The sequence below is a fragment of the Achromobacter sp. genome (genome assembly GCF_050285585.1).
Taxonomy (GTDB): domain Bacteria; phylum Pseudomonadota; class Gammaproteobacteria; order Burkholderiales; family Burkholderiaceae_B; genus Achromobacter.
Map to the genome: position 1 here is coordinate 168,912 of NZ_JBLZXF010000008.1, position 55,112 is coordinate 224,023.

53 protein-coding genes (2 of these 53 cut by a window edge) are annotated in these 55,112 nt (G+C 67.4%); 29 read left to right on the forward strand and 24 right to left on the reverse strand.

The window, feature by feature from the left end; genetic code table 11:
* Positions 1-172: the 3' portion of a lytic transglycosylase domain-containing protein gene (locus ACN6PJ_RS13850; RefSeq protein ID WP_427996443.1), read on the forward strand. The gene continues 581 nt to the left of window position 1, outside the view; the window shows 172 of its 753 coding nt (coding positions 582-753); the start codon falls outside the window, past its left edge; it ends in the stop codon at positions 170-172.
* A 39-nt stretch (positions 173-211) separates the two neighbouring features.
* Here ACN6PJ_RS13850 and hemL read toward each other — a convergent pair whose 3' ends face one another.
* From hemL to ACN6PJ_RS13865, 3 genes are read right to left on the reverse strand one after another with little or no spacing between them, the layout of a single operon-like run.
* Positions 212-1,489, reverse strand: a complete 1,278-nt coding sequence (gene hemL / locus ACN6PJ_RS13855; protein WP_427996444.1) for a glutamate-1-semialdehyde 2,1-aminomutase — start codon at positions 1,487-1,489, stop codon at positions 212-214.
* A 5-nt stretch (positions 1,490-1,494) separates the two neighbouring features.
* The gene (thiE, locus tag ACN6PJ_RS13860) at positions 1,495-2,160 is read right to left on the reverse strand and encodes a thiamine phosphate synthase (protein WP_427996445.1); all 666 of its coding nucleotides are present in this window, start codon (positions 2,158-2,160) and stop codon (positions 1,495-1,497) included.
* A complete protein-coding gene (locus ACN6PJ_RS13865) occupies positions 2,157-2,966 on the reverse strand; it encodes a bifunctional hydroxymethylpyrimidine kinase/phosphomethylpyrimidine kinase (RefSeq protein WP_427996446.1) in 810 nt (269 codons plus the stop codon). Before ACN6PJ_RS13865 ends, thiE begins: the two co-directional genes overlap by 4 nt.
* A 155-nt stretch (positions 2,967-3,121) precedes the next feature.
* Here ACN6PJ_RS13865 and ACN6PJ_RS13870 point away from each other — a divergent pair, with 155 nt between their 5' ends.
* The 6 genes from ACN6PJ_RS13870 (at position 3,122) to ACN6PJ_RS13895 (ending at position 7,380) form a co-directional block, all read left to right on the forward strand.
* Entirely contained in the window at positions 3,122-3,286 is a 165-nt protein-coding gene (locus ACN6PJ_RS13870) for a rubredoxin (protein ID WP_003814980.1), read from the forward strand.
* 150 nt (positions 3,287-3,436) lie between these two features.
* A complete protein-coding gene (locus tag ACN6PJ_RS13875; protein WP_427996447.1) occupies positions 3,437-4,024 on the forward strand; it encodes a YqgE/AlgH family protein in 588 nt (195 codons plus the stop codon).
* The gene (gene ruvX / locus ACN6PJ_RS13880) at positions 4,017-4,418 is read left to right on the forward strand and encodes a Holliday junction resolvase RuvX (protein WP_427996448.1); all 402 of its coding nucleotides are present in this window, start codon (positions 4,017-4,019) and stop codon (positions 4,416-4,418) included. Before ACN6PJ_RS13875 ends, ruvX begins: the two co-directional genes overlap by 8 nt.
* Positions 4,419-4,439: 21 nt before the next feature.
* Positions 4,440-5,357: an aspartate carbamoyltransferase gene (locus ACN6PJ_RS13885; protein WP_427996449.1), complete on the forward strand. Its 918-nt coding sequence runs from the start codon at positions 4,440-4,442 to the stop codon at positions 5,355-5,357.
* On the forward strand, positions 5,354-6,643 hold the full coding sequence (locus ACN6PJ_RS13890) for a dihydroorotase (RefSeq protein WP_427996450.1): 1,290 nt from the start codon (positions 5,354-5,356) through the stop codon (positions 6,641-6,643). The genes ACN6PJ_RS13885 and ACN6PJ_RS13890 overlap by 4 nt, the downstream gene beginning before the upstream one ends.
* On the forward strand, positions 6,640-7,380 hold the full coding sequence (locus tag ACN6PJ_RS13895; protein ID WP_427996451.1) for a lysophospholipid acyltransferase family protein: 741 nt from the start codon (positions 6,640-6,642) through the stop codon (positions 7,378-7,380). The genes ACN6PJ_RS13890 and ACN6PJ_RS13895 overlap by 4 nt, the downstream gene beginning before the upstream one ends.
* Positions 7,381-7,405: 25 nt before the next feature.
* Here ACN6PJ_RS13895 and ACN6PJ_RS13900 read toward each other — a convergent pair whose 3' ends face one another.
* Complete coding sequence (locus ACN6PJ_RS13900; RefSeq protein ID WP_427996452.1) at positions 7,406-8,299, reverse strand: LysR family transcriptional regulator; 894 nt, start codon at positions 8,297-8,299, stop codon at positions 7,406-7,408.
* A gap of 173 nt (positions 8,300-8,472) precedes the next feature.
* Here ACN6PJ_RS13900 and ACN6PJ_RS13905 point away from each other — a divergent pair, with 173 nt between their 5' ends.
* The 6 genes from ACN6PJ_RS13905 to ACN6PJ_RS13930 all read left to right on the forward strand — a co-directional run bounded on the left by ACN6PJ_RS13905 (position 8,473) and on the right by ACN6PJ_RS13930 (position 13,449).
* On the forward strand, positions 8,473-9,147 hold the full coding sequence (locus ACN6PJ_RS13905; RefSeq protein WP_427996453.1) for an RraA family protein: 675 nt from the start codon (positions 8,473-8,475) through the stop codon (positions 9,145-9,147).
* On the forward strand, positions 9,144-10,388 hold the full coding sequence (locus tag ACN6PJ_RS13910) for an aminotransferase class I/II-fold pyridoxal phosphate-dependent enzyme (RefSeq protein ID WP_427996454.1): 1,245 nt from the start codon (positions 9,144-9,146) through the stop codon (positions 10,386-10,388). The genes ACN6PJ_RS13905 and ACN6PJ_RS13910 overlap by 4 nt, the downstream gene beginning before the upstream one ends.
* Before the next feature lie 63 nt (positions 10,389-10,451).
* A complete protein-coding gene (locus ACN6PJ_RS13915; RefSeq protein ID WP_427996455.1) occupies positions 10,452-11,279 on the forward strand; it encodes an ABC transporter substrate-binding protein in 828 nt (275 codons plus the stop codon).
* 28 nt (positions 11,280-11,307) lie between these two features.
* The gene (locus ACN6PJ_RS13920) at positions 11,308-12,009 is read left to right on the forward strand and encodes an amino acid ABC transporter permease (RefSeq protein ID WP_427996456.1); all 702 of its coding nucleotides are present in this window, start codon (positions 11,308-11,310) and stop codon (positions 12,007-12,009) included.
* A gap of 1 nt (position 12,010) precedes the next feature.
* Positions 12,011-12,727 (forward strand): amino acid ABC transporter permease, encoded by a 717-nt coding sequence (locus tag ACN6PJ_RS13925; RefSeq protein WP_427996457.1) that lies wholly within the window; start codon positions 12,011-12,013, stop codon positions 12,725-12,727.
* Positions 12,724-13,449 (forward strand): amino acid ABC transporter ATP-binding protein, encoded by a 726-nt coding sequence (locus tag ACN6PJ_RS13930; RefSeq protein WP_427996458.1) that lies wholly within the window; start codon positions 12,724-12,726, stop codon positions 13,447-13,449. Before ACN6PJ_RS13925 ends, ACN6PJ_RS13930 begins: the two co-directional genes overlap by 4 nt.
* A gap of 120 nt (positions 13,450-13,569) precedes the next feature.
* Here ACN6PJ_RS13930 and ACN6PJ_RS13935 read toward each other — a convergent pair whose 3' ends face one another.
* The 13 genes from ACN6PJ_RS13935 to mpl form a co-directional block, all read right to left on the reverse strand.
* Entirely contained in the window at positions 13,570-14,403 is an 834-nt protein-coding gene (locus tag ACN6PJ_RS13935; protein WP_427996459.1) for a symmetrical bis(5'-nucleosyl)-tetraphosphatase, read from the reverse strand.
* On the reverse strand, positions 14,400-15,578 hold the full coding sequence (gene lptG, locus ACN6PJ_RS13940; RefSeq protein ID WP_427996460.1) for an LPS export ABC transporter permease LptG: 1,179 nt from the start codon (positions 15,576-15,578) through the stop codon (positions 14,400-14,402). Before lptG ends, ACN6PJ_RS13935 begins: the two co-directional genes overlap by 4 nt.
* Positions 15,579-15,646: 68 nt before the next feature.
* Positions 15,647-16,369, reverse strand: coding sequence for a monofunctional biosynthetic peptidoglycan transglycosylase (gene mtgA / locus ACN6PJ_RS13945; protein ID WP_427996461.1), 723 nt, complete (start codon positions 16,367-16,369; stop codon positions 15,647-15,649).
* A gap of 5 nt (positions 16,370-16,374) precedes the next feature.
* Positions 16,375-17,238 (reverse strand): shikimate dehydrogenase, encoded by an 864-nt coding sequence (aroE, locus tag ACN6PJ_RS13950; RefSeq protein WP_427996462.1) that lies wholly within the window; start codon positions 17,236-17,238, stop codon positions 16,375-16,377.
* Positions 17,235-18,134: a TonB family protein gene (locus ACN6PJ_RS13955; RefSeq protein ID WP_427996511.1), complete on the reverse strand. Its 900-nt coding sequence runs from the start codon at positions 18,132-18,134 to the stop codon at positions 17,235-17,237. Before ACN6PJ_RS13955 ends, aroE begins: the two co-directional genes overlap by 4 nt.
* Positions 18,135-18,216: 82 nt before the next feature.
* On the reverse strand, positions 18,217-19,305 hold the full coding sequence (locus tag ACN6PJ_RS13960; protein WP_427996463.1) for an ABC transporter ATP-binding protein: 1,089 nt from the start codon (positions 19,303-19,305) through the stop codon (positions 18,217-18,219).
* Positions 19,298-21,076 carry an ABC transporter permease gene (locus ACN6PJ_RS13965; protein WP_427996464.1) on the reverse strand — a complete coding sequence of 593 codons (1,779 nt, stop codon included), beginning with the start codon at positions 21,074-21,076 and terminating at the stop codon, positions 19,298-19,300. Before ACN6PJ_RS13965 ends, ACN6PJ_RS13960 begins: the two co-directional genes overlap by 8 nt.
* 117 nt (positions 21,077-21,193) lie before the next feature.
* Complete coding sequence (locus ACN6PJ_RS13970) at positions 21,194-22,291, reverse strand: ABC transporter substrate-binding protein (protein ID WP_427996465.1); 1,098 nt, start codon at positions 22,289-22,291, stop codon at positions 21,194-21,196.
* A gap of 105 nt (positions 22,292-22,396) precedes the next feature.
* Positions 22,397-24,889 (reverse strand): sensor histidine kinase, encoded by a 2,493-nt coding sequence (locus ACN6PJ_RS13975; protein ID WP_427996466.1) that lies wholly within the window; start codon positions 24,887-24,889, stop codon positions 22,397-22,399.
* Complete coding sequence (locus ACN6PJ_RS13980) at positions 24,876-25,547, reverse strand: response regulator transcription factor (RefSeq protein ID WP_427996467.1); 672 nt, start codon at positions 25,545-25,547, stop codon at positions 24,876-24,878. The genes ACN6PJ_RS13975 and ACN6PJ_RS13980 overlap by 14 nt, the downstream gene beginning before the upstream one ends.
* A gap of 203 nt (positions 25,548-25,750) precedes the next feature.
* Positions 25,751-27,655 carry a ribonuclease catalytic domain-containing protein gene (locus tag ACN6PJ_RS13985; RefSeq protein WP_427996468.1) on the reverse strand — a complete coding sequence of 635 codons (1,905 nt, stop codon included), beginning with the start codon at positions 27,653-27,655 and terminating at the stop codon, positions 25,751-25,753.
* A 77-nt stretch (positions 27,656-27,732) separates the two neighbouring features.
* Positions 27,733-28,335 carry a YqiA/YcfP family alpha/beta fold hydrolase gene (locus ACN6PJ_RS13990; protein ID WP_427996469.1) on the reverse strand — a complete coding sequence of 201 codons (603 nt, stop codon included), beginning with the start codon at positions 28,333-28,335 and terminating at the stop codon, positions 27,733-27,735.
* A 27-nt stretch (positions 28,336-28,362) separates the two neighbouring features.
* Positions 28,363-29,733, reverse strand: a complete 1,371-nt coding sequence (mpl, locus tag ACN6PJ_RS13995; RefSeq protein ID WP_427996470.1) for a UDP-N-acetylmuramate:L-alanyl-gamma-D-glutamyl-meso-diaminopimelate ligase — start codon at positions 29,731-29,733, stop codon at positions 28,363-28,365.
* Between the two features lie 124 nt (positions 29,734-29,857).
* Here mpl and ACN6PJ_RS14000 point away from each other — a divergent pair, with 124 nt between their 5' ends.
* The 13 genes from ACN6PJ_RS14000 (at position 29,858) to ACN6PJ_RS14060 (ending at position 41,389) form a co-directional block, all read left to right on the forward strand.
* Positions 29,858-30,391 (forward strand): TlpA family protein disulfide reductase, encoded by a 534-nt coding sequence (locus ACN6PJ_RS14000; RefSeq protein ID WP_427996471.1) that lies wholly within the window; start codon positions 29,858-29,860, stop codon positions 30,389-30,391.
* Between the two features lie 89 nt (positions 30,392-30,480).
* Positions 30,481-30,915: a type II 3-dehydroquinate dehydratase gene (gene aroQ / locus ACN6PJ_RS14005; protein ID WP_013391376.1), complete on the forward strand. Its 435-nt coding sequence runs from the start codon at positions 30,481-30,483 to the stop codon at positions 30,913-30,915.
* Between the two features lie 86 nt (positions 30,916-31,001).
* Positions 31,002-31,454: an acetyl-CoA carboxylase biotin carboxyl carrier protein gene (accB, locus tag ACN6PJ_RS14010; protein WP_056564464.1), complete on the forward strand. Its 453-nt coding sequence runs from the start codon at positions 31,002-31,004 to the stop codon at positions 31,452-31,454.
* A gap of 9 nt (positions 31,455-31,463) precedes the next feature.
* Positions 31,464-32,810, forward strand: a complete 1,347-nt coding sequence (accC, locus tag ACN6PJ_RS14015) for an acetyl-CoA carboxylase biotin carboxylase subunit (protein WP_427996472.1) — start codon at positions 31,464-31,466, stop codon at positions 32,808-32,810.
* 131 nt (positions 32,811-32,941) lie between these two features.
* Positions 32,942-33,871 (forward strand): 50S ribosomal protein L11 methyltransferase, encoded by a 930-nt coding sequence (gene prmA, locus ACN6PJ_RS14020; RefSeq protein ID WP_427996473.1) that lies wholly within the window; start codon positions 32,942-32,944, stop codon positions 33,869-33,871.
* Between the two features lie 24 nt (positions 33,872-33,895).
* Positions 33,896-35,044 carry a DUF3426 domain-containing protein gene (locus tag ACN6PJ_RS14025; protein WP_427996474.1) on the forward strand — a complete coding sequence of 383 codons (1,149 nt, stop codon included), beginning with the start codon at positions 33,896-33,898 and terminating at the stop codon, positions 35,042-35,044.
* Positions 35,045-35,056: 12 nt separating this feature from the next.
* On the forward strand, positions 35,057-35,998 hold the full coding sequence (locus tag ACN6PJ_RS14030) for a carbohydrate kinase family protein (RefSeq protein ID WP_427996475.1): 942 nt from the start codon (positions 35,057-35,059) through the stop codon (positions 35,996-35,998).
* A 209-nt stretch (positions 35,999-36,207) separates the two neighbouring features.
* Positions 36,208-36,711 (forward strand): glycine zipper 2TM domain-containing protein, encoded by a 504-nt coding sequence (locus tag ACN6PJ_RS14035; protein WP_427996476.1) that lies wholly within the window; start codon positions 36,208-36,210, stop codon positions 36,709-36,711.
* 464 nt (positions 36,712-37,175) lie between these two features.
* Positions 37,176-37,415, forward strand: a complete 240-nt coding sequence (locus ACN6PJ_RS14040) for an acyl carrier protein (RefSeq protein ID WP_427996477.1) — start codon at positions 37,176-37,178, stop codon at positions 37,413-37,415.
* Positions 37,393-38,583, forward strand: coding sequence for a D-alanyl-lipoteichoic acid biosynthesis protein DltD (locus ACN6PJ_RS14045; protein WP_427996478.1), 1,191 nt, complete (start codon positions 37,393-37,395; stop codon positions 38,581-38,583). The genes ACN6PJ_RS14040 and ACN6PJ_RS14045 overlap by 23 nt, the downstream gene beginning before the upstream one ends.
* Positions 38,580-38,786 carry a hypothetical protein gene (locus ACN6PJ_RS14050; RefSeq protein WP_427996513.1) on the forward strand — a complete coding sequence of 69 codons (207 nt, stop codon included), beginning with the start codon at positions 38,580-38,582 and terminating at the stop codon, positions 38,784-38,786. The genes ACN6PJ_RS14045 and ACN6PJ_RS14050 overlap by 4 nt, the downstream gene beginning before the upstream one ends.
* 7 nt (positions 38,787-38,793) lie before the next feature.
* Complete coding sequence (locus tag ACN6PJ_RS14055) at positions 38,794-39,921, forward strand: MBOAT family O-acyltransferase (protein WP_427996479.1); 1,128 nt, start codon at positions 38,794-38,796, stop codon at positions 39,919-39,921.
* Between the two features lie 16 nt (positions 39,922-39,937).
* Positions 39,938-41,389: a D-alanine--poly(phosphoribitol) ligase gene (locus ACN6PJ_RS14060; protein ID WP_427996480.1), complete on the forward strand. Its 1,452-nt coding sequence runs from the start codon at positions 39,938-39,940 to the stop codon at positions 41,387-41,389.
* A gap of 18 nt (positions 41,390-41,407) precedes the next feature.
* On the opposite strand, the gene ACN6PJ_RS14065 is transcribed toward ACN6PJ_RS14060, so the two are convergent.
* The 5 genes from ACN6PJ_RS14065 to ACN6PJ_RS14085 all read right to left on the reverse strand — a co-directional run bounded on the left by ACN6PJ_RS14065 (position 41,408) and on the right by ACN6PJ_RS14085 (position 51,297).
* On the reverse strand, positions 41,408-41,968 hold the full coding sequence (locus ACN6PJ_RS14065) for a YggT family protein (RefSeq protein ID WP_427996481.1): 561 nt from the start codon (positions 41,966-41,968) through the stop codon (positions 41,408-41,410).
* A 264-nt stretch (positions 41,969-42,232) separates the two neighbouring features.
* Positions 42,233-42,925 (reverse strand): histone H1-like DNA-binding protein, encoded by a 693-nt coding sequence (locus ACN6PJ_RS14070; RefSeq protein ID WP_427996482.1) that lies wholly within the window; start codon positions 42,923-42,925, stop codon positions 42,233-42,235.
* A gap of 415 nt (positions 42,926-43,340) precedes the next feature.
* Complete coding sequence (locus ACN6PJ_RS14075) at positions 43,341-44,540, reverse strand: ribonucleotide-diphosphate reductase subunit beta (RefSeq protein ID WP_427984781.1); 1,200 nt, start codon at positions 44,538-44,540, stop codon at positions 43,341-43,343.
* 20 nt (positions 44,541-44,560) lie between these two features.
* Positions 44,561-47,488 carry a ribonucleoside-diphosphate reductase subunit alpha gene (locus ACN6PJ_RS14080; protein WP_427996483.1) on the reverse strand — a complete coding sequence of 976 codons (2,928 nt, stop codon included), beginning with the start codon at positions 47,486-47,488 and terminating at the stop codon, positions 44,561-44,563.
* 302 nt (positions 47,489-47,790) lie between these two features.
* Positions 47,791-51,297: an indolepyruvate ferredoxin oxidoreductase family protein gene (locus tag ACN6PJ_RS14085; RefSeq protein WP_427996484.1), complete on the reverse strand. Its 3,507-nt coding sequence runs from the start codon at positions 51,295-51,297 to the stop codon at positions 47,791-47,793.
* A gap of 128 nt (positions 51,298-51,425) precedes the next feature.
* Here ACN6PJ_RS14085 and ACN6PJ_RS14090 point away from each other — a divergent pair, with 128 nt between their 5' ends.
* Complete coding sequence (locus ACN6PJ_RS14090; RefSeq protein WP_008159001.1) at positions 51,426-51,875, forward strand: Lrp/AsnC family transcriptional regulator; 450 nt, start codon at positions 51,426-51,428, stop codon at positions 51,873-51,875.
* 67 nt (positions 51,876-51,942) lie between these two features.
* On the opposite strand, the gene ACN6PJ_RS14095 is transcribed toward ACN6PJ_RS14090, so the two are convergent.
* Both ACN6PJ_RS14095 and ACN6PJ_RS14100 read right to left on the reverse strand, forming a co-directional pair.
* Positions 51,943-52,908 (reverse strand): Bug family tripartite tricarboxylate transporter substrate binding protein, encoded by a 966-nt coding sequence (locus ACN6PJ_RS14095; protein ID WP_427996485.1) that lies wholly within the window; start codon positions 52,906-52,908, stop codon positions 51,943-51,945.
* Between the two features lie 45 nt (positions 52,909-52,953).
* The gene (locus ACN6PJ_RS14100; RefSeq protein WP_427996486.1) at positions 52,954-53,802 is read right to left on the reverse strand and encodes an alpha/beta hydrolase; all 849 of its coding nucleotides are present in this window, start codon (positions 53,800-53,802) and stop codon (positions 52,954-52,956) included.
* A gap of 86 nt (positions 53,803-53,888) precedes the next feature.
* Here ACN6PJ_RS14100 and ACN6PJ_RS14105 point away from each other — a divergent pair, with 86 nt between their 5' ends.
* Positions 53,889-54,788, forward strand: a complete 900-nt coding sequence (locus ACN6PJ_RS14105) for a LysR substrate-binding domain-containing protein (RefSeq protein ID WP_427996487.1) — start codon at positions 53,889-53,891, stop codon at positions 54,786-54,788.
* A 189-nt stretch (positions 54,789-54,977) separates the two neighbouring features.
* Positions 54,978-55,112, forward strand: the beginning of a protein-coding gene (locus tag ACN6PJ_RS14110) for a hypothetical protein (protein ID WP_427996488.1). It continues 372 nt past the right edge of the window; 135 of the gene's 507 nt are visible here — the first part of the coding sequence; its start codon is at positions 54,978-54,980; its stop codon lies off the right edge, out of view.

Genomic DNA, 55,112 nt, shown 5'->3' on the forward strand with positions numbered 1-55,112 from the left:
CCATCTGCGCAGGCTGATCGACCAGTATCCCGGCCGGCTGGACCTGGCGCTGGCCGCCTATAACGCGGGCGAGGGGGCGGTGCGCAAGTACGACGCCGTGCCGCCCTACGCCGAGACCCAGGCCTACGTCAGGGACGTCACGGCCCTGTACGAGCGCTACAAGGCCCCCTGAGAGGAGCGGCCGGGGGCCGGCTCCCCGCGCGGGGCTTGCTTACATCGACGCGAAGGCCTTTTCGGCGATGTCCAGGGTGGACTTGATCACGGCGTCGTCGTGCGTGGCCGAAACGAAGCCGGCCTCGAACGCCGAAGGCGCGAAGTGCACGCCGTGGTCCAGCATGGCGTGGAAGAATCGGTTGAACGCGGCGGTGTCGCAGGCAGAGACCTCGGCGAACGAGGCGGGCACCTTGTCGCTGAAATAGATGCCGAACATGCCGCCCACCGAGTCGGCGGAAAAGGCCAGGCCCGCGGCGCGGGCGCGTTCCTGCAGGCCCTGGGCCAGCTTGGCGGTCTGGGCCGACAGCTTCTCATAGAAGCCGGGCGCGGCGATCAGGCGCAGCGTGGCCAGGCCCGCGGCCACGGCCACGGGGTTGCCCGACAGCGTGCCGGCCTGGTAGACGCCGCCCAGCGGAGCGATGTGCTTCATGATCTCGGCGCTGCCGCCGAAGGCGCCCACCGGCATGCCGCCGCCGATCACCTTGGCCAGCGTGGTGAGGTCGGGCTTGACGCCCGTCAGGCCCTGCACGCCTTGCGGGCCTACCCGGAAGCCGGTCATCACTTCGTCGAAGATCAGCAGCGCGCCGTGTTGCGTGCAGACCTCGCGCAGGCCTTCCAGGAAGCCCGGCGCGGGCTTGATCAGGTTCATGTTGCCGGCGACCGGCTCCACGATGATGCAGGCGATGTCGGCGCCATGGCGGGCGAAAGCCTCGCGCACCGCGTCCAGGTTGTTGTATTCCAGGGTCAGCGTGTGCGACACGAACTCGGGCGGCACGCCGGCCGAGCTGGGATTGCCGAAGGTCAGCAGGCCGGAGCCGGCCTTGACCAGCAGGCTGTCCGAGTGGCCGTGGTAGCAGCCTTCGAACTTCACGATCTTGGCGCGGCCGGTGGCGCCGCGCGCGAGGCGGATGGCCGTCATGGTGGCTTCCGTGCCGGAACTGACCAGGCGCACCTGTTCCAGCGAGGGCAGGCGAGCGATCAGGACTTCGGCCAGTTCGATCTCCGCTTCGGTGGGGGCGCCGAACGATAGGCCGTTGACGGCGGCTTCCTGCACCGCGCGCACGACGTCGGGGTGCGAGTGGCCCAGGATGGCCGGGCCCCACGAACCCACGTAGTCGATGTACTGCTTGTCTTCCGCATCCCAGACGTACGGGCCTTGCGCGCGCTTGATGAAGCGCGGGGTGCCGCCCACGGAGCGGAAGGCGCGCACGGGCGAATTGACGCCGCCGGGGATGCTGCGGCAGGCGCGTTCGAAAAGCTGGGCGTTACTGGACATGGCGTTCAAGGCTTGCGGTTGGGGTTGGCGGAATAGGGTGCGGCGCAGGCCGCCGCTGCGGCGCGGATGCTGGGCGCTTCGAAGAGTCCGGTGATGACGGCGATGGCGTCGGCGCCGGCCTGCGCCACCAGCGGCGCGTTGTCGGGCGTGATGCCGCCGATGGCGACGACCGCCGGGCGCGGGGCGTCGCGCTCATCGGTCAGGCGGCGGGCTTCGGCCAGCACCGAGAGCGGCGCGCGCACGGTGTCGGGCTTGACGGTGGAGGCGAACATGGCGCCGAAGGCGATGTAGTCGGCGCCGGCGTCGAGCAGCTCCCGCGCGCGGGCCAGATCGTCGTAGCTGGAGCCGCCCAGGATCAGGTCGGGGCCGGCCTCGGCGCGGATGCGCGCCAGGCTGTCGTCGTCGCGGCCCACGTGCGCGCCGTCGGCGCCCACGTCCAGCGCCAGGCGCCAGTCGTCATTGATCAGGAAGACCACGCCCAGTTCGCGGCATAGCGGCGCCAGCGCGCGCGCCTGTTCGGCGCGCACCGAGTCGGGCACGTTCTTGCGGCGCAGCTGCAGCGAGCGCATGCCGCCCTCGGCGGCTTTGCGGACGGCCTGCAGCAGGCGGTCCGTGTCGTCCCATTCGGGGGTGACGCCGTACAGGCCGGCGGGGAAACGCAGCGCTTTCATTGCGGGTGGATCCGGTTGGGGATGCGCCGGCCCATGCCCGGCAGGAAGCTGGCGGCGATGGCGGCGTCGGCATGGGCCAGGCCCTGGCGCACGGCTTCCGGCATGTCCAGCCCGCGGGCCAGCATGGCGGCGATGGCGGCGGCGGCCACGCCGCCGGCGTCGCCGTTGCGGTCGGGCGGGGCCTGCCACGGCAGGGTGCTGGTCTGGCCATTGGGCCCCAGCAGCATGTTGGCGTAGTGGCCGGGACGCTGGGGGCTGCCCAGGACCAGCACCCATTCCGCGCCCGCCGCCACCAGGGCATGCATGGGCGACGGTGCGTCCCCGATATCGATGTCGCCGTCGGCGTGCCACTGCGCCAGGCGCAGGTGCTCGATGACCAGCAGGTCGGTCTGGGGCAGCACCAATTCCAGGGTTGCGGCCAGCAGGTCGTCGGCCTCGTCCTCGTCGGCGGCGTCGGCCGGGGGCTGGGCGCGCTGGCCCAGGTGCAGGACCAGCGGCACCTGGCTGTAGTCGGCGGCGATCTGCGCGGCCACGCTGGCCGTTTCCGCAGTGTATAGTCCGCCCACCTTGATGGCCTGCACCGACATGTCTTCGAGCAGGCAGCGCGCCTGGTCGTCCAGGAGGTCGGGCGAGACGGGGTGGATTTCTTCGATGCCGGCGGTATCCCGCACGGTCAGCGCGGTTACGGCCGCGAGGCCGTGGCAACCCAGGCGGGCGCAGGTAACGGCGTCTGCCGGCAAACCGTCGGAGCCCGAGGGATCGAGCGGACCGAAGACCAAAACGAGAGGGGGAGTAACGGGGGCCACGTGGACAGCGCTTGAGTAAGGGTACCCGGACTCATTTGCTGCGAATCAGGGGAACCCCTATTGGGTTTCGGTAAGATTGTCCCCATTCTAATGGAAGCCCCTTACCTTTGCCCTGCCGCCGGGGCGAGGGCCAGGATTTGATGTAAGAGAGAACTATGCGTACATGGATGTGTTTGATTTGCGGCTGGGTCTACGATGAAGAGGCCGGCCTGCCCGACGAGGGCATTGCGCCGGGCACGCGCTGGGAAGACGTGCCGCCGAATTGGGTCTGTCCCGAATGCGGCGCGCGCAAAGAGGACTTCGAATTGATGGAAATCTGAAGCGGCGCAGCCGACATATTCCGCCAAGGCTCGTAAGATGGGATCAAGCCCCATCCCTCGCAATCGTAGGACAGCCTGCCGCAAGGCCTGAGGGCCGCGTTCGCGCGGCCCGTCCCACGATTCTCTCAGACTACCCACGAAGGGGTTGCCATGACGGAAACTCACCACGACGAATCCACGACGCAGGCGGCCAATTTCGCCAACCAGTTCCTGATCGCCATGCCGGGCATGGTGGAAGGCAGCCTGGCGGGCTCGGTCATCTATGTCTGCGAACACACCGAGCGTGGCGCGCTGGGCCTGGTCATCAACCGGCCCACCGACCTGACGCTGGGCACCTTGTTCGAGCGCATCGATCTGACGCTGGAGATCGGTCCCGTGAAGGACACGCTGGTTTTCTTCGGCGGTCCGGTGCAGACCGATCGCGGCTTCGTGCTGCACGCGCCCGCGGGCGACTACAGCTCCAGCATCAAGCTGGGGGGCATGGCGCTTACCACGTCGCGCGACGTGCTGCAGGCCGTTGCCGAGGGCAACGGGCCGGCCCGCATGCTGGTCACGCTGGGCTATGCCGGCTGGGGCGCGGGCCAGCTCGAAAGCGAGATGGCCCAGAACGCCTGGCTGAGCGTTGGCGCCGACGACAGCATCATCTTCGATGTGCCTCCCGAAGAGCGCTATCCCGCCGCGCTGAAGCTGCTGGGCATCGATCCGGTCATGCTGGCGGGCGACGCGGGCCATGCCTGAAGAGACCCTGCTTGCCTTCGATTTCGGCGAAAAGAAGATCGGCATCGCCATCGGCAACACGCTGACGCGCCAGGCGCGTCCGCTGGAAATCATCTTCAGCGAAGTGCGCGAGGCGCGCTTCGGCCGCATCGCCGCGCTGCTGCAGGAATGGCAGCCCCGCCGCGTCGTCGTGGGGCTGGCGCTGGACGCCGACGGCGGCGAACAGCCCGCCACCGCGCGCTGCCGCCGCTTCGCCAATCAGTTGCACGGCCGGTTCGGCGTCGCCGTCGAACTGGTGGACGAGCGCGGCTCCAGCCTGGAGGCGCAGCGCCTGCTCGGAACGCACGCCGCCGATGACGCGATGGCCGCGGCTGTTATCCTGCAACGATACCTGGACACCCTGCCGGCGGCCTGACGCTTGCCGCCCGGCTTGCCTATGCTCAATCCGCAACTCGATCGCCGCGGCGAACTGATACACCTGCTGACCACGGAAGGCCTGCCCCGGCGCCATGTCGAGCGGCTGCTGGACGCCGCGCGCGCCCTGGCGGGCGCGGGGGCGGCGCGGGGGCCCGCGGCCGGGTTGCCGGTATTCCTTTGCCTGCCGGGAGATGCCGAGCGGGATCGCAGCGAATTCGCCGCCGCCTCCGCGCGCCTCGGGCTGCGGGCCGTTGCGCTGGACGCCGGGGCCGGCGATGCGCTGGCCGGAACCGTCGCGGGCCTGGAGCCGGGCCTGCTGGTGTTGCGCCACGCGGCCAGCGGCGCGGCGCATTGCGCGGCGGTCCACGCGGCGCCGGGCCTGCGCATCGTCAACGCGGGCGACGGCAGCCATGCCGATCCCTTGCCGGCGCTGGCGCTGGTGCAGGCGATACAGGACGCCAAGCAGGACCTGACGAACCTGGCGGTAACGCTGGTGGGCGATGTCCGGCATTCGCGAGTGGCGCGTTCGGCGATCCATGCCATGACCACGCTGGGCGTTCCGGAAGTGCGCGCGGCGGCGCCGCGCGGCTTGCTGCCCGACAGCCTGGCGCAATTGGGCGCGCGCGCCTGCGCCTCGCTGCGGGAAGGGTTGCAGGGCGCCGACGTCATCATTGTCCTGCCGCTCGATGTGGAACGGATCAGCGGCGCGCTGCTGCCCTCCGCCCGCGAGTACGCGCAATCCTGGGGGCTGACGCCAGCCAGTCTGGCGGATGCGCGGCCCGATGCGCTGCTGCTGCCCGCGGGCCCGTTGACGCCGGGCATCGAGGTCGACGGCGATGTCGCGGCCAGTCTGGCGCCCGCGCAGGCGCAATTGGCCGGACTTGAGCAGCGCCTGCGCGAGGCGGCCCTGGACCTGCTCGCAGGAGGCGCGCCATGAGGCTGCACATCGCGAACGGCAGGCTGATCGACCCGGCGAACGGCGTGGACGGGCAGCACGATCTCTTTATCGCCGAAGGCCGCGTCGCGGCGGTGGGCCGGAGGCCCGACGGTTTCGAGGCCGACCGCCGGCTGGACGCGGCAGGGCTGGCCGTGCTGCCGGGCCTGGTCGACCTGTGCGCGCGGGTGGCACAGCCCGGCGCGGCGGCTTTCGCGCCTTCCGAGTTGCGCGCGGCGCTGGCGGGCGGCGTGACCTGCCTGGTGCTGCCGCCCGACCCAGGGGCGCCGCTGGATGAGCCGGGCAAGGCGGACGCGCTGATGCGCCCGGCCCACCCGGGGCAATGCCGCGTGCGTCCGCTGGGCGCGATGACGGTGGGCCTCGCGGGCGAAACGCTGGCCGAAATGGATCTGCTTGCCCGGGCCGGCTGCCTGGCCTATGCGCAAGGAGACAAGGGCATCGCCGACACGCGCGTGCTGTGGGGCGCGATGCGCCACGCCAGCGGCCTGGGCCATACGCTGTGGCTGCGGCCGCAGGACCCCTGGCTTGCGCGCGGCACGGTGGCCGCCGGCGGCGCCTACGCCGAACGCCTGGGCCTGGAAGGGTTGCCGCCGCAAGCGGAGACGGTGGCCTTGCAGACGCTCTTCGAATTGCAGCGCGCCACCGGCGCCCGGGTGCACCTGACGCGGCTGTCCACGGCGGCCGGTCTGGATATGCTGCGGGCGGCAAGGCGCGAAGGCCTGCCGCTGACGGCGGACGTTTCCGCCAACAGCCTGCACCTGACCGATGTCGATATCGGTTTCTTCGACACGAATTTCCACCTGGATCCGCCGCTGCGCGGCCAGCGCGACCGCGATGCGATCCAGGCGGCGCTGGCCGACGGCACGGTCGACGCCCTGTGTTCGGATCACACTCCGGTCGAGGGGCGCGCGAAGGCCGCGCCGTTCCCGCTGTCCGAACCCGGCGCCACGGGCCTGGAACTGCTGCTGTCCCTGGCATTGAAGTGGGCGCGCGACAGCCGCCGGCCCCTGGCCGAGGCGCTGGCGCGGGTGACCAGCGGCCCCGCCTCGGTGCTGGGCAGGATCGCGCCGCTGGCCGCGCCGGCGGGCCAGCTGGGCGTGGGCGCGCCGGCGGACCTCTGCCTGGCCGACCTAGACGCCGAATGGCTGGTGACGCCGGGCGCGCTGCAAAGCCGCAGCGGCCACACCCCGTTCGCGGGTATGATGCTGCCCGGCCGTGTACGCGCCACCGTCGTGGGTGGCAGCCTGGCCTGGGAGACTCCGGTTTGAAGCTGCTGCGCTTTGTCCTTAGGCTGTTCCTGGTATTGCCCTGGATCATTTTCGGCCTGCTCTGCGTGGGCCTGGTGTATCCGCTGCTCGGGAACGGGAAGCGCGCCTGGCTGAACCGCCGCTGGTCCCGCTGCCTGATGGCCTTCTGTGGCCTGCGGGTGATCCTGAAGGGCGAGCCGCGCCTGACGGGACCGGTGCTGATGGTGGCCAACCACGTATCGTGGATCGACATCTTCGTGCTCAATTCGGCGCGCGCCACGTCCTTTGTCGCGAAGAGCGAAATCCGCAGCTGGCCCGTCATAGGCTGGCTGGTGGCCGGCGCCGGCACGCTGTTCATCGAACGCGGCCAACGCCACGCCGTGCATGCGATGGGCGAGGCCATGCAGGCCCGCTTCAAGCAGGGCGATGCCGTGGGCCTGTTTCCCGAAGGCACGACCAGCGAAGGCTTCGAGCTGCTTCCCTTCCACGCCAGCCTGTTCGAGCCGGCCCGCGCCGCCGCCGTCGAAATCCAGCCGGTCGCCCTGCGTTTTCTTCAGCACGGCAAGCGCAGCGGCTACGCCGCCTTCGTGGGCGAGGAGTCCCTGGTCGCCAATCTCTGGCGCGTGCTGGGCGTGACCGGCCTGGCCGTGGAAGTGGTCTTCCTGCCCCCGCTGCCCGCCCGCCATCCCGACGGCAGCCTGCCTACCCGCCTGGAACTTTCCCACCAGGCCCGCGACGCGATTCTGAGCGCGCTGTAGCCCGAGAGGGGCCGCAAAGCGCCCCTCACCGGCCCGCGGCGGAAAATTCGCAGCAACTCTCCGCCAACTCCGCAACGCTCTCGCAAAACGCCACATCCGCATCCCTGCGGAACATCGCGCAATACACCGATTGCGGCGGCGCCAGGCTGGTGCGGGCGATGACCAGCTGCTTCGCGCTGACCATGTCCGCGAAATAGTCGCGCGGCAGGCAGCTGACGCCGAAGCCGGCGGCGGTCAGCCCGGCCATCGCGATCAGGCTGTTGATGGTGAAGATATTGCTGGCCGGCGTGTGCGGCCGCAGCCAGCCGTCGTAGATCATGTTCAGGCCCGATTCCCGGCTCTGCCGCAGCAGGGGCAGGGCCGCGATGTCCGCAGGCGTGTAGACGCGGCTGGAGTCGATCATGTCGGGGCTGCCCATCCAGGCGAACTCCAGGCGCTGCAGCGGCACCACCTGCAGGTTCGGCTCCGCGAATTCCCCGTGCAGGAACGCCATGTCCAGTTGGCCTGCCTGCAGGCGTTTGAGCAGGTCCGCGCCCAGGTCGATGTGCGGCTCCAGCGTGATGCGAGGGTAATGCGCCCGCAACAGCCGGATCAGCGCGGGCAGCCAGGTCATCGCGGTGATCTCCGTGATGCCGAAGCGGAACGTGCCCGTCAGCGTGTGCTGGCCTTTCAGGCGCACCAGCAACCGGTCGCGATGGCCCAGCATTTCTTCCGCCAGCGCATAGACCTCGTGGCCGCGCGCGGTCAGCTCGGCGCGGTGGCCGGAGCGGTCGAACAGGGCGATATCGAAGTCCGCCTCCAGTTCCTGGATGCGCTTGGTGATGGCGGATTGCGTGGTGTGCAGCTTCTGCGCCGAGGCGGAAAACGTGCCCAGCCTGACGGTCCAGTACAGGGCCTCGATCTGCTTGAAGGTCAGCATCCGAGGCGCTCCGGAGCAGCGATATTCATTCCGAAATTTCCATTAAGGGCTAACCCTTATATTCCATAAAGCGATGAAGTTCGTGGAAATTTAATCCCTTTTACGGAATCGCAAAAGCTCGCACCATGGCGCCTGCCTCATTCAATCACCGACTCAGGATTTTGCAGATCGCCATGGCCTCCATTCATACCGGCGCCCGGATATTGCCCGCTACACCCGTTGCTTCCGCCGAGGTTCTCCAGGCGCTGGCCGGCATCGTCACGCCGCACCTCAGCGACAACCTCGCGCGCCGCGAAGGCATTTCGGGCCTGCGCCGCTATAACGGCGCGGGCAAACTGGTCGGCACGGCCCTCACCGTCAAGACCCGCCCGGGCGACAACCTCCTCATCTACAAGGCCATGATGCAGGTGCAGCCTGGCCACGTGCTGGTCGTGGACGCCGGCGGCGACCTGTCCAACGCCGTGCTGGGTGAAATCATGAAGCGCTACCTCCAGATCCACGGCTGCGCCGGCGTGGTGGTGGACGGCGCGATCCGCGACGTGGCCGCCTTCGAGGCCGACAGCTTTCCCTGCTACGCGCGCGGCCACATTCACCGCGGCCCCTACAAGGATGGCCCCGGCGAGGTCAACGTGCCCGTGTCCATCGGCGGCCAGGTCATCAACCCGGGCGACATCGTGGTGGGCGACGAGGACGGCCTGGTCAGCTTCCCGCCTTCCGAGGCCGAGGCCCTGATCGCCGCCGCGCAGGCGCATGCCGCCAAGGAGCAGCGCATCATGGCCGAGATCGCCGGCGGCGAGAAGGCGCAGAGCTGGATGCAGGCCGCCTTCGCGGCCAAGGGGCTGGCATGAGCGCGCGGCATGAAGGCGGTCCCGCGGACGCGGCCGCAAGCGCATTCCTGGCGGCCCGGGCGCGCGCCATCAAGCCCTCGCCCAGCATGGCGGCCAAGAGCCGTGTCGATCAGTTGCGCGCGCAGGGCAGGGACATCGTCGATTTCACGGTGGGCGAACCGGACCTGCCCACGCCCGCGCACATTGTGCAGGCCGGCATCGACGCGCTCAACAGCGGCGACATCCGCTACACCGCGTCCGCCGGCTCCAGGCCGCTGCTGGAAGCGGTGCGCGCCAAGTTCCAGCGCGAGAACGGGCTGGACTACGCGCTGGACGAACTGATCGTCGGCGTGGGCGCCAAGCAGCTGATCTTCACCGCGCTGGCCGCCACCGTGCAGGCGGGCGACGAGGTCATCATTCCCGCGCCGTACTGGGTGTCGTATCCGGACATGGTGCTGGTCAACGACGGCACCCCCGTCGTGGTGCCTTGCCCCGAGTCCGACGGCTTCAAGCTCACGCCCGAAGCGCTGGAGCGCGCGATCACCCCGCGCAGCAAATGGCTGCTCCTGAATACGCCCAGCAACCCCACCGGCGCGATGTACGACGCCGCCGAGCTGCGGGCGCTGGGCGAGGTGCTGGCGCGGCATCCGCAGGTCTGGCTGATGACCGATGAGATCTACGAACATCTCGCCTATGGCGATGCGACGCATCTGTCGCCCGCGGCCGCGGTGCCGGCGCTTGCCAGCCGCTGCCTCACGATCAATGGCGTGTCCAAGGCCTATGCGATGACCGGCTGGCGCCTGGGCTATGCGGGCGGGCCGAAGGCCCTGATCAAGGCCATGGCCACGCTGATCTCGCAGAGCACCAGCTGCGTCAGCGCGATCAGCCAGTCGGCGGCGCGCACCGCGCTCACCGCCGACCAGGCCTGCGTGCGCGAGGCCGCGGAAGTATTCCATGCGCGCCGCGATCGGATCGTCGCGCGGTTGAACGCCGTGCCCGGCATCCGCTGTCCGCAGCCCCAGGGCGCGTTCTATGTCTACCCCTCGGTGGCGGGGCTGCTGGGCAAGCGCGCGGCCGACGGACGCGTGCTGCGGACCGACCTGGACGTCGTGATGTTCCTGCTGGACGTCGCGGGCGTGGCGGTGCTGGACGGCGCTGCCTATGGCCTGTCGCCCTATCTGCGGCTGAGCTTCGCCACCTCGATGGAGCATATCGAGGAAGGTTGCCGCCGCATCCGCGAGGCATGCGTCGGATTGATTTGACTGAGGGCGGCCCGCGGGTCGCCCGGACCGGCTGTACCCATACCTACACACAGGGGAAATACCATGAAGACAACGATCGCTTCCTTCATCGCCGCCGCCGGCCTGGCCGCCGCGCTCGCTCCCGCCGCCCATGCCGACACGCTGGCCGACATCAAGGCGCGCGGCAAGTTCATCTGCGGCACCATGGGCACGGCCGAGCCATTCAGCTTCCAGGATCCGAAAACCCGCGGCATCGTCGGCTACGAGGTCGACATGTGCCAGGCCGTGGCCGACAGCCTGGGCGTGCCGCTGGAGCTCAAGCTCATTGCCGTGGAGGCGCGCATCCCCGAACTGATCGCCGGCCGCGTGGACGTGGTGGCGGCCAACCTGGGCTGGAGCCCCGAGCGGGCGAAGCAGATCGACTATTCGCACCAGCATTTCGTGAGCCTGCAGAAAGTGCTCGCGCGCGATTCGGACAAGGACCTGAAGGCGCCCGCCGACCTGGCAGGCAAGCGCGTCAGCGCGGTGCGGGGCTCGTCGTCCGAGCAGGGCGCGCGCAAGAACATCCCGAATGTCGAGCCCGTGACCTTCAAGGATCCGAGCGGCGCGTTCCTGGCGCTGCAGCAGGGCAAGGTCAGCGGCTTCGTGGCCTCCGAACTCATGCTGGTCAAGCTCAAGCAGCAGGCCGCCGGCAGCGCCGTCCCGGTCAAGATCCTGGAGCCGGCACTGTTCGTCGAACCCTGGGGCATGGGCGTGCGCAAGGGCGACACGGCGATGCTGGAACAGGTGAACAAGGTGCTCGACGGCATGGAAGCCTCGGGCCAGGCGGCCAAGACCTTCGACAAGTGGTTCGGCGCGGGCACCCCGTTCAACATGAAGCGCGACTTCAGCATCGAAGCCATCAAGGGTTGACGCGCCGAGCGCGCTGGAGCCTGGTTCGATGCACTACGTTTTCGACTTCGGCGCCATCTTCCAGGGGGAATACCCGGCCTGGCTGCTCAGGGGGCTCGTCACCACCCTGGCGCTGGCCGGATTCGCTTGGATCCTGGCGTTCTTCGTGGGCAGCCTGCTGGCGGTAATCCGCCTGACGGGCTCGCCCGTGGCCAACGGGGTGATCGCGACGTACGTCGCGTTCCATCGCAACGTGCCCATGCTGGTGCACATTCTTTTCTGGTATTTCGGCGTGCCGGCGCTGCTGCCCCAGGCCGCCACCGACTGGCTCAACAGCCACGGCAGCGAGTTCATCCTGTCCTGCATCGCGATCGGGCTGGTGATGTCCGCCTATGTCTGCGAGGACCTGCGCAGCGCCGTGCGCGGCATTGCGCCCGGCCAGGTCGAGGCGGCGCGCGCGCTGGGCCTGAGCTTCCTGGCCACGATGCGCAAGGTCGTGCTGCCGCAGGCGTTCCGCATCGCCATCCCGCCCTTGCTCAACCAGACCCTGCTGCTGTTGAAGAACACCAGCCTGGCCATGGCCATCGGCGTGACCGAACTCACCGCCGCCGGCCGCGAAATCGAGAACTACACATTCCGCACCTTCGAGGCCTACGCGGTCGTGACCGTCATCTACCTGGCGCTGTCGTTCCTGATCATGGGGGGCGGCGCCCTCCTGCAACGGCGCTACCGTCCGCTGGGAGCGCGCTGACATGTGGGACATACTCAAGGACAACTGGCTGTTGCTGCTGATCGGGCAATATCCCCAAGGCCCGATCGGCGGCCTCGCGGCCACCCTGGGGCTGGCCGCGGTCAGCCTGGCCCTGGCGCTGCCCTGCGGCGTGCTGCTGGCGCTGGGCCGGATCAGCCCCTACCGGATCTTCTACTGGCCGGCGTCGGCCGTGGTGTATCTGGTGCGCGGGCTGCCGCTGCTGATGTTCATCTTCTGGGCCTACTTCTTCGTGCCGCTCATCATCGGCCGGCCGGTCGCCGGGACCACGACAATGGTGGTGGCGCTGGTCTGCTACGAAAGCGCCTACCTGGCCGAGATCATCCGCGCCGGCATCCAGGCGCTGCCGCCGGGCCAGCAGGAAGCCAGCCGCGCGCTGGGCCTGTCGTACATGCAGACCATGCGCCGCGTGATCCTGCCCCAGGCGCTCTACAACATGCTGCCCAGCATGCTGAGCCAGTTCGTCTCCACCGTGAAGGAGACGTCGCTGGCCTACGTCATCAGCGTCCAGGAACTCACCTACGCGGCAAACCAGATCAACAGCGTGCTGCTGACCAAGCCGTTCGAGGTCTTCGGGCTGCTGGCGCTGACCTATTTCATCCTGAATTTCGGGCTGAGCTCATTGGTGCACCTGACCGAACGCCGTATCGGCAGGCGCCGCGCCGGGCTCATGCCTGCTCCTCGCGCGGTGGCGACATGATCCGATTTTCCGAAGTGCAGAAGTGGTACGGGCAATACCAGGCGTTGGCCGACGTGACGGCGCAGGTGAAGCAGGGCGAGGTGGTGGTGGTATGCGGGCCATCGGGGTCGGGAAAATCGACGCTGATCCGCACCGTCAACCGGCTGGAACCCATCCAGAAGGGCGTGATCGAGGTGGACGGCCAGGACATCTACGGCCCCAAGGTGCATCTGGATACGTTGCGCAGCCATATCGGTTTCGTGTTCCAGCAGTTCAACCTGTTCCCGCATCTGTCGGTGCTGGAGAATCTGATGCTGGCCCCGCTTCAACTCAAGCGCGCCCGCCGGCCCGAGGCGCGCGAACGCGCCCTGCAACTGCTGGACCGCGTCGGTCTGGCCCACAAGGCCGAGTCCTATCCCGCTCAGTTGTCCGGCGGCCAGCAGCAACGCGTCGCCATCGCCCGGGCGCTGGCCATGAATCCGCCGGTGATGCTGTTCGACGAGCCCACCAGCGCGCTGGACCCGGAAATGGTGGGCGAGGTGCTGCAAGTAATGAAGGGCCTGGCCAAGGACGGCATGACCATGGTCTGCGTGACCCACGAAATGGGCTTCGCGCGCGAGGTCGCGGATCGGGTGTGGTTCATGGATGCCGGGCGGATTGTCGAGACCGGTACGCCGGAGGAATTCTTCACCCGGCCGGGGACGGCGCGGGCGCAGAAGTTTTTGGCGGAGATCCGGCATTGAAGGGCTTGTGCGGGGCTCGGTCCCGGGGCGGTCGGTGGGTTTGAGTTCTTGAGACGCCCGCGCCGACGGGCGACCTACGAAAAGCAGCGACGGCACCCGTCCGCCACCTGCCCCAAAAAACTATTCCGACAACGGATCCTGAAACTGCGAACACTTAACCTGCACCAGCTTCCGATCCTGCAACCGCAACGCCGTCAACGACCCCCCCCATACGCATCCGGTATCCAGGCAGATCACGTCCGGCCGTTGCAGCAGCCCCAGCGTCGACCAGTGGCCGAACACCGTGGTGACGTTCCGCGTTGCGCGGTTCGGCACGTCGAACCAGGGCACCAGCCCCGGAGGCCACGCGCCCGGCGTTACCTTGGTGGCGAACTCCATGTGCCCGTTCGGCGTGCACAGGCGGATGCGCGTCAGCGCATTGATGATGACCCGCATCCGCTTGCCGCCCTTGTGGTCTTCCTTCCAGGTGGCCGGTTCGTTGCCGTACATCTTTTGCAGCGCCTTCTGCCAGTTCGGCCCGCGCAGCGCGTCCTGGACCTCGCCGGCCAGGGCCAGCGTCTTGGCGACGTCCCATTTGGCCAGCGTGCCGGCGTGGACCAGCAGGTGGTTCTGCTCGAAGTGCGCCAGGGGCCGGAACCGCAGCCAGTTGATCAGGTCCGCGGCGTCCGGCGCCCGCAGGATCTCTTCGAGCGTGTCCGACTTGGACGGCTTGCGCACGCCCGCGGCCGTGGCCAGCAGGTGCAGGTCGTGGTTGCCCAGCACCGAGGTGGCGCGGTCGCCCAGGTCGATGATGCGGCGCAGGGTTTCCAGCGACTGGGGGCCGCGGTTGACCAGGTCGCCGGCGAACCAGAGACGCGATTGGGGGTCGCCGACCAGGTCGGGGTGGGACAGCAAACGATCCAGCGGCGAGCAGCAACCCTGCACGTCGCCGATCATCCAGATACTGCCGTTCATGCGGGACTTTTGCTCCAAGGCCAACGTTGTTGGACGATCCGGGTGATGGTGTGGCGGTACTCCATGTAGCTCATGGCGCCCAGCGCCAGGATCACGGCGCCGAGGTTCGGGCCCAGCGCCGTCAGCCAGGGCGGCCACTTGCCCAGCATGCCTACGTTCAGGGCCAGCTGGTTGAGCATGAAGAAAGCCACGCCGAGCAGGATGCCCAGGAAGACCTTGGCTCCCACGCCGCCGCGGCGGGTCTGCATCAGGCCGATCGGGGCGGCGATGGTGATCATGACCAGCAGGGTGAACGGATATGCCAGTTTGCGCCACAAGGCGACGACCTGTCGACCATATTGCAGCTGGTTGTTGCGCAAATAATCCACGTAATCCAGCAGCGTGACGATGGACATCCGCTCCGGGGTCAGCACGCGGGCCAGCAGGCGTTCGGCGCTGAGGGTGGTGTCCACCGTGCGCTCCGGCACCTTGACGACCGTGGCGGGAGGATTCTTGGGGGGGCGGGCGTCGGCCAGGGCCTCGGCCGCGTTGTCGTCCAGCCGCGTTTCGGAAACGTCCTTCAGCACCAGGTCCCCGTGCGTGAACAGACCGGTGGGGGCGGTCGACAGGACCGACAGCGTCAGGTCTTTCTTGAATTCGTAGAGGGTCACGGAGTTGACCTGGCCGTCTCCCTTGAGTTCGCCGATATTGATGATGCGGGTGCCGCCGTTGGCGGTGGGTTCCTTGAACCAGTATCCGCTCTTGAGGCGGTCGCCGCCGGCCTTGCCGCGGAACATCAGGTTGGCTTCGCCGGACTTCATCTCGGCCCAGGGGGTGACGTACTCGGACAGCAGCCCCGCGCCGATCATCAGCGGGATCGTCACGATCCAGAGCATGCGCAGAAGCTTCATGCCGCTGACCCCGGAAACCCGCAGGATGACCAGCTCGTTGCGCTGGGCGAGCCCGGCCAGCGCCAGGATGGCGCCGATCAGCAGGCCGATGGGCAGGAGGTCGTACAGACGGGTGGGGATCGCCAGCGCCTGCATGTAGAGCAGGGCCATCATGGAGAACTTGTCACCCACGTTGTCCAGGTCGTCCACCAGCGCGAAGAACGTGAAAAGGCCCAGCAGGGCCAGGAGGACCACTGCGCAAGAGCGATAGATCTCGCGGGCCAGGTAGCGACGTGCGGTACGCATGTAGGAAAGAGGGTGCGCGTAAACCTGAAAGCTTAACAAATCCTGCCGTTCGGGTCCGGCCCCCGGTATCAGGGAATGTCGACCATCTGCATCCGCCGCGTCAGGACACCGACCCGGGAGTTCAGGTAGCGGGAATTGCGGTGGCTGTCATAGAAGCGCGGATTGGGCAGCATGGCCGCCAGCCTCGCGGATTGGCTGGCGCCCAGGCTGGCCGCGGAGGTATTGAAGTAGTGCCGGGCGGCGGCCTCGGCGCCGAATACGCCCACGCCCCATTCCGCCACGTTCAGATACAGTTCCAGGATCCGCTCCTTGCTCATGACGTGTTCGATCATGTAGGTCAGGACGAGTTCCTGCCCCTTGCGGATGTAGCTGCGGGAGCTGGACAGGAACAGGTTCTTGGCCAGTTGCTGGGTGATGGTGGAGCCGCCGCGCATCTTGCTGCGGCCCGCCTCCTGCTGTTTCTGGTTGTATTCCCAGGCCTTGCGGATGGCGTCCCATTCGACGCCGTCGTGCTCAGTGAAGTTGGAGTCCTCGGACGCCACCACCGCGCGCTTGAGCGTGCGGTTGATCTTGTCGTAGGGCATCCACTCGTACTTCAGCTCCAGGGCGGGGTTGCCCTCGCGCAGGCGGGAGAGCTCCTCGCGCATGATCGCGCTGCTGCCCGGATCCCGGTAGTTGTACCAGACAACCTGGGCGAACAGCCAGAATTGATAGAGCAGGACCAGGCATACCAGCGCCATCAGCGCGCCGGTGATGATCCGGAACCAGGAACGGCCCTTGCGCGTCGCCATGCCGCTCAGCGACCCGCCGCGAGATCCTCGCGCAGGGCGGCGAGGACGGGCGCGGGATCGGGCCGCAAGCCGTGCCAGATGAAGAAGCTCTCGGCCGCCTGGCCGACCAGCATGCCCAGGCCGTCGGCGGTGAGCGCGGCGCCGTCGGCCTCGGCCTGTTTCATGAAGGCGGTGGGCCGGGCGCCGTACATCATGTCGTAGCCGGCCGCGCCGGGGGCGTACAGGCCCGGGGGCAGGTCGGGGGCGGCGTCCCGCAGTCCGCTCGCCGTGGCGTTGACGACCAGGTTCCAGCCGCCGGGCGTGCCCGCCTCCGCCAGCCCTCCCGCCGTGACACGGGTCTGGGGCGATACGCCGCTGTCGCGCCAGGCGTCGGCCAGCGCCTGCGCGCGGGCCGCGGTGCGGTTGACGATGTGGATCCGGGCGCAACCCGCCTCGGCCAGCGGCTGCAGCACGCCGCGCGCCGCGCCGCCGGCGCCCACGAGCAGCACGGACGCGCCGTGCAGGCGCACGCCCAGGCGCAGCAGGTCGGACACCAGGCCGACTCCATCGGTATTGCAGCCGTGCCAGGCGCCGTCGCGCCAGGACAGGGTATTGACCGCGCCGGCCAGCCGGGCGCGGGAGGACAGGCGGCCGGCGGCCAGGGCGTAGGCGTCCAGCTTGAACGGCACCGTGACGTTCAGCCCGACCCCGCCCTCGGCCACGAATGCGGCGACCGCCCCGGCGAAACCGTCCACCGGCGCCAGCAGCCGGTCGTAGCGCAGCGGCTTGCCGGTCTGTTCGGAGAACATGGCGTGGATCTGAGGCGAGCGGCTATGCGCAATGGGGTTGCCGATGACGGCATATCGGGCAAGTGGGGGCGCCTCGGTCATGGGGCTTGGGTTTCCAGGGTGTCGTTGACGAAATGCCACGTGCGGGTGATGACCAGCACGTCGGTGTCGCGCGCGATGTCGGGCGGGAAGGGGGGGAATGGCGCCGCCAGCTGCACGATGCGGCGGGCGGCCTGGTTCAGCACGGCATGCGGCGAGGGCTGGTCGATCTCAACGTTGGCGATGCTGCCGTCGGCGCGCACCGACACCGTGATGCGCAGCGAGCCATAGATGCGGCCCCGCGCCTCGTCCGGGTAATGCTGGGTGCCCACCGTTTCGATCCGGGTGCGCCAGGCGTCCAGGTAGGCGGCATAGCGCGAGGCCTCTGCGGACGGGGCCACGAACTGCTTGCGGGGCTCGGCGCTGTACTGCTGCACCCGGGCCGCCAGGGCGGCCACCTGGGCGCTCTGGATGACGCTGGCCTGGTCCTCGGCGTCGCGGCCGAGGTCGGCGCCGTCCGGCCAGGGATTGACGGCCTGGCGTTCCGCGCCGGCCTTGTCCGTCGAGCGCAACTGGGTCATCAGGCGGGTCTGCTCGGCCTCGAGCTGCACCTGGCGGCGGCGCATGGCTTCCAGCACGATGGTCTCGGCCGATTCGCCCGTGCGGGGCAGCGGGGTGGTGGACATGCCGCGTTCGGCGTTGCCGCCGCCGGCCATCTGGTTCTGCGCCTGGGCGCGCGGGGCGTCCGGGGGCGTTTCGCTGCGCGCGTTGAGCAGCACGATCTCCAGGCTGGTGGCGGGCGCGCGCGCCGGGGCGGGCACGCCGAAGCGCCACGCCAGGGCGCCGGCGTGCACCAACAGCGATATTGCGATGCCGATGCGCAGGTAGTGCTGGGCAGGCGCGCCCAGCCACAGCAGGTAACGGCTCAGCGGAGAAGGGGAGTCGGCGTAGCGTTGCACGAACGCATTGTAGAGCGAGTACACGTCCGCCGGGCGCGCCGGCACGGCCTGTAACAGGCCGGACCGGCGCATGGGGGCCGGATCAGGCCGCCGTGCGGGGGAAGACCCATACCTTGCCCGCCGGCAGCGCCAGGCGGCAGGGGCCCGGTTCGCGGCCTTCCGGCCCATAGGCCCTCAGGGCCAGCGTATGGGCGGGGTCGGCATCCGGCGTGCGGAACAGGTATTCCCAGCGATCGCCCAGGTACATGCTGGTCAGGAGCGGCATGTCCAGGTGGTTGCCGTCGGGGTCGTCCGCCAGGCGCACCTGCTCCACGCGGATGACCGCGGTGGCGTCCTGGCCCTGGGCCACGCCCGCGCTGGCCCGGCCCCACAGGGACCAGCCGCGGCCCTCGATGCGGGCGCGGCCGTCGCGCACCTCGGTCACCTTGCCGTCCAGCCGGTTGTTGCTGCCCATGAATTCCGCGGTGAACAGGGTGGAGGGCGAGCCGTACATTTCCTGCGGCGTGCCCTGCTGCTCGATCTTGCCGTTGTTCAGCAGCAGGATGCGGTCCGAGATGGCCATGGCCTCGCTCTGGTCGTGCGTCACCATCAGGGCCGACAGGCCCAGGCGGATGATCAGTTCGCGCAGGAAGGCGCGGGCTTCTTCCCGCAGCTTGGCGTCCAGGTTGGACAGCGGCTCGTCCAGGAGGATGACGGGCGGGCTGTACACCAGGGCCCGGCCGATGGCCACGCGCTGCTGCTGGCCGCCGGACAGCGCGTGCGGATGGCGCTGGCCCAGCTTGCCCAGGCCCAGCTGGTCCAGCACGGCCTGCACGCGCTCGCGCACTTCGGCGCCCGGCGTCTTGCGCAGCTTGAGCGGATAGGCCACGTTTTCGAATACGGTCTTGTGAGGCCACAGGGCGTAGGACTGGAACACCAGCCCCAGGTTGCGCTCCTCGGCGGGGATTTCCTGCCGGGCCGCGCCGTCGTAGACCACGCGGTCGCCGATGGTGATGCGGCCGCGCTTGGGGCCTTCCAGGCCGGCCACGGCGCGCAGCAGCGTGGTCTTGCCGCTGCCGGAGGGCCCCAGCAGGGAGACCACCTCGCCTTGGCGCAGCTGCATCGACACGCCCTTGAGCACCGGGTTGTCGCCGTAGTCCAGGTGCAGGTCTTCTACAGAAAGCTCAATCATGAAGTTTGACTCCGAATCGCAGGGCGATGCCCAGGCCGATCACGACCAGAACGATATTGATGAAGGAAAGCGCGGCCACGATATCGATGGCGCCGGACGCCCACAGCGACACGAGCATGGACCCGATGGTCTCGGTGCCCGGCGACAGCAGGTACACGCCGGTGGAGTATTCGCGCTCGAAGATCAGGAACATCAGCAGCCAGGAGCCGATCAGGCCGTACTTGGCCAGCGGGACGGTGACGTGGCGGGTGATCTGGCCGCGGCGCGCGCCCGCGCTGCGGGCGGCTTCTTCCAGCTCGGGGCCGACCTGCAGCAGGGTCGAGGAAATCAGCCGCAGGCCGTAGGCCATCCAGACCACCGTATAGGCCAGCCACACGCTGAAGATGGTGCTGCGCAGGGCGCGCAGCCATTCGATGACGTTCTCGCGCAGCCATTGCGCGAAGGGCAGGGCCGATAACCATCCGCCTTCGTCCACGTCCAGCGCGTTGTCCAGCCACATCGGCACGAACAGGAACACCCACAGGAACGCCAGGCCGGCCAGCAGGCCCGGCACCGCGCGCGGCACCAGCACGCTGTAGTCCATGAAGCGCGTCACGTTGTCGGGCTTGCGGTGCATGGCCAGGCCCACGAACATGTAGCACATCACCGCCAGCGCGCCGCCGATCACGCCGATGGCCACCGAGTTGACGATGGCGCGCAGCAGGTTGGGCTGGGCGAACACGGTATGGAAGGCATCCAGCGACAGGACGTCGAACAGCGACACGCCCATGCCCCAGTTGGACACGAATGCGCGCAGCAGCACGCCCATCAGCGGCACCACGATGGTCACGAGCAGCCACAGGGCCACCACGGCCCCGGCCACCCAGCGCCATTTGCCCAGGGGCAGGGGCCGGGCGCGCGAGGCCTTGCCCTTCACCGTGACGAAACGGTTGGCGCTGCGCATCAGGCGGCGCTGCAGCATCACCAGCGGGATCGTCATGCAGATCAGCACCACGGCCACGGCGGCCATCAGGTGGTAGGAAGGAATGCCCAGCTTGTTCGTGAGCTTGTAAAGGTAGGTGGCCAGCACCAGGTTGCCTTCAGGGTCGCCCAGCACCAGCACCAGGCCGAACACTTCCAGGCCCAGGAAGAACAGCAGCACGGTGGCGTACAGCATGGCCGGACGCACCATCGGCAGGCTGACCGACACCATCACGCGCAGCGGCGTGGCGCCGGCCACGCGGGCCGCCTCCTCCACGTCCGAGCCCATGCTGCGCAGCGCCGACGAGATGTACAGATAGGCGTGCGGCACGTGCGTCAGGCCGGCGATGATGACGATGCTGGTCAGCGAATAGACGTTCCAGGGCACGAAGCCCAGCAGGTTCTGCGCCCAGGTCGAGAAAAAGCCCACGGGCCCGGCGGCCACCACGTAGCCGAAGCCCAGCACCATGGGCGACACGAACACGGGCACCAGGATCAGCGGTTCGATCCAGCGGCGGCCGGGCAGATCGGTGCGGATCATCAGGAAGGCCAGCATGCCGCCCAGCGGGATGGCGATGATGGCCAGGCCGAAGGCCAGGATGAAGCCGCTTTTCAGGGCCTTGTAGAAATCGGGGTCCGCGAAGATGAAGCGGAACGCGTCCAGGCTGAAGACCTTGGACGGCGAGAAGAATGGCGCGGAGAGAAAGCTCTGGACGATGATGAACGACAGCGGCACGTAGATGGCCAGGGCCGTGATCAGCACCACCACGCCGCGCGGCAGGGACTGCCATTTTCTGCGCAATGACTGCATGGGGAAATCCTGTTGTCTCGAACGGCGCGGGGCCGCAGGCGCCCGCGCCGGCAGGGGCCGGACGGGCGGCGCGCGCCTAGCCGGGACGCGCAGCGCGGTCCCGGGGCCCGGTGGGCGTTACTTGCCCGTCGCGGCGCGCCAGTCCTTGATGAACTGCAGGCGTTTGTTCTGCTCCAGGTAGTCCAGCAGCGTTTCGTCGACGGGAATGGGCTTGAGCGAGGCGCCCAGCTTCTTGGTCATGCCGTCCACGTCGTTGTCGCCGTCGATGTCGTCGCGCACGGAGGCCAGGTCGGCCTGGTTGGCCATGATCTCCTGGCCCTTCTGGGATAGCAGGTAGTCCATCCACAGCTTTGCCGCGTTCTTGTTCTTGGCCTTCTTGCTGATGAACGCCACGCGCGACAGCACCAGCGCATAGTCCGTGGGGTAGGCCACGCCCAGCGACGGATCGGTCTTGGCGCGCGTTTCCGCGTAGGAGCCCAGGATGTTGTAGCCGATCAGGTTCTCGCCGGAGGACACGCGCTCCATCATGGTGCCCGTGGACGATTGCACGATCAGGCCGCCCGAGCCGATGCCCTTGAGGGTTTCGAAGTACTTGGGATCGTTGGCCTTGTCCTGCACGGCCAGCATGAAGCCCACCGCGGATTTCTCGATGTCGTAGGTGGTGACCTTGTTCTTGAACTTGTCCGGCTGGCTGGAAACCAGCTTGGCCAGCGCGGCGTGCGTGGTGGGCACTTCGTTGGCGGGGATCAGGCGCTTGTTGTAGATGAACACGGCCGGCTCGTACGTGGTGCCGTAGGCCGAGTCCTTCCAGACGGCCCAGGCCGGCAGCTTGCCGGATTCGGGCGACTTGTACTTCAGGGCGTAGTCCGTGGCCAGCTTGAGCGCCGAGTCCATCGACGAGCTCCAGACGATGTCGCCGCTGCCGCCGCCCGCCGCCTGTTCGCTGATGTAGCGGTTGTAGAGCTCGGTGCTGTTCATGTCGTTGTATTCGACCTTGACGCCCGGATACAGCGCTTCGAAGCCCTTGATGATGGGGCCGGCGGCCTTGGTGTCGGTGGTCGAATAGATGACGACCTTGCCTTCCTTCTTGGCGCCGTCCAGGATCTTCTGGTAGTCGGCCGGGTAACCCGCCGGCACTTGCTGCGCGAAGGCGCTGCCGGTGGCAATGGCGAATGCAGCGGCGCAGGCGGCCGCCAGTTGGGACTTGGCAAGCATGGATGTTGTCTCCGTTGGAATGGTCGGAAGCCGGATCTGGGTCCAGCCTGCGGCCATCTTAGGAGCCGGCGTCTGTCGTCGTCCTGTCATGGCGACAGGACCGCTCTAGGGGAAATCCCTTGCCGGCGTGTCCGTCACCAGCCGGATCCAGTTCTGCACGAAGCGCGAATGGCGGCGCTGATCCAGGCCGACCAGCAGGGCGGGACTCAGCACGACCGGCTGCACAATGCCCTGGGATCGCGCCAGGACGGCCTCGGAGGTCCAGCGGCCGGGCGTGTCCTCCATGATGGAGCCCAGCGCGGCGTGGCTCGACGCCACCTGCTGGCCGGCGGGCGACAGCAGCCAGTCCACCAGCGCGCGTCCCAGGTCCGGGTTGGGCGCGGCGCGGGCGATCAGCACCGAACGCGCCAGCACCAGCACGTAGTCTTGCGGGAATACCACGCCGATGGGGCTGCCCGCCGCCTGGCGCGACAGCGCGTAGGAACCGAGGATGTTGTAGCCGATGTCGATGTCGTCGTTTTCGATCGCGTCCAGGATCTCGGCGCTGGTGGCGGACAGGCGCACGCCGACCTGCCCCATCGCGTTGGCCAGCCCCCAGAAGTTCGACGAAACCAGTTCGTCCTGCTCGGCCAGCAGATAGCCCACGCTGCTGGCGGCGATGTCGTAGGTGCCGACGCGGCCGTGCAGCCTGGCCGGGTCCCGTTCCAGCAGGCGCAGCAGGTCCTGGCGCGAACGCGGCACCGTAGCCTCGGTAAAGCGCTTGGGGTTGTAGACGATGACCGCGGGCTCGAAGGTGAAACCGTAGACCTCATGGCGCCAGATCGCCCAGGAGGGCAGCTTGGCGGCATAGGGCGAGGCGTAGCTGAGCGCGTAGCCGTCGTTGGCCAGACGGATCTGCAGGTCCGAGGCCGAACTCATCAGCACGTCCACGTCGTTCAGCCGGCCTTCTACGGCGGCCTCGTAGAGTTCGCGGCTGCCCATCTCGCGGTACACCACCGTCACGTCCGGCCGCTGCGCCTGGAAGCCCTGGATCAGGGGCGAAACCACCGGCGTATCCGTGGGGCCGGCGATGGTCAGGACCCGGGACGAAGGCTGCGGGGCCGGATAGCGCGTGACGATCTCGGCGGTGTCGGCCGCTAGCACGCCGGCCGGCGCCGCCGCCAGCAGCAGGCCGGCGACGCACAGTGCGCCCAGGCCGGCGGCGGCCGCGCGCCAGGGCGCCGAGCGCGCCAGGGGCAGGATGATGCGCGCGGTGAGGCCGCCGCCGGGGCGGTCCTGCAGCCAGAGCGAGCCGCCGTGGGCGGAAGCCACCGAGCGCACGATGGCCAGCCCCAGGCCGGAGCCGGGTTGCGCGTCGCCGGCCCGGCCGCGCACGAAGCGCTGCTGCACCGCATCCTTTTCGTCGTCCGCGACGCCGGGCCCGCGGTCCGACACGGTAAGCGCCACACGGAAGCCCGCCACCGGCGTCGCCTGAATGTCCACCGGGCCGTCCGGCGCGTAGCGCAAGGCATTGTCCACCAGGTTGCGCAGCATTTCGCGCAAGGCGACGCGGTCGCCGGCGATGCGGGCCCGGCGGACGCCGGGCGCGATCTCGATGCGCAGCCGCCGCGCTTCCAGCGGGCCGATGCGGCGCCGCGTTTCGTTGATGGTTTCCGCCACGCCCACCAGCGTGCGGGCGCCCTTGCCGAGGCGGTGGGTGATGGTGGCGTCCATCAGCAGCTGGTTGATCAGCTGGCTGGCGTGCGTGGCGTTCTGGTGGATGCGCTCCAGCCGCGCATGCAGGCGCTGCGGATCGGTTTCGTCCAGGGCCACTTCGGCCTGGGCGCGCAGCGACGCCAGCGGGGTGCGCACCTGGTGCGCCGCGTCCGCCACCAGGGTATTGAGCGTGTCCATGATGCCCGACAGGCGCTGCATGAAGGCGTTCAGCGCTTCGACCAGGCGCTTTACCTCGCGAGGCACCGGCGTCGCCAGGGGCGCCAGGTCGTCGGGCGCGCGGCTGCGCAATTCCCGCTCCACCACGCCCAGCGGCGCGAAGGCGCGCTGCACGCCGAACCACAGCAGGCCCAGCGCGACCAGCGACACGACCACCAGCGGCAGCACGCTGCGCCCGAGGATCTCGTCGGCCAGGGCCGCGCGCGAACCCAACGTCTCGGCCACCCTCACGGTGACCCATCCCGCATGCTGGCTGGCGGACACCAGTCGCCCGACGGTCGCCACGCGCACGGGCTCGTCGTGATAGCTCAGGTAGGCGAATACGGGCGTGGCGGATTGCGCCAGCGGCAGGCCGGGAGCCAGGTCGTCGTAGCCGGTGATGAGCCGGCCGTTGGAGGCGCGGGCTTCGTAGAATACGCGCTCGCCGCCCGACAGCATGGCCAGCGAGGACACGGGCGGCTCCACGGTCACGTTGTTGTCTTCGATCTGCACCGAACCGGCGATGGTGAGCGCCGAGGCGGCCAGCAGCCGGTCGAACGCCTGCTCCGCCGCGCGCTGGGCGTAGCCGCGCAGGAAGAACACCAGCCCGATCAGCGCGCAGGCCAGCAGCAGCACGCCCAGCGTGAAGACGCGGCGGCGGATGGAGAAACTTTCAGGGATGCTCATGGTTGCGGGCCTGGTAGCCGACGCCGCGCACCGTGACGATATCGACCGAGGCGCCCGCCAGTTTCTTGCGCAGCCGCGATATCAGCAGCTCCAGCGCATTGAGGGATCCGTCGTCCAGGTCGAAAAGCTGGTTCATCAGGCGTTCCTTGGCGACGGTCTGGCCCAGCTTGCCCACCAGGATTTCCAGCAGGCGGAACTCGCGCCGCCCGAGCTCCAGCGGCGCGCCCGCCAGGCTGACGTGGCGGTTGGCCAGGTCCAGGCTGAGATTGCCGTAGACGGTGACGCTGCTGGTCTGGCCGGCCGGACGGCGCATCAGCGCGCGCAGCCGGGCCTCGAGTTCGCGCAGGTCGAAGGGCTTGACGAGATAGTCGTCCGCGCCCAGGTCCAGCATGTCGATCTTGTCTTCGATTTCGGAGCGCGCGGTCATGACCAGGACAGGGGCCTCCAGCCCGGCGGCGCGCAGCTCGCGGATGACCGTGAAGCCATCCTTGCCCGGCAGGTTGATGTCCAGGACGAGGGCGTCCCAGGTTTCATCCAGGCCCCATCGCATCGCCGCCAGTCCGTCGCGCACCCATTGCACGCTGTGGCCGGCCGAGCGCAGCTTGCTTTCCACGGCATCGCCGAGGTCGAGATTGTCCTCGACCAGCAGAATGCGCATGTCGCTCCTCCCTGTCGTTGTGGTTTTGGGGGAGTTTACGGGGTTCCCGAGGGGAGGGATGTGGCCCGTGTGGATTTGGGGGTGTTTTGAGGGGCTGTTGTCTGAGTTCTTGAGACGCCCGCCGCGTCGGGGGCCTGGGGTGCGAGCGGCCGCGGCGCCCACGCCGATGGGCGACCTACGAAAACACCGCTCGCCCCAAAAACTTAAGCTTCCCCGCCCACAGCCGGACTAATTTCCCCCACGTACCGGCAATCGAGTTCCAAGGACAACTCATCCATCCCCAGGATATCCAGCTCGACCGCCGTCCCCCGCTCCAGCTCCGGCATCCCGCCGACCCGCGTCACCAGCGGCGCGTTCGCGAACCGGACCAGGTCCTCGCGCAGCACGTGCGCGACCGTGCGGGTCACGTTGTGCTGCTTCAGCCAGCGCAGGCACCAGTAGCGTTCCATTGCGCTCTGGAACTCCGCCCAGGCGGCGTACTGCGCGTCGAACGCGCCGATGATGGCGAACAGGTCGGCATCGCGCGGCTTGAAGGGGGCCACCAGGCGCGCCGACACGCCGTGCTCGACCGCGGCGATCAGTTGCCACTGGTTGACCAGGTCCACGTAGCGGCGCAGCGGCGAGGTGCTCCATGCGTATTGCGGCACGCCGATGGCTTCGTGCGGCAGCGCCTGGGTGCTCATGCGCACGCGGCCGGCCTGTTGCGAACGGTAGATGCCCGGCACGCCGTGCTGGTGCAGCAGGCCGCCCCACAGGTTGTTCGCCAGGATCATGTATTCGGCCACCATGCGGTCCAGCGGCGCGTTGCGCTGGCGCGGAACCAGGCGCACCGGGGTGTCGGGGTCGTCCGGGTTTCCGTCCAGGTAGAAGCTGTACTCCACGCGGGAATTGTTCTCGGGCTTGCCGCGCACGTTCTCGCGCTGGGCGGACAGGGCCTGCGCCAGCTTCCAGAGCGGGCGCAGCCAGTGGCCGTAGGGCAGCTCGGCCGAGGGATCGGAAAGGCTGGCTTCGGTGACCTGCGCGTCCAGCATGTTGTGGCGCAGGTTCTCGCGCACCACGATGCGCTCCAGGCGCGTCTCCGATTCGATGACCTCCCCGGTTTCCGGGTCGGCCACGACGTATAGCGACAGCACGGGCACTTCGCGGCCCGCGTCCAGCGAGAACGCCTTGATGACGTTGTCCGGCTGCATCGGGATCTTGTCGCCCGGCATGTAGACGGTTGACAGGCGCGCGCGCGCCAGCTTGTCGAATTCGCTGTCGCGCGTCACGGTCAGGCCCGGAGCCGCGACGTGCACGCCGACGCGCAGGCGGCCGTCGGGCAGGGTGGTGACGGACAGCGCGTCGTCGATCTCGGTGGTGGTGACGTCATCCACCGAATAGATTTCGGCGTCCGAGAGCGGCAGGTCGCGGTCGATGGGGGGCAGTTCCAGGTCGGGGAAAGCCAGTCCGCGCGGAAAGTTCGTCGCCAGGAAGCGGCGCTTGTGCAGCGCCAGCGGGTGCGGCCAGGCGCCCAGTTCCAGCAGCAGGCGGTCGGGGCTTTTGCCCAGCTTGGCGCAGGCGGCGTCCAGGGCCTTCCATTGCTGCGAATTCTTGTCGGGACGGATCAGGAGGGACTCGGCGGCCTGGGCGATGGGTTCGGGCAAGCGCCCGGCGGCCATTTCATCCACCCATTCCTGCTGCTGCTCGGCCTGGCGCTGTTTTTTCTCCAGGGCGGCCAGGGCGGCGGCGAGGATGTCGGGCGGCGCGGGGCGGTAGCGTCCCTTGCCGCGGCGGTGGAAGTAGGCAGGCGCGCCGTGCAGGCGCATCAGCAGGGCGGCCTGCTCCACCGGGGTAGGGGCGTGGCCGAAGTAGTCGGCGGCCAGGTCGGGCGCGTCGAATTCCTCCTGGGGCGCGCATTCCCACAGGAATTGCAGGTCCAGCGCCTCGGCCGCTTCGGCCGCCTGGCTCATCAGCGCGGACGGCTCGGGCGCAGCGAAGGTGAACAGCGTGTTGGCTCGCTTGATCTTGCTGCGCTTGCCGGATTCCGACTCCACCTGCAGGCTGGCGTCGGTCTCCGACAGGATATTGCCGGCCTTGAAGCTGCCGTCGTCTTCGTAAAACACATACATGGTGGGAATCGTCCTGGGCGGCGCGCACGGGCCGCCTTGCGCAGCTATATAGATAGAGTGTTGATGTCTGAAACTGATTATTGGGGGCGAACCTGCTTGTCGCCAAGGGCGAACTCAAGCACCTCGGGCATCCACTGCGCGAAGTCGGACAGGCCGTGGTCGCTGCCTTGCACGATGCGCTGGCGGCACCCCGCGTAGCGGTCGCGCATCTCTCGCCAATCCAGCACCTCGTCGCCGGTTGCCGCCACCAGGAAGTACCGGTCGGGCAGGGTGATGCGGGGAACGTGGATGGCGGCCAGTTCGTCCACATATCCGGGCAGGAAGGCGAACGGCGCGTCGGAATGATACATGCGGTGCTCGCCGACCTGGGTGGCGAGGTCGCGGGCGGCCTCTACGGCGGGGTTCAGCAGCACGGCCTTGCAGCCCAGCTGCTCGGCCAGCCAGGTGGCGTAGAACCCGCCCAGGGAAGAGCCGATCACCGTCAATTCCCTGGGGGAGCCCGCGCCCTCGAGCCGGCGCCGGGCGATGCCCATGGCCAGCTCGACCGCGGCCCGCGGGCTGGCGGGAAGCTGGGGGCAGGCCCAGTCCGCGGACAGGCCGCGGGCGGCCATTGCGTCGGCCATCATCCGGGCCTTGAACGAGGTCGGCGAGGAGCGGAAACCGTGCAGATAGAGGATCATGTCTCGCCTTTGCCTTGGTGCGGAAGATCAGGCGCGCGCCTGCAGGGCGTCCAGCAGCTTGCCGTGCACGCCGCCGAAGCCGCCGTTGCTCATCACCAGCACCTGATCTCCCGGGCGGGCGGCGTGCGCAACCGCGGCCACGAGCGCGCCGAGGTCATCGTAGCTCGACGCCCGGTCTCCCAGGGGCGCCAGCACTTCCGCCGGATTCCAGCCCAGGGCATGCTTGCCGGAATGGGCGCCAAAGCAGAACACCAGGTCGGCATCGGCCAGGGCCTCGGGCAGGCGGGCCGCCATGGTGCCCAGCTTCATGGTGTTCGAACGCGGTTCCAGCACGGCCAGGATGCGCGCGGAGCCGACCTGGCGGCGCAGCCCTTCCAGCGTGGTGGCGATCGCGGTGGGGTGGTGCGCGAAATCATCGTAGACCTTGATCCCGTTGACCGTGCCGCGCAGCTCCATGCGGCGTTTCACGCCTGCGAAGCGGCTCAGCGCCTCGATGCCCTGGGCGGCGGGCACGCCCGCATGCTCGGCAGCGGCGAGCGCGGCCAGCGCGTTCATCCGGTTGTGCTCGCCGCTCAGGTTCCAGCGCACGGTACCGACGGCGGCGCCTTCGCGCAGCACGCCGAAAGCGCCGTCTGGGGCCGGCTCGGTCGCCTGCCAGGCGCCATCGGCGCCGAACGTGACGGTTTCGGACCAGCAACCGCGCGCAATCACGCGGTCCAGCGCGGCGCAATGCGCGGGGCGCACGATGCGGCCGGAGCCGGGAATCGTGCGCACCAGGTGATGGAACTGGGTTTCGATCGCCGCCAGATCGGGAAAGATGTCGGCATGATCGTACTCAAGATTGTTCAGGATGGCCGTGCGCGGGCGGTAGTGGACGAATTTGGACCGCTTGTCGAAGAACGCCGTGTCGTATTCGTCCGCTTCGATCACGAAGGGACGGCGGGCCGGGTCGTAGCGGGCCGATACGTGCAGGTCCTGCGCCACGCCGCCGATCAGGAAGTTGGGCGCCAGGCCCGCGGCTTCCAGCACCCAGGCCAGCATCGAGCTGGTGGTGGTCTTGCCGTGGGTGCCCGCCACCGCCAGCACGTGCTGGCCGGGCAGGATGTTGTCGCCCAGCCATTGCGGGCCGGACACGTAGCGCGCGCCTGATTCCAGGATGGCTTCCATCAGCGGATTGCCGCGGCTGACGACGTTGCCGATCACATAGAGATCGGGTTTCAGGGCCAGTTGCTCGGCGCCGAAGCCTTCGATCAACTCGATTCCCTGTTCGGACAGTTGCGTGCTCATGGGCGGGTACACGCCCGCGTCGCAACCAGTGACCTTGTGGCCGGCGGCGCGCGCGATCAGCGCCAGGCCGCCCATGAACGTACCGCAGATGCCAAGAATGTGCAGGTGCATTGAAAACTCTCCTGTCCTGCATTGTATATATAGCGGCCCGGCGGCTTTGCCGGCGGGCCAGGGATGGCATTTGTCTTGGGATCGCGCAACGACAAAAAACAGCCGCAGCGGTTATGATCGCGCCATGAATCGACGCCTACTCCTCTCCGCCGGTGTGGCGATAGCCGCCACGGTCGCGGGCGGCTATACCCTGATGGGCCGCAAGTCTCCGGGGCCCCAGGCCCCCGCCGATGCCGGCGATCCGGTCGCCGCCCTGATGCAGCAGCAGCTCCCCGACCTGAACGGGGCGTCGCATTCGCTGTCCGGTTGGAAAGGCCGGCCCATCGTGGTCAATTTCTGGGCAACGTGGTGCGCGCCCTGCGTCCGCGAAATGCCCGAACTCGACGCTTTGCAGAAAAAATACCCGGATATCCGTTTTGTCGGCATCGGCGTCGATTCGGCGGCCAACATGCAAAAATTTGTCGAAAAAGTGCAGGTTTCCTACCCGCTGTGGGTGATCGGCGCGGGCGCGATAGATACGCTGCGCAAGCTGGGAAATCCCAGTGGCGGGCTGCCTTTTACTATTGTTTTCAATGCAGATGGCAGTATTAACCGGAAGATATTGGGTGAAATCCAACCGGATGACCTGGATCGCACGTTATCTGGTTTAAAGGCGTAAGTCTGTTGGACAAATAGTAGGAATTGGCGTAAAAAGCTGGTTTATCGGCTGTTTTGCCAACAATTGGCAAACCACTCATTGGCAAGCGCATGGCGCAAAACATACTGGTATTGCATGGCCCGAACCTAAACCTGCTCGGCACCCGGGAACCTCATATCTACGGCAGCCTCACGCTGCAGCAGATCAACGAGGGGCTGGAGCTGCTCGCAGGCGAACTGGGCGCCACGCTGACAGCGTGGCAAGGCAATCACGAAGGCGCGCTGGTTGACCGCATTCAGGCGGCCCGGCAAGACGGCACAGACTTCATCATCATCAACGCGGCGGCATATACGCACACCAGCGTCGCGATCCGCGATGCGCTGGCTGGGGTCGCGATCCCATTTATTGAAGTACATTTGTCCAATCTGTATAAGCGAGAGCCCTTCAGGCATCACTCTTATCTGTCCGACCTGGCGGTAGGCCTTATCAGCGGCCTCGGCGCGGACGGCTACGAGGCGGCTCTGCGTTACGCAGTGCGGCACTGATCTCGCACCAACTCACAGCATCTACATCTTTACGGCGCGGACCCGACGCTGGGACGTCGCCGATACTATCTCGGGAAGCAGCTTCTATGGATCTTCGAAAACTCAAAACCCTGATCGACCTGGTGGCTGAATCGGGCATCGCCGAGCTGGAAATCACCGAAGGCGAAGGCAAGGTCAGAATCGTCAAGTTCTCGCAGACGCTGCAGCCGGTGGCCTACCACCAGCCCGAAGCCGGCGTGCCCGCAGCGCCCGTGGCTGCCGCCGCGCCTGCTGCACCGGCCGCGCCCGCCGCCCCGGTCATTCAGGGCCATGTCGTGAAGGCTCCGATGGTCGGCACGTTCTACCGCTCGCCGAACCCGGGCGCCGCCCCGTTCATCGACGTGGGCGCCACCGTCAAGGAAGGCGACCCGCTGTGCATCATTGAAGCCATGAAGCTGCTCAATGAAATCGAAGCCGACAAGTCCGGCGTCATCAAAGAAATCCTGGTCGAAAACGGTGAGCCCGTCGAGTACGGTCAACCCCTGTTCGTCATTGGCTGATAGCTGAAAATGTTCGAAAAAATCCTGATCGCCAATCGGGGCGAAATCGCCCTGCGCATTCAGCGCGCTTGCCGCGAGCTGGGCATCAAGACCGTGGTCGTGCACTCCGAGGCCGACCGCGAAGCCAAGTACGTGCGCCTGGCCGATGAATCCGTGTGCATCGGGCCCGCGCCGTCGCGTGAAAGCTACCTGAACATGCCGGCCATCATCTCGGCCGCCGAAGTCACGGATTCCGAGGCAATCCACCCGGGTTACGGGTTCTTGTCCGAAAATGCCGACTTCGCCGATCGCGTCGAGAAGAGCGGCTTCGTGTTCATCGGCCCGCGTCCGGACACGATCCGCCTGATGGGCGACAAGGTCAGCGCCAAGCGCGCCATGATCGAAGCCGGCGTGCCGGTGGTGCCGGGTTCGGAAGGCGCGTTGCCCGACGATCCGCAGGAAATCATCCGTGTTGCGCGCGAAGTCGGCTATCCGGTCATCATCAAGGCCGCGGGCGGCGGCGGTGGCCGCGGCATGCGCGTGGTGTACACCGAGGCCGCGCTGCTGAACGCCGTCACCATGACGCGTTCGGAAGCGGGCGCCGCGTTCAACAACCCGGAAGTCTATATGGAGAAGTTCCTCGAGAACCCGCGCCATATCGAAATCCAGGTGCTGGCCGATGGCGGCCGCAACGCCGTCTGGCTGGGCGAGCGCGACTGCTCCATGCAGCGCCGCCACCAGAAGGTCATCGAAGAAGCGCCCGCGCCGGGGATCGCCCGCCGCCTGATCGAGCGCATCGGCGACCGTTGCGCCGACGCTTGCCGCAAGATGGGCTACCGCGGCGCCGGCACGTTCGAATTCCTGTACGAAAACGGCGAGTTCTATTTCATTGAAATGAACACCCGCATCCAGGTCGAGCACCCGGTCACCGAGCTGATCACGGGCGTCGACCTGGTCCAGCAGCAGATCCTGATCGCCGCCGGCGAGAAGTTCGCGCTGCGCCAGCGCGACATCTCGTTCAAGGGCCACGCCATCGAATGCCGGATCAACGCCGAAGATCCGTTCCGCTTCGTGCCCAGCCCCGGCCGTATCACCAACTGGCATACGCCGGGCGGCCCGGGCGTGCGCATCGATTCGCATGCGTTCAATGGTTATTTCGTGCCGCCGAACTATGATTCGATGATCGCCAAGGTCATTACCTATGGCGATACGCGCGACCAGGCGCTGGCCCGCATGCGCATCGCGCTGTCGGAAATGGTGGTGGAAGGCATTTCCACCAACATCCCGTTGCATCGCGAACTGCTGCAGGATTCCCGCTTCATCGAAGGCGGCACCAGCATTCACTATCTGGAAAACAAGTTGGCGCAGCGTCCCTGACCAACGAACTGGGGCCTCGCGGCCCCTTTTTGCTCCAAGGAAAAAGCCCTCTTGGGGGCTTTTTTCAAAGCGATACGGTCGACGGGCCGCGGCACATGCCGCGGCCCGTCGGCCAGATGGAAGAAACAATCATGCGTGAACTCGTGCTCCATTGCCTGGAGGCTCAGGCCGAGGCCCTGTCGGATGCGCTGCTCGAAGCGGGCGTGCTGTCCGTGTCCGTCGAAGACGCCGACCTGGGCACCGATGACGAACGTCCCCTGTTCGGCGAACCGGGCACCGAGCCCGACGTGCAGGCCTGGGACCGCAATCGCGTGGTCGCCCTGCTGCCCGACGGCGCCGACCCGGCGCAGATCATGGAAGAGGCGGCCGAGGCCGGCGGGCTCGATCCCGCGCTGTTCGCGGGCTGGAGCCTGCGCGACGTGCCCGACGCCGACTGGGTGCGTCTGACGCAGTCGCAGTTCGGTCCCATCCATATCGCCGAGCGCCTGTGGATCGTGCCCAGCTGGCACCGCGACAATCCCGACGTGCCCGGGTTCGAGCCGGAGACCGCCGTGCAGGCGGGGGCGATCCACATCGAACTCGACCCGGGCCTCGCGTTCGGCACGGGCAGCCATCCCACGACCCACCTGTGCCTGGCCTGGCTCGAAGCCGAGCTGCCGCAGGGCGCCACGCTGCTGGACTACGGCTGCGGCTCGGGCATTCTCGCCATCGCCGCGCGCAAGCTGGGCGCCGGCCCGACCCTGGCGGTGGACATCGACGCCCAGGCGGTCCAGAGCACGGCCTTCAATGCCGAGGTCAACCGGGTCGAACTCCAGGCCATGCTGCCCGATGCGCTGCCGGAAGGCACGTTCGGCGTGGTGGTGGCCAATATCCTGTCCAATCCGCTGAAAGTGCTGGCTCCCATGTTGGCCGGGCGTGTCGCCGGCGGCGGCCATCTGGTCCTGTCGGGCGTGCTGGAACGCCAGGCCGAGGAAGTGGCCGCCGCCTACGCGCCCTGGATCGCCATGTCCGTCTGGCGCGCGCGCGACGGCTGGGTCTGCCTGCACGGCCAGAAGGCCTGAGCGTCCGCGCCTGACGATCGCGCCATGGCCCTGACCACCCGTTGTCCGCAGTGCGGCACGTCTTTCAAGGTAGTGCCTGACCAGCTCCGGGTTCGCAACGGCCTGGTGCGCTGCGGCGCCTGCTCGACCGTATTCGATGGCCGGGCCTGCCTGTTGCCCGAACCCGGCGCGCCCGCAGCCCGCCCGGCGGCCGCGCCCGCAATGCCCGTAGCGCCCGCGACGCCCGCCGCCCCGGCGCCGAAACCCGCCGCGCAATCGCTGCCTCCCTGGGAAGACGAGCCCGAGACGCCCGCCGTCATCCCGCCGGCGCATTCGCCCGCGGTGCTGCGCGGGCGCGACGACATCCGCCGGCGCGCCGAGCCCGAAGCCGGCACGCCGCAGGACGAGGACGACGAATACGACGCCGATGAGGATGAGGCCATCAGGGCGGAACCTCCCCGCTGGGCCGAGCCCGCGGAACCGTCGCTTGGCCCCCCGGCCGATCGCCATGCGGGCGACTACCGGCACGTGGACGTGCGCGATGACGCCCGCGACGACGAGTACGACGACGACTACGGACCCGAACACGAGGATCCGCGCGAACCGGTGCTGGGCGATACGCGCACGCGCTATTCCAGCGCCACCGACGTGGGCCGCGCGCCGCCCGAGTTCCTGGACCAGGACCGCCAGGAGCGGCGCAGCCTGATACGAAAGCTATGGGGCGGCGCCTGCCTGGTGGGCCTGATCGCCCTGGGCCTGCAACTGCTCTACGTATACCGCACCGACATCGCCAATGCCGTGCCGGCCTTGCGGCCGGTGCTGGAAACCGCATGCCGGCCCCTGGACTGCACCGTAGGGTACGCGCGCCGGCTGGAGCGCATCGCGATTTCCTCTTCGTCGCTGCAGCCGCCGGCCGGCGCGGCGGCGATCGACGACGGACGCAGCCGGCTGGTGCTGAGCCTGGTGCTGCGCAACCGCTACGACAAGCCCCAGCACTGGCCCGCGCTGGTGCTGGACCTGACCGACCTGTCGGATACGGTCGTCGTGCGCCGGGTGCTGATGCCGGAAACCTACCTGACTCCCGAACAGTTGCGCGGCCCCTTCGCGCCTGCCGGGGAATTGAAAATATCCGTGCCCATTGAAGTGACCGGCGTGCAGGTCAATGGCTACCAAATCGATAAATTCTTTCCTTAAAGGATGACAAGCATGGCGACCCCCGTTCTGGTCTGCGGTTCGATGGCATTCGACACCATCGCGGTGTTCGATGGCCGTTTCAAGGAGCACATCCTGGCCGACCGCATCCAATCCCTGAGCGTGTCGTTCCTGGTGCCCAGCATGCGCAAGGAATACGGCGGCTGCTCCGGCAACATCGCCTACAACATGAATCTGCTGGGCGGCAAGCCCGTGCCGGTGGCCACCGTGGGCGAGGATGCGGGCGAATACCTGGCCCGCCTCTCGGGCATGGGGATCGACGTCAGCCGCGTGAAGGTCATTCCCGATACCTTCACCGCCCAGTGCTTCATCACGACCGACCTGGACGACAACCAGATCACGGCCTTTCACCCGGGAGCCATGTCGTTTTCGGCCGACAACGATCTCAGCGATGCCGAGGCCGCATGGGCGATCATCGCGCCCGACGCCAAGGAGGGCATGTTTGCGCATGCCGAGCGCCTGCACAAGCGCGGTATCCCGTTCATTTTCGACCTGGGCCAGGCCATGCCGCTGTTCGACGGCGCGGACCTCGAGCGCATGCTCAAGCTCGCGCAGGCGCTGACGGTGAATGACTACGAGGCCGGCGTGGTGGAACAGCGCACGGGCCGCAGCGTGGCAGATATCGCCAGCACGCTGCAAGCCGTGGTGGTGACGCGCGGCGCGGAAGGCGCGACGCTGCTGACCGGCGGCAAGACCATCCAGATCGAGCCGGTGCGCGCAACCCAGGTGGTGGATCCGACCGGCTGCGGCGACGCGCAGCGCGGCGGCCTGCTCTACGGCCTCACGAGCGGCTGGAACTGGGAAGACAGCTGCCGGCTGGGCAACGTCATGGGCGCCATCAAGATCGCTTCGCGCGGGCCGCAGAACCACGCGCCGTCGCGCGCCGAAATCGACGCCGTGCTGCACGCCACCTACGGCATCCATCTGCCCGCCTGAGCGGCTCGGGGCCTTGCCGGGAACCCGGCGAGGCCTGCTTGGTCGAATCAGCCGTCAGGGCGGTTGGCGGCGGCAGTTTTCGCCGCCGCGCCTGCTTCGCTGTTTGCAGCTTCTGGCTGTGAGTTTCAGTATGTTGCAGCCGCGCTGGCCGTCCCCGCCGGCCGGAGTATGATCAAGTAGTCGTCGGCGTTGCCGATCGAGGAGTCCAAATGAACCAAAGCAAATCTCTTTCCCTGGTGACGCCGCGCGCCGGCCGGTGGCTGGCCATCGCAGCCGTCGTGACGTCGATGGCTGTCCTGGGAGGCTGCGCCAACCGCAGCGCCTCCAGCGGGGTGTACAGCTATGACCAGGCGCAGCGCGAGCAGATCGTGCGCACGGGAACGGTCACGGGCGTGCGTCCCATCGTGATCCAGAACGACAAATCCAGCGGCGTCGGCATGGTGGCCGGCGGTGCGCTGGGCGGCGTGGCGGGCAACGCCATCGGCGGCGGCACGGGCCGCACCATCGCCACGGTCGGCGGCGCCATCCTGGGCGCCCTGGCCGGCAACGCGGTCGAGAACCAGGTCGGCAAGAATTCCGGCTACGAGATCACCGTGCGCCTCGACAACGGCGAAACCCGCGTCATCGCGCAGGAAGCGGACGTGCCCATCAGCGTGGGCCAGCGCGTCCAGGTGATCAGCGGTTCCGGCCCCACCCGCGTGACGCCGATGTAAGCACCGCCATAACCGGGAAGGCTTTTCTTCCCGGACGGCCTGCATCCCGATGCCCGCGCAAGCGGGCATTTTTGTTGCCGGAGCCCTCTCGGGGCCGCGGGCGGTTTCCGGAACCGCGGGCAGGCGTAAAAATATGTCGCTCCGTCGCAACGCGGCCCCCCGGGACTTACCCGCAGGCGTTACGTTTTCCAGCCTTTTCTCGCCATTTCCTCCAAAAGTTTCATGGCGATTCGACGAGCGAAGTGACATGATTGCGCCTGCGAGCGACGTCGCGCCGTGAATATCGTGTAACCAAGTGCGTCTCGGCGTCGTTCCGGGTGGCTGGAATTTCAGTTCGGTTTCAGCATTTCCTCAGTATCCTCGTCGTCCTGAATCCCGGGGCAGGGGATGTTTTGCCGACCAGGCAACGTAACGCTGCACCAGGGCCTATGCAAGGCTCGATTTAGTATGAACAGGCCCTAGCTATGCATTCCGAGCAAGAACTCCACACCAAGATCGGCGAGATCGTCGAGTCGATCGTCATGAAGAAAGTCACCCCCGATACGCAATTGATCGCCACCGGCCTGGTCGATTCCCTGGCCGCCGTGGACATCACGCTCGCCGTCGAGTCGGAGTACGGTTGCAGCATCCCGGCTCCCGAAATCGCGGAGCATCTACAGTCGGTCCGCACGCTTGCCGGCTATGTCGCTGCCCATACTTCGTAATTCCCAGCTGTTGTCTCACGTCGCGGCCGCCGCGACGGCGGTGGCACTGGCTATCGGCGCGTATTGCGGCGCGGACGATCTGCTCAGCCGCATCGTGAACCCCATGCCGGCGACCCAGGCCGCCGCCGCGGCTGGCAAAAGCAACTATCTGCCCAATCTGGGGCCGGACTGGGGCACGCAGCACGTCAACCTGAACCGCCTGGGCAACGCCTTGAGCGACGGCACGCTGGTCGTGCTCGGCTCGTCCGAGCTGTCCAGCCACGACCTGCGTTTCGTTCCCTACCGCTTCTTCCCGGAAGAGCTGAAGGTGCCGACGCTGGCCTATGGCCATGCGATGTTCCAGTCGTATGGCATCGTCAGCGTGCTGGAGTCGGTGGCCGATTCGCTGACGCCCAACACCCGGCTGGTGATCATGGTGTCGCCCGCCTGGTTCGCCTCGGGCGGCCAGCTGCCGCGCAGCGCATTCGCCGAGCACGTCACCGGTCCGGTCTGGGACCGTCTGTGGGACCAGCCCAGCACGCGCGAGCAGATGCAGACCTGGATTACCGATAACGCCAACTGGGGCCTGCTGTGGCTCATCGCCAACGGCCAGGTCGCCGAGCTCAAGGACAAGCTCTCGCTCTGGTGGCAGGCGCGCAAGGAACCCGCGCCGGACCGTCCGCGCAGCAAGCTGTCCGTGCCCGCGCACCGCTACGTATCCTGGCCCTCGGCGGCTCGCCTCGATCAGGGGCAGTGGGGGCGCTTGACGCATCAGGCGCGCGAGGTCGAACGCGACCTGGGCGGCCATAATCCCTACGACGTGCGCGACGATTACTACAAGCAGTTCCTGGCGCCCCTGTATTCGCCAGCTCGCAACGAGTTTGCCGACGTCGATCCGATCACGCGCGCGGAACTGGGCGACCTGTCGCGGGTCATGGCTCTGCTGCAGAAGCGCAAGGTCCGGGCCTATTTCGTCATCCAGCCGTTCAATCCCAAGCTGATCCTCGACGTGGAGCGTTTCGATCCGGTGGTGGCCGCCATCACGGGTATGTGCGAGCGCTACCGGATGGGCTGCCTGGACCTCTACAGCATCCCGTTCGAACCCGGCATGCTGCGCGACGACATGCACCTGGCCGAGCTCGGCTGGGCGTTGGCCGACCAAGGCATTGCGGAGTACTTTTCCCGATGAGCAAGTTTCTCGCCTGGGCTCGGCCGAAGGCCGATGACTGCGCCGACGCGCGCGAGCCCCGCAAGGGCGCCGCGTGGGGACGACGTTTCTTCTGGCACCTGTGCCTGTACATCGGGGTGATCCTGGTCTTCGTGCTGCAGGCGCAGCCCACCACGGGCAGCGGCGGACCGATCAAGGTCGAATTCCAATATCAACAGTTCTGACCGCAGCATGGAATTGTTCGCAAGCTTGAGCTTCTTCGGGGGCGCCCTGTTCGGCGGCCTGGGCCTGTTGGCGTACCGCGCTTTCGGCATGCCGTTGCGCATCGGGTACCGGCACGTCGTCGGCGTGATCTGCCTGGGCGTCTGGATGGCGGTGTTCTGGGCCCGTCCCTATCAGCCGATCGCGCTGATCGCCATATCGGGCAGCGCGCTGTGGGCCGTGCGGCGCAACTACATCCCCACGTGGCTGGCCGTGGTCATCACCATGACGCCGCTGCTGCTGGTGAAGACCGGCGTATCGCACCTGGGCGCGATGCTGGGCCTGTCGTTCGCCACGTTCCGCGCGATCGACGTGCTGCTGTTCGCGCAGCGCAACGAACGCGTCTCGCCGCTGGACTACTTCATATACCTCTTCTTCCCGCTGACGCTGCTGGCGGGCCCCATGTACCGCTGGCGCAATTTCCAGGCGGACCTGAAGCGCGGCTACGAGGGGGTGAACCTGAACACCTGGCTCAGCGGCCTGGAACTCATCATGCTGGGCGTCATCCAGAAATTCGGCCTGGCCGAGCTGATCTGGCGCTACGGCCTGGCGACGCTCGACGCCCACGACTATTCGTTCACCGGCGTGGCGCTCAACGCCTCGCTCTACAGCGCCTACCTGTTCTTCGATTTCGCCGGCTATTCCACGATGGCGATCGGCATCGGCATGTTGTTCGGCTTTACCCTGCCGATCAACTTCCGCAACCCGCTGGCTACGCTGAACCCGCAGGATTTCTGGCGCCGCTGGCACATCAGCCTGTCGGAATGGCTGCGCGACGTGGTCTTCATGCCCATCTACAAGGCGCTGAGCAAGACCGCCTACTTTTCGCGCCATCGCCTGGCCGCGCAGAACATCGGCATTTTCGCGACGCTGCTGGCCATGGGCGTCTGGAACGGGCTATCGACGCACTACATCGTCAGCGGCCTGATGTTCGGGGCGTATTCGGTGGGCCATAACCTGCTGATCAATGCCGCGCGCATGCGTCCGGCCCTGCAGGCCGTCCTGGCGCGGCCCGTCATGCGCTTCCTCGGACGCGTGCTCACCCTGATCCTGGCCGCGCTGGCGCTCTACGTGTTCAGCGGCCGCAGCCCTATTTGACGCCGGGAGTTTCGGCATGCGTTTCGACCTGAAGTCCTTCCGGTTCACCGATTCCGAGCGCGCTCCCGACGCGCTTGCCATAGCCGCCGCCGACCGCAGCCTTACGTGGTCGCAATTGCGCGACGAGGCGTATGCCTGGGCCGAAGAGGCCCGCCGGCACGGTGTCGCGCCGGACGTGCCGGTTGCCGTGTACGGCCACAAGGAGGCGTCGTTCTTCGTCGCCATGGTCGGGGCCCTGCTGATCGGCGCGCCATTCGTTCCGGTCGACACCATCTATCCCGAGCAACGCCTGCGCCGCATCGTCGAGATCGTGCGGGCCGCCGCCGTCTACGACGCGGCGGCCGGCGCGTTCACGGCGGGCGAAGGCGCCGAGCTGGCCGAACGCGGCCTGGCCTACGTCATGTTTACCTCGGGCAGCACCGGCGATCCGAAAGGCGTGCAGATCGGCCGCGAAAGCGTCGGCCTGTTGGGCGACTGGATGCTGGGCAGTTTCGGCCTGGGCGACGCGCCCGTATTCATGAACCAGGCGCCGTTCAGCTTCGATCTGTCCATGTACGAGGTATTCGCCACCCTGGCCTCGGGCGGAAGCTGCGTGCTGAACGCGCGCGAGCAGATCGCGGCCGCGGGCACCTGGATCCCGCGCCTGGCCCGGCATGGCGTGACCGTATGGGTGTCCACGCCGTCGTTCGCCCATCAGCAACTGGCCAACCGCGATTTTTCGCCGGCCGCGTTGCCCACGCTGCGCACTTTCCTGTTCTGCGGCGAACCTTTGCCGGCGGCGCTGGCCAAGAAGCTGCGCCAGCGGTTTCCGGACGCCGTCATCCTGAACACCTATGGCCCGACGGAGGCCACCGTGGCCACCACATGGATCGAAGTGACCGACGCCGTGCTGGCGGCGCACGACCCGCTGCCGGTCGGTCACGCCAAGCCGGACAGCGTGCTGGTGGTGGACGAAGGCGGAGAGATCTGCATCGTGGGCGACCACGTCATGCGCGGCTACCTGAACCGGGCCGATCTGAACGAGGCCAAGCTCTACACCTATGCGGATGGCCGTCGGGCGTTTCGCACCGGCGACCTGGGCCAGATGGGAGAGGGGGGCTTGTTGTTCTGCCGCGGCCGGATGGACGACCAGATCAAGCTGAACGGCTATCGCATCGAGCTGGCCGAGATCGATGAGGCGCTGCACGGCCTGCCAGGAGTGGAGGGCGGCGCCTGCGCCGTGCTGCGCCGTCCCGATGGCACGGCGGTGAGGCTGGTCGGCTTCGTGGCCGGCATGGTCGCGGCGGATCAGCCGGCGAGCCTGTTGGCGCCCGAGGCGCTCGAAGGCTGGAAGGAGCGGCTGGCCCGGCGGCTGCCGCCCTATATGGTGCCGTCCGAACTGGTGGCCTGCCCGGCGCTGCCCATGTCGAACAACCACAAGATCGACCGCAAGAAGCTGATCGAAATCTACACCGCCATCCCCGTGTAGGGGAGAGGCGCGCGCGCCTCAGACGCCCATCATGCCGTAGCTCAGGCGGGCCAGGATCATCAACACGACCTGCGCCACGATCAGCAGCACCAGCGGCGAGAAGTCGATCGAGGTGCGGGGCAGGACGCGGCGGATCGGGTTGAGCATCGGGTCGGTCAGCGCCTGCAGCAGCGGCATCATCGGCGCCATCGGGTTGACCCAGGAGAGCACGGCCTGGATCAGCGTCAGCCAGACCACCAGGTTCAGCGCCCATTTGGCGGCCATGATCAGGGCCGAGCCCATGGCCGCGGGCAGCAGTTCGGCGGGAATCAGCGCGCCGATGGCCACCAGCCAGATCAGCACCAGATAGATCAGCGCGGACAGCCAGGCGGCGACCAGGCTGGTCCAATCGATCTTGTTGCCTGCGGGGATGATCTTGCGCAGCGGGACCACCAGCCAGTTGGTGGCCTGGTAGACGGCGCGGGCGAGGGGGTTGAATGGGTGCAGCCGTATCGCGTGCATCCAGGCGCGGGCAATCAGCGCCGCTCCGAACAGCGTGAACACGATTTCGAGAAGGAAGCGGAAGATTTCACCGAGCATGGACACGATCACCCTGAAAAAGAGGAGTCAATTGTCGCACGCTAAAGCGCGAAAAAACGCGCCTCCATTGGGTTGACGGTCCTTTTGCCGTAGGGCCGCAAGCCCGCTGGCGAACGGAGGCAGCGGAAATGCCCCCACGCTGCTCCCGCCTCGCGGGTTGCCGCCCCTGGAGGGGGCTGTTTCGTCCGGGGGTTGCCCACGACAAAAAGCCGCCCGGCCAAGGCCGGGCGGCTCGTGCGAAGCTAAGGCTTCGAACCGTCCTGATTAGGGACGGCCACCGGTCGGGAACGGCCACGACGCGGCGGGGTTCAGCGCGGTCTTCGCGCCCGGGGCGGCTGCCGTGGACGGCGGCGTTACGGGCTTCTTCGGAGCGGCTTTCTTCGCAGCAGGCTTCTTTGCGGCGGCCGGTTTCTTGGCAGCGGCAGGCTTGGCAGCGGGGGCCTTCTTGGCGGCGGGAGCCTTTTTGGCAACGGCCTTCTTGGCAGGCGCCTTCTTGGCGGCCGGTGCCTTCTTGGCAACCGCCTTCTTGGCAACCGCCTTCTTGGCGACGGCCTTCTTGGCTACCGCTTTCTTGGCGACGGCCTTTTTGGCAACCGCCTTCTTGGCGACGGCCTTCTTGGCAACCGCCTTCTTGGCGACGGCCTTCTTGGCTACCGCTTTCTTGGCGACGACCTTCTTGGCGACGGCTTTCTTGGCCACGGCCTTCTTGGCGACGGCCTTCTTGGCTACGGCCTTCTTGGCGACGGCCTTCTTCGCTACCGCCTTCTTGGCGACGGCTTTCTTGACGGCCGGCTTCTTGGCGGCAACCTTCTTCACTGCCGGCTTCTTGGCGGCGACTTTCTTGACGGCTACCTTCTTGACGGCAGCTTTCTTGGCCGGTGCGGCCTTCTTCGCTACTGCCTTCTTGGCGGCGGGCTTTTTCACCGCTTTCTTTACGGCTTTCTTGGCTGTTGCCATGGTCATGCTCCTTAGGTTCAGGGGTCCCAGAACTTAAACCCGTGCCCCGACCCGCCAATTGGCGGACCGTGCCCGGGCTATTCATCGGCGCATGCCGCTGTTCTGTGCGAGCAACAGCTACTACGGTTTGCGCTAATGAATTCGGCACAGCCATTTGATATGGCCCCCGCTCCTTTGGCGCGAGCCATTTCAAATGGCGCCGGTCGGCGCCTGATCACAGGCTGCCGACCGCTTGTTCTACGTGTCCGAATCTGCCTCCGCGCCGCGCCTTCGGTTCGCTGCCCCCGAAAGGGTTGCGTTTTGCCTTGAGGCGGCCCGGCGGCAAGACACCCTGACCGAGGAGGCCGCCATCAAGCCTGTCGCGAACGCGACGCCCGTTTGGGCGTGCCCGCGCCGGGCTCGATGGCGAACTGCGTTACTCCCAGCTCAGCGTGCCACCGGTTTGGTATTCGATCACGCGAGTTTCAAAAAAGTTGCGTTCCTTTTTAAGGTCGATCATTTCCGCCATCCACGGGAAGGGATTTTCTTCCTGGGGGTACAGAGGTTCGATACCGATCTGCTGGCAACGACGGTTGGCGATGAAGCGCAGGTAGGATTTGAACATGGGTGCGTTCAAGCCCAACACGCCGCGCGGCATCGTGTCTTCGGCGTAAGCGTATTCGAGTTCGACCGCTTTGCGGAAGAGTTCTCGAATTTCTTCGCGGAATTCCGGCGTCCACAGATGCGGATTTTCCAGTTTGACGGTGTTGATCAGGTCGATGCCGAAGTTGCAGTGCATGGATTCATCGCGAAGGATGTACATGTACTGCTCGGCGGCGCCGGTCATCTTGTTCTGGCGGCCCAGCGCCAGGATCTGCGTGAAGCCAACGTAGAAGAACAGGCCTTCCATCAGGCAAGCGAAGACGATCAGCGACTTCAGCAGCGTCTGGTCGGCTTCGGGCGTGCCCGTCTTGAAGTTGGGGTCCGCGATCGCGTCGATGAACGGGATCAGGAACTCGTCTTTGGCCCGGATGGACGGCACTTCGTTGTAAGCGTTGAAGATCTCGGCTTCGTCCAGGTCCAGGCTTTCGACGATGTATTGATAGGCGTGCGTGTGGATGGCTTCCTCGAATGCCTGGCGCAGCAGGAACTGGCGGCATTCGGGCGCCGTGATGTGGCGGTAGGTGCCCAGCACGATGTTGTTCGCGGCCAGCGAGTCGGCCGTGACGAAGAAGCCCAGGTTGCGCTTGACGATGCGGCGCTCGTCCTCGGTGAGCCCGTTCGGGTTCTTCCAGAGGGCGATGTCGCGCGACATGTTGATCTCTTGCGGCATCCAGTGGTTGGCGCAAGTGGCCAGGTACTTCTCCCATGCCCACTTGTACTTGAAGGGCACGAGCTGATTGACGTCCGTCTGGCCGTTGATGACGCGCTTGTCGGCAACCTTCACGCGCTGCGACGTGGCGGAACCGCTCACGGCCAGGCCGGCCGCGTGTTCGGGCGCGGCGGGCGTGGGCATGGCGGTGTCGCCGAACACGCCGGTCGCCGCCCGTACTGCGGGCGCAGCCTGACCGCCCGCCGCGGGAGCGGGCGATTGTGCAGGTTGCGTTGCGGTGGTGTCGTCTTCCCAATTAATCATGATTCATTCTCCGGAGGCGGTTATTGGCAGGCTTCGCACTCTTCGAAGCCGGGGTCGCCCGGCCGCATGGTGCAAACCGCCCCGAGAACTTCGGGTTCCGGCAAAACAGGTGCGGCGGCCACGGCCGGAGCCGTGGATTGGCCTCCCGCGCTGACGGCGTTCAGTTCGCCGCCGCGTCCCGTGGACTTCTCGGCGCTGGTGGCGCCAAGGGTGCGCAGGTAGTACGTGGTCTTCAGGCCACGCGTCCATGCCAGCTTGTAGGTGTCGTCCAGTTTCTTGCCCGATGCGCCGGCCATGTAGATGTTCAGCGACTGGGCTTGATCGATCCACTTCTGGCGGCGCGACGCGCATTCAACCAGCCAGCTCGGTTCGACTTCGAACGCGGTGGCGTAGAGTTCGCGGAGTTCGGAAGGTACGCGATCGATGCGGGACAGGCTGCCGTCGAAGTACTTGAGGTCGGCGACCATGACTTCGTCCCAGAGACCGAGTTTCTTCAGGTCACGCACGAGGTAATCGTTAACGACCGTGAACTCGCCGGAGAGATTCGATTTGACGTACAAGTTCTGGAAAGTGGGTTCGATGCACGCAGATACACCAATGATATTGGAAATAGTCGCGGTTGGGGCGATTGCGATGCAATTGGAGTTGCGCATGCCATGTTCTTTGATGCGCGCGCGCAACGTATCCCAATCGAGCGTGCTCGACTCATCGACCTCGACGTGACCGCCGCGCTCGTCGCGCAGCATCTTCAGCGTGTCTTGCGGCAGGATGCCGCGCGACCACAGCGAGCCTTCATACGATTGATAGCGACCGCGTTCTTCGGCGAGCAGGCTGGAGGCCCAGTACGCGTGATAGCACACGGCTTCCATCGAGCGATCGGCGAATTCAACGGCGGCCTGCGAAGCGTAAGGCACGCGCATCATCTGCAGGCAATCCTGGAAGCCCATGATGCCCATGCCCACCGGGCGATGGCGCGCGTTCGAATTGCGCGCCTTGTCGACGGCGTAGTAGTTGATGTCGATCACGTTGTCGAGCATGCGCATGGCGATGCGCACCGTGCGCTTGATCTTGTCGTGGTCGAGTTCGAATCCGCCGCCGGCGGCCGGCTTCATGTGCGCGACCAGGTTCACGGAACCCAGGTTGCAAACGGCGATTTCGGATTCGTTCGTGTTCAGCGTGATCTCGGTGCACAGGTTCGAGCTGTGGACGACGCCCACGTGCTGCTGCGGCGAACGGATGTTGCACGGATCCTTGAAGGTGATCCACGGGTGGCCGGTTTCGAACAGCATCGACAGCATCTTGCGCCACAGGGTCAGCGCCGGCATCTTCTTGAAGAGCTTCAGCTCGCCGCTGGCGACCCTGGATTCATAGCCGACGTAGGCCTTCTCGAACTCCTGGCCGACCTTGTCGTGCAGGTCGGGGCAGTCGGACGGCGAGAACAGGGTCCATTCGCCGCCTTCCATGACGCGCTTCATGAACAGGTCGGGAATCCAGTTCGCCGTGTTCATGTCGTGGGTGCGGCGGCGTTCGTCGCCGGTGTTCTTGCGCAGTTCCAGGAATTCTTCGATATCCAGGTGCCACGTTTCCAGGTACGTGCAGACGGCGCCCTTGCGCTTGCCGCCCTGGTTCACCGCGACGGCGGTGTCGTTGACGACCTTCAGGAACGGCACGACGCCCTGGCTTTCGCCGTTGGTGCCCTTGATGTGGCTGCGCAGCGCGCGCACCGGGGTCCAGTCGTTGCCCAGGCCGCCGGCGTACTTGGCCAGCAGCGCGTTTTCCTTGATGGCGTCGTAGATGCCTTCCAGATCGTCGGAGACGGTGGTCAGGTAGCACGACGACAGCTGCGAGTGCAGGGTGCCGGAGTTGAACAGCGTCGGCGTCGAGCTCATGAAGTCGAACGAGGACAGGATCTCGTAGAACTCGATGGCGCGGGCTTCGCGGTCGGTTTCGCGCAGCGCCAGGCCCATGGCCACGCGCATGAAGAACACCTGGGGCAGTTCGATGCGGGTGCCGCGGATGTGCAGGAAGTAGCGGTCGTACAGCGTCTGCAGGCCGAGGTAGCCGAATTGCAGATCGCGCTTGGCGTTCAGGGCGTGGCCCAGCTTGGCCAGGTCATAGTTGGCCAGTTCGGGCGACAGCAGGCCGCCTTCGATGCCGCGGGCGATGAAGGTGGGGAAGTACTCGGCGTAGCGGGCGCTCATGCCGTCCTGCGAGACTTCTTCGCCCAGCACTTCCTTGCGAATCGTGTGCAGCAGCAGGCGGGCGGTGACCTGGCTGTAGGCCGGGTCCTTCTCGACCAGCGCGCGCGCCGACAGGATGGCCGACTTGAACACTTCGTCGACGGGGATGCCGTCGTACAGGTTCTTGACCGTTTCCTTCAGGATCGCTTCCGTGTCGATGAATTCGGCCAGGCCTTCGCCGGCGGCTTCGATGGTGGCGCGCAGTTCGGCAAGGTTCAGCGGACGGCGCACGCCGGCGTCGGTCACGTTCAGCACGTGTTCCTGCGGAGCTTCGGCGGCCTTTTCCTGGCCTTCGGCAGCGGCTGCCGCGGCGCGTTCCTGGGTGCGCTTTTCACGGTAGAGGACGTAGGAGCGGGCGACGTCGTGCTGGCCCGAGCGCATCAGGGCGAGTTCGACCTGGTCCTGGACGTCTTCAATATGGAAGGTGCCGCCGCCGGGGCGGTTGCGCACCAGCGCGTTGACGACCTGGGTGGTCAGCGTTTCCACCAGTTCGCGCACGCGGGCGGACGCGGCGCCCTGGCCGCCGTTCACGGCCAGGAAGGCCTTGGTCATGGCGATGGCGATCTTGTTGGGTTCGAACCCGACCACCGAGCCATTGCGGCGAATGATGTTGTAGCTGGCCCATTGCCCGCCGTTGTCGGCGGGAGAATCGGTTTGCGAGGGCGGCACGGCCGAAGGCCGGGTCACAGAGGCGATCGTAGTCTGCATGGAAGCTCCTGTGCGAAAAGCGCGTAGATAACGACATGACGGGGTCATGTCCGGTACAAAATCGGGTCTTTTGAGGGGAATCGCGACGCCTGGACGGGCTAGTCCAAAGGGCGTGGCCGACGAGAATCAGCGCTTAGCGACCACAACATATAGTGTAGCATCCCTCGATGGACACTAATTCTAGTGATCGACTAAGACAGGGACAAGAAGAAGATGTGACGAAGCTCACAAAAGTTTGTTACTAAATGCACTAGGCGCGCCCAGCAAGGCGCGCCCAGTATGTTGCCGCCAGGAACGAATGTTTATGCGGTTTTCCGCAGGGGCATGTCGCGCGGGGCAGGCGCTGTATAGCTTTGCATCAATCGGCCCAATTCCGTCCGGTACTTCTCGACGTTTGCCGCCTTCACGTGGCCGAAGCCTCGGATGGTTTCTGCAAGGGCCGCGATTGTAGCCGCTTGGGAAATATTGTCCCGGTTCAACCCTGCGAGCAACTGGTCTATCGTCTGGCGGTATTCGCGGATCAGCGCCCGTTCCATCCTGCGTTCGGCGGTGTGGCCGAAGGGGTCGAACCACGTGCCCCGCAGGCCCTTCAGGCGCGCAAGCGCTTTCAGCGCCGTCATGGTGCGGGGGCCCAGCGTCATCTTGCGCGGCACGCCGGTGCGCGGATCCTTGCGGGCGAAGATCGGAGGGGCCATGTGGAAGCGCAGGCTGTAGTCGCCTTCGAACTGGCTGTCCAGCTGGGCCTGGAACGATACGCCGGTGTAGAGCCGGGCCACTTCGTACTCGTCCTTGTACGCCATGAGCTTGAAGAGGCCGCGCGCCACGGCCATTGCCAGCCGCGGAGTCCTGGCGTCCGGCGCCAGTTCGCGCTCGCGGGCCGCCACGGCTTCGACCACGGTCTGGAACTCCCGGGCATAGGCGGCGTTCTGGTAGGCCGTCAGGTCCTCGATGCGCCGCGCCACGGCGCGCTCGAAGGTCTCGGGCACATGCAGCTGCACCACCTGGGCGGCGGGCCGCAGCGCGGCCCCCAGCGCGTCGGGCTGATGGGCGGCCAGGCGGCCGCTGTCGAAGGCGGCGCGATTGGCCGCGACCGCCACGCCGTTGAGCTCGATGGCGCGGTAGATGGCGGCCTGCGACAGCGGCACGCCGCCGCGCTGCCAGGCGTGGCCCAGCATGAACATATTGGACAGGATGCTGTCGCCGAACAGCGCCAGCGCGGCGGCGTGCGCGTCGAGCTCGGCCGTATTGGCCTCGCCCGCCGCGTGGCGGATCTTGGCCAGCAGCGCCTCGGGACGCATGGCCGCATCGGGATTGCGCGTGAACTCGGACACCGGCGCGACATAGGTGTTCACGGTGACCCGGGTGTGGCCACGGCGCAGGGCGCCCAGGGAATCCGGCGCCACGGACGCCACGGGATCGCACAGGATCGCCGCGTCGGCCTGCTGCCAGTCCAGGCGCACGGGGCCGTCCGGCGCGCCGGGAGGCGCCAGCCGGATATGGCTGACCACGGTGCCGCCTTTCTGCGCCAGGCCGGTCAGGTCCAGCACCGCCGCGGACAGGCCTTCCAGGTGCGCCGCCATCGACACGATGGCGCCGATGGTGATGACGCCCGTGCCGCCCATGCCCGCGACCAGCAGGCGGTAGGGCCGTTCCAGCGCGGGCACGGCAGGCTGGGGCAATTGCGCGATCAGCTGCTGCAGGCGTTCCTGGTCGGCCTTGGGCGCCGCGCTCTTGCGGGGCTTGCCTCCCATGACGGAGACGAAGCTGGGGCAGAAGCCCTCGGCGCAGGAATAGTCCTTGTTGCAGCTGGACTGGTCGATGGCGCGCTTGCGGCCATACGGCGTTTCCAGCGGCACCACCGACAGGCAGTTCGATTGCACGCCGCAATCTCCGCAGCCTTCGCAGACCGCGCTGTTGATCAGCATGCGGCGCGCCGGATCGGGGAACTGGTTCTTCTTCCGGCGGCGCCGCTTTTCCGCGGCGCAGGTCTGGTCGTGGATCAGCACGGTCACGCCGGCGATTTCGCGCAGTTCGCGCTGCAGGGCATCCAGTTCGCGGCGGTGGTGCACTTCGATGCCCGGGCCCAGGTCCACGCCCTGGTATTTCTCGGGCTCGTCGCTGGTAACGACGATGCGGGCCACGTTTTCGCCGCGCAGCTGCTGGCAGATCTGCGGCACGGAGATCGGGCCGTCGACCGGCTGGCCGCCGGTCATGGCCACGGCATCGTTGAAGAGGATCTTGTAGGTGATGTTGGCGCGCGCCGCCACGGCCTGGCGGATGGCCAGGTAACCCGAGTGGTAGTACGTGCCTTCTCCCATGTTCTGGAAGACGTGCGGCATCCTGGTGTAGCGCGACAGGCCGATCCAGTCCACGCCTTCGCCGCCCATCTGGGTCAGGCCGCCCGTGTCGCGGTCCATCCAGGCGGCCATGTAGTGGCAGCCTACGCCGGACAGCGCCTGGCTGCCTTCGGGCACCTTGGTGGAGGTGCTGTGGGGGCAGCCCGAACAGAAATAGGGGCGGCGGCGCATGCCGTCGGCATCGTTGGAAAGCGGGGCCTGGCAGTCGAAGGCGGACAGGTCGGCGGCCAGCGGCAGGCCGGCGGCGCGGCGCAGCCAGCCGGCGAGCGGGGCCGCCAGCAGGGACGGGCGCAGCTGGCCCGCGGACGGCACCATCGGCTCGCCGTCGAAGCCCCTCTTGCCCGTGACCGAGGGGCGCTCGGGCAGGTTGAAGAGCAGGTCCTTGATCTGGCTTTCGACCACCGCGCCCTTTTCCTCGATCACGAGGATGTGCGACAGCCCGCGCGCGAATTCCAGCAGGCGGCCGGCGTCCAGCGGCCAGGTCAGGCCGGGCTTGTAGACGCGGACGGGCGCGTTCGCGGTGACGGTGTCCACGCCCAGGCGCGACAGCGCTTCCATGGTGTCGAGGTGCGCCTTGCCCACGGTAACGATGCCGACGGCGGCCTTGGGCGCCGGACAGGCCAGGCGATCGATGCTGTGGCGGCGGGCGAAGGCGGCCACCGCCTTCATGCGCAGGTTCATGCGGGTTTCGACGGCCAGCGACAGGAAGTCGCGCGCCGAATACTCCAGCGCCTCGGGAGGCAGGTCCGGGTCGGCGGGCATGTCGTAGGAGGCGATCGGGGCCGGCGTGAACGAGTGTCCGCTTTCGATGGTCTCGGACACCGCCTTGAAGGCGACCCAGGTGCCCGAATAGCGCGACAAGGCCCAGCCCCACAGCGCGAAGGTCTCGTACTCGTCGATCGAGGCCGGGTGCACGATGGGCATCTGCCAGCCGATCAGCGAGGCCTCGCTGGCATGCGGGATCGACGACGAGACGGCCGTGTGATCGTCTCCCACCACCACCAGCACGCCGCCGTGGCGCGAGGCGCCCGCGGCGTTGCCGTGATGCAGCGCGTCGCCAGCGCGGTCCACGCCGGGGCCCTTGCCGTACCACATCGCAAAGACGCCATCGACGTTGCGGTCGGACCGCAGGCCGGCCTGCTGCGTTCCCATGACGGCGGTGGCCGCCATGTCTTCATTGATGCCGGGCAGGAAGCTGATCTGGTTGGCGTCCAGCGCTTTCTGCGCCTTCCACATGGCCATGTCCACGCCGCCCAGGGGGGAACCCCGGTAGCCCGAGACGAAGCCGGCCGTGTTCAGGCCGCGCTCGCGGTCGCGCCGGCGCTGCGTGAGCATGATGCGCACCAGCGCCTGGGTGCCGGTCAGGAAGATGCGGCCCGAGGTGCGGGTGAGGTTGTCCGTCAGCTGGTAATCGAGGTCCAGCTGGGGGGCGGCGGCGGGGGTACCGTCCATGATGAATACTCCTGGTTTCGGCACCATGATAGGTTCGCGAAGGATCGGGTTTATTGCGTTTTTGGATCGTGCTATCCCTATAATTCGAAATAAACATTTCGTGTCCGATAAAACCAGGAGATAAAGCGATGGACAAGACCGATATCGGCATCCTCAAGGCCTTGCAAGAGGATGGCCGGGCCTCGGCGCAGCAGCTGTCGGAGAAGGTCGGCCTGTCGGCCGCGCCGGTCTGGCGGCGGGTGAAGGCGATGGAGGCCAGCGGGGTGATTCAGGGCTACAGCGCGCAGGTGGACCGCAGCAAGGTGGGGCTAGGCTGCATGTTCGCGCAGATCAGCCTGGAGCGGCATTCCGCCAATACGGTCGAGAACTTCGAGCGGTCGGTGCGCGATGCGCCCGAAATCCTGGAATGCTACGCGGTCACGGGGGATTCGGACTTCCTGCTGAAGATCCTGGTCGAGAGTCCGGAAGCCTACGACCGTTTCCTGCACCGCTTCCTTTTCAACATGCCGGGCATCCGCCAGACCCGCACCATCGTGGCCCTGCGCGAGATCAAGCACGAGCAGCGCCTGCCGCTGTAGGCGGCCGCGCGCCTTCCTTATCTATATAGAGTAGAGAGGGCGCGCGTTGGACGTGAGGGGGCGAGACCTATTGGGGCTGGATGCCCGATATGCGGATCCACTCCTTCCAGCGCGCGGTGTCTTCCTTCACGAACGCGTCGAAGCGCGCCACGTCCATGGATTCCGGCGTCAGGCCAAGGGCGCGCAATTTGTTTGCGGTGGCTTCGTCCTTGACCGCCGCCTGCAGGTGGGCGTTCATCTTGGCGACGATGTCCGCGGGCGTGCCCGCGGGCGCGGACAGGCCCAGCCAGCCGGCCACGACGAAATCCGGGTAATAGGTCGCCATGGTCGGCACGTCGGGCCAGGCCGCCTGCGGCCGCGCGCCGGTGACGGCGATGGGAACCAGCCCCTTGCCGTCGATCTGGCCCATGGCCGTCAGGTAATCCACGAAGGCGAAGCTGATCTGTTTGCCGCGCAGGTCGGTGATGATCTGCGTGATGTTCTTGTATGCCGCGCCGGTGATCTCGATGCCTGCGCGCTGCTTGAACAGCTCCGACGGCACCTGCGAGGACGAACTGTAGTAGCCGAAGAAGACCTCGCCCGGATGTTTCCTGGCGTAGTCCACCAGTTCGGGGACGCTGCGGTACGGGCTGCCCGGCGCCACCACGCCGACGGTCCCGAAGGTGCCCAGCAGGCCTACCTGCCGGAAATCCTTTTGCGCGTCGTAGGGCAGGCTCTTGTACAGGAACTGGTTGGCGGCATGGGTGGAATTGGTGGACAGCAGGAACGTGTAGCCGTCGGGCGCCGCGTTGCGGGCCGCCTGGGTGCCGACGATGCCGCCCGCGCCGGGGCGGTCCTCGACGACGACGGTCTGGCCGGTCCGTTCGCCCAGGTACTGGGCGAAGGTGCGCGCGGTCAGGTCGGCCGCGCCGCCGGCGGCCGAGGGCACGATGAGAGTGACGGGCTTCTCGGGCCAGCCGGCGGCCTGCGCCGAGATGGCCAGCAGCAGGCCGGCGCCGATCAGCGCCGGACGGAGTAGGCGGGAAATGGACATGCTTGTCTCCTGTTGCATTCTTGCGCGGTTGCGCTGTTGTCGTTGTCAGCCGAATTGGGCGCGATGCCATTCCAGGATGGCGCCTGCGCTGGCTTGCCAGTTGTCCGCGTACATCATGCAGTGCGGTTGCCGGGCAAGCACGGCATGCGAAAAACCATAGCGGCGCGCGATCGCCCGATCCTGTCCGGGCGGGTGCCGGTCATGCGTGTCCAGGCCGGCTTCCAGGCACAGGCCGGGCGCGCCGAGGGGCGCGGCGCCGATCGCTACGCGCAGCAGGTAGCGGTCGTTCAGCACCTGCGGGCTTTCGGCGCACAGGCGCCGCGATACTTCGCCGACGTCGCGCGCGGGCGCCGTCGCCAGGAAGCGGGCGCGGATCTCGCTGGCGTCCGGCGCCTTGCGGGGCTCCGTGCCGGGAACCGGCGGCAGGGCCAGGGCGCCCGGCAGATCCCCCGGAGGCGAGGGCGCCAGCAGCACCACGCCCGCCACCGGGCGCCGGCGCGCGGCCAGCAGGGCCGGCAGCGCGCCCATGCTGTGGCCGATCACCACGGTGGGTCCCTCCAGCGCGTCGAGCGCGTCGGCCACGTCCTGGCCCAGGTCGGCGATGGTCACGGACGGGAAGGCCGCGTCCTGCGGCAGGGCGCCATGGCCGCGCACATCCAGGGCCGCGCAGGCCAGGCCGGCCGCGGCGAAGTACGCCAGGTAATGCGCGTAGCACCAGGCGCCGTGATAGGCGCCCGGCACGAACAGCAAGCCCGGCCTGCCGCCTCGCGGCGAGGCGCCGATCAGCAGTCGGCCGCGGCCGGCGGCGCGGGCGGGCAGCCGGTCGGCGAGGCTGAAGTCCAGCGGGTCCGCGCTGGCGTCGGGGAGGGCGGTGGAGAGGGCGGCTGCATGCATGTTGCGGCCATCTTAAGCGGCCGCCTATGATGAGAAAACTTTATTTTTCCAATACTTCGATAAGCTTTTCAAATCGGCGCCATCGCATGCCTTCCCTGCCCGACCTGTCGATCACGCACTACCGGCATTTCCTGCTGGTGGCCGAGCTGCGCAGCTTTCGCGCCGCCGCCGCCCGCGCGTTCCGTTCGCAGCCGGCGTTGTCCCTGTCCATCCGCGAAATGGAACAGCGGCTGGGCCAGCCGCTGTTCGAGCCTGGCAACCGCAACACGCTGACGCGTTTCGGGCAGGACTGCCTGCCGCTGGCGCGCGAACTGGTGGCGCATCACGACCGCGTGGCCGGCGCGCTCGCCGGGCTGGCCAGCAATGGCGCCGGCACCCTGGCCATGGCTTCGGTCGCCACGGTGGCCACGCATTGGCTGCCCGAGCTGGTGGCGGCCTACCGCGAGCGCTATCCGGCCGTGGCGTTGCGCCTGTTCGACGACAACTCCGAAGGCGTCGAACGCATGGTGCTGGCGGGGGAGGCCGAGTTGGGCGTCTGCAGCCCCGTATCGCGGGACCGCCGGCTGTCGTTCGAGCCCTTGTTGCGCGACGCCTTCGGACTCGTTTGCCATCGCGGCCATCCGCTGGCCGGACGCAAATCGGTGAGCTGGCGCGAGATCGAGGCTCTGCCGCTGGTGGGCACCATTGCGCACCGCCAGCTTGCCGGTTATCCGCAGGCGGCCTTCATGCTGGAGCGCCAGGTGTTCGTGTCCAACATGATGTCGCTGCTGGCGATGCTGGAACGGGGCGTGGGCGTGACCGTGCTTGCGCGGCTGGGCGTGCCGCCCGACTCGCCTGGGCTGGCGTTCGTGCCGCTGTCGCGGCCCCGCATCGAGCGCGAGCTCGGCATCATCCGCCTGGCCGGCCGCAGCCTGTCGCCGGCGGCCGCGCGCATGGAGGAAATGCTGCGCGCGAAGGCGCGGCGTAGCGGCCGCGGTGTCGTTTGAAACCAACGCATTTTTGCGGGTTCCGGCGCTAAAACCGGCGCTTTAAGGCGCCGACTGTTGCGCAATTGCACTCCGCGCGGATCGCCGTTGATTCTTCCCAGGCGGCTCTTTAGAGTGCGGAATGTTTGCTGCGCGAGGAAGGCGCCGGTGTGATCGGCGCGGCGCGTCGACAGACGTGTTGAGGAAGTCATGAGCAGTGTGTATTTGCGTTCGGCCGGCATCGCCTGCGCCGTTCTGATCCTGGCAGGCTGCGCCGCCAGGAAACCCGCCACCATCACCGAGGCCCAGCCAGCGGATCCTCCCAAGCCGGTGGCATGCGTGCCC

Excerpts from the sequence above, each read along its gene's own strand:
- hemL (WP_427996444.1), bottom strand. The coding sequence starts at position 1,489 with ATGTCCAGTAACGCCCAGCTTTTCGAACGCGCCTGCCGCAGCATCCCC.
- thiE (WP_427996445.1), bottom strand. The coding sequence starts at position 2,160 with ATGAAAGCGCTGCGTTTCCCCGCCGGCCTGTACGGCGTCACCCCCGAA.
- ACN6PJ_RS13870 (WP_003814980.1), top strand. The coding sequence starts at position 3,122 with ATGCGTACATGGATGTGTTTGATTTGCGGCTGGGTCTACGATGAAGAG.
- ACN6PJ_RS13875 (WP_427996447.1), top strand. The coding sequence starts at position 3,437 with ATGACGGAAACTCACCACGACGAATCCACGACGCAGGCGGCCAATTTC.
- ruvX (WP_427996448.1), top strand. The coding sequence starts at position 4,017 with ATGCCTGAAGAGACCCTGCTTGCCTTCGATTTCGGCGAAAAGAAGATC.
- ACN6PJ_RS13885 (WP_427996449.1), top strand. The coding sequence starts at position 4,440 with ATGCTCAATCCGCAACTCGATCGCCGCGGCGAACTGATACACCTGCTG.
- ACN6PJ_RS13890 (WP_427996450.1), top strand. The coding sequence starts at position 5,354 with ATGAGGCTGCACATCGCGAACGGCAGGCTGATCGACCCGGCGAACGGC.
- ACN6PJ_RS13900 (WP_427996452.1), bottom strand. The coding sequence starts at position 8,299 with ATGCTGACCTTCAAGCAGATCGAGGCCCTGTACTGGACCGTCAGGCTG.
- ACN6PJ_RS13905 (WP_427996453.1), top strand. The coding sequence starts at position 8,473 with ATGGCCTCCATTCATACCGGCGCCCGGATATTGCCCGCTACACCCGTT.
- ACN6PJ_RS13910 (WP_427996454.1), top strand. The coding sequence starts at position 9,144 with ATGAGCGCGCGGCATGAAGGCGGTCCCGCGGACGCGGCCGCAAGCGCA.
- ACN6PJ_RS13915 (WP_427996455.1), top strand. The coding sequence starts at position 10,452 with ATGAAGACAACGATCGCTTCCTTCATCGCCGCCGCCGGCCTGGCCGCC.
- ACN6PJ_RS13920 (WP_427996456.1), top strand. The coding sequence starts at position 11,308 with ATGCACTACGTTTTCGACTTCGGCGCCATCTTCCAGGGGGAATACCCG.
- ACN6PJ_RS13925 (WP_427996457.1), top strand. The coding sequence starts at position 12,011 with ATGTGGGACATACTCAAGGACAACTGGCTGTTGCTGCTGATCGGGCAA.
- ACN6PJ_RS13930 (WP_427996458.1), top strand. The coding sequence starts at position 12,724 with ATGATCCGATTTTCCGAAGTGCAGAAGTGGTACGGGCAATACCAGGCG.
- ACN6PJ_RS13935 (WP_427996459.1), bottom strand. The coding sequence starts at position 14,403 with ATGAACGGCAGTATCTGGATGATCGGCGACGTGCAGGGTTGCTGCTCG.
- lptG (WP_427996460.1), bottom strand. The coding sequence starts at position 15,578 with ATGCGTACCGCACGTCGCTACCTGGCCCGCGAGATCTATCGCTCTTGC.
- mtgA (WP_427996461.1), bottom strand. The coding sequence starts at position 16,369 with ATGGCGACGCGCAAGGGCCGTTCCTGGTTCCGGATCATCACCGGCGCG.
- aroE (WP_427996462.1), bottom strand. The coding sequence starts at position 17,238 with ATGACCGAGGCGCCCCCACTTGCCCGATATGCCGTCATCGGCAACCCC.
- ACN6PJ_RS13960 (WP_427996463.1), bottom strand. The coding sequence starts at position 19,305 with ATGATTGAGCTTTCTGTAGAAGACCTGCACCTGGACTACGGCGACAAC.
- ACN6PJ_RS13965 (WP_427996464.1), bottom strand. The coding sequence starts at position 21,076 with ATGCAGTCATTGCGCAGAAAATGGCAGTCCCTGCCGCGCGGCGTGGTG.
- ACN6PJ_RS13970 (WP_427996465.1), bottom strand. The coding sequence starts at position 22,291 with ATGCTTGCCAAGTCCCAACTGGCGGCCGCCTGCGCCGCTGCATTCGCC.
- ACN6PJ_RS13975 (WP_427996466.1), bottom strand. The coding sequence starts at position 24,889 with ATGAGCATCCCTGAAAGTTTCTCCATCCGCCGCCGCGTCTTCACGCTG.
- ACN6PJ_RS13980 (WP_427996467.1), bottom strand. The coding sequence starts at position 25,547 with ATGCGCATTCTGCTGGTCGAGGACAATCTCGACCTCGGCGATGCCGTG.
- ACN6PJ_RS13985 (WP_427996468.1), bottom strand. The coding sequence starts at position 27,655 with ATGTATGTGTTTTACGAAGACGACGGCAGCTTCAAGGCCGGCAATATC.
- ACN6PJ_RS13990 (WP_427996469.1), bottom strand. The coding sequence starts at position 28,335 with ATGATCCTCTATCTGCACGGTTTCCGCTCCTCGCCGACCTCGTTCAAG.
- mpl (WP_427996470.1), bottom strand. The coding sequence starts at position 29,733 with ATGCACCTGCACATTCTTGGCATCTGCGGTACGTTCATGGGCGGCCTG.
- ACN6PJ_RS14000 (WP_427996471.1), top strand. The coding sequence starts at position 29,858 with ATGAATCGACGCCTACTCCTCTCCGCCGGTGTGGCGATAGCCGCCACG.
- aroQ (WP_013391376.1), top strand. The coding sequence starts at position 30,481 with ATGGCGCAAAACATACTGGTATTGCATGGCCCGAACCTAAACCTGCTC.
- accB (WP_056564464.1), top strand. The coding sequence starts at position 31,002 with ATGGATCTTCGAAAACTCAAAACCCTGATCGACCTGGTGGCTGAATCG.
- accC (WP_427996472.1), top strand. The coding sequence starts at position 31,464 with ATGTTCGAAAAAATCCTGATCGCCAATCGGGGCGAAATCGCCCTGCGC.
- prmA (WP_427996473.1), top strand. The coding sequence starts at position 32,942 with ATGCGTGAACTCGTGCTCCATTGCCTGGAGGCTCAGGCCGAGGCCCTG.
- ACN6PJ_RS14025 (WP_427996474.1), top strand. The coding sequence starts at position 33,896 with ATGGCCCTGACCACCCGTTGTCCGCAGTGCGGCACGTCTTTCAAGGTA.
- ACN6PJ_RS14030 (WP_427996475.1), top strand. The coding sequence starts at position 35,057 with ATGGCGACCCCCGTTCTGGTCTGCGGTTCGATGGCATTCGACACCATC.
- ACN6PJ_RS14035 (WP_427996476.1), top strand. The coding sequence starts at position 36,208 with ATGAACCAAAGCAAATCTCTTTCCCTGGTGACGCCGCGCGCCGGCCGG.
- ACN6PJ_RS14040 (WP_427996477.1), top strand. The coding sequence starts at position 37,176 with ATGCATTCCGAGCAAGAACTCCACACCAAGATCGGCGAGATCGTCGAG.
- ACN6PJ_RS14045 (WP_427996478.1), top strand. The coding sequence starts at position 37,393 with ATGTCGCTGCCCATACTTCGTAATTCCCAGCTGTTGTCTCACGTCGCG.
- ACN6PJ_RS14050 (WP_427996513.1), top strand. The coding sequence starts at position 38,580 with ATGAGCAAGTTTCTCGCCTGGGCTCGGCCGAAGGCCGATGACTGCGCC.
- ACN6PJ_RS14055 (WP_427996479.1), top strand. The coding sequence starts at position 38,794 with ATGGAATTGTTCGCAAGCTTGAGCTTCTTCGGGGGCGCCCTGTTCGGC.
- ACN6PJ_RS14060 (WP_427996480.1), top strand. The coding sequence starts at position 39,938 with ATGCGTTTCGACCTGAAGTCCTTCCGGTTCACCGATTCCGAGCGCGCT.
- ACN6PJ_RS14065 (WP_427996481.1), bottom strand. The coding sequence starts at position 41,968 with ATGCTCGGTGAAATCTTCCGCTTCCTTCTCGAAATCGTGTTCACGCTG.
- ACN6PJ_RS14070 (WP_427996482.1), bottom strand. The coding sequence starts at position 42,925 with ATGGCAACAGCCAAGAAAGCCGTAAAGAAAGCGGTGAAAAAGCCCGCC.
- ACN6PJ_RS14075 (WP_427984781.1), bottom strand. The coding sequence starts at position 44,540 with ATGATTAATTGGGAAGACGACACCACCGCAACGCAACCTGCACAATCG.
- ACN6PJ_RS14080 (WP_427996483.1), bottom strand. The coding sequence starts at position 47,488 with ATGCAGACTACGATCGCCTCTGTGACCCGGCCTTCGGCCGTGCCGCCC.
- ACN6PJ_RS14085 (WP_427996484.1), bottom strand. The coding sequence starts at position 51,297 with ATGGACGGTACCCCCGCCGCCGCCCCCCAGCTGGACCTCGATTACCAG.
- ACN6PJ_RS14090 (WP_008159001.1), top strand. The coding sequence starts at position 51,426 with ATGGACAAGACCGATATCGGCATCCTCAAGGCCTTGCAAGAGGATGGC.
- ACN6PJ_RS14095 (WP_427996485.1), bottom strand. The coding sequence starts at position 52,908 with ATGTCCATTTCCCGCCTACTCCGTCCGGCGCTGATCGGCGCCGGCCTG.
- ACN6PJ_RS14100 (WP_427996486.1), bottom strand. The coding sequence starts at position 53,802 with ATGCATGCAGCCGCCCTCTCCACCGCCCTCCCCGACGCCAGCGCGGAC.
- ACN6PJ_RS14105 (WP_427996487.1), top strand. The coding sequence starts at position 53,889 with ATGCCTTCCCTGCCCGACCTGTCGATCACGCACTACCGGCATTTCCTG.